General features: G+C 70.1%; 54 protein-coding genes and 1 riboswitch (2 of these 55 cut by a window edge). Of the genes, 19 read left to right on the top strand and 35 right to left on the bottom strand.

Annotation, left to right across the window (positions count from 1 at the left end; genetic code table 11):
- From KGD87_RS21720 to KGD87_RS21660, 13 genes are all read right to left on the bottom strand, one after another.
- Positions 1-1,212: the 5' portion of a GH1 family beta-glucosidase gene (locus KGD87_RS21720; RefSeq protein WP_284662290.1), read on the bottom strand. It extends 159 nt beyond the left edge of the window; 1,212 of the gene's 1,371 nt are visible here — the first part of the coding sequence; it begins with the start codon at positions 1,210-1,212; its stop codon lies off the left edge, out of view.
- Positions 1,193-2,188: an ABC transporter ATP-binding protein gene (locus tag KGD87_RS21715; protein WP_284662289.1), complete on the bottom strand. Its 996-nt coding sequence runs from the start codon at positions 2,186-2,188 to the stop codon at positions 1,193-1,195. Before KGD87_RS21715 ends, KGD87_RS21720 begins: the two co-directional genes overlap by 20 nt.
- A complete protein-coding gene (locus KGD87_RS21710; protein ID WP_284662288.1) occupies positions 2,185-3,945 on the bottom strand; it encodes a dipeptide/oligopeptide/nickel ABC transporter permease/ATP-binding protein in 1,761 nt (586 codons plus the stop codon). The genes KGD87_RS21715 and KGD87_RS21710 overlap by 4 nt, the downstream gene beginning before the upstream one ends.
- Positions 3,938-4,918 (bottom strand): ABC transporter permease, encoded by a 981-nt coding sequence (locus KGD87_RS21705; protein WP_284662287.1) that lies wholly within the window; start codon positions 4,916-4,918, stop codon positions 3,938-3,940. Before KGD87_RS21705 ends, KGD87_RS21710 begins: the two co-directional genes overlap by 8 nt.
- Before the next feature lie 4 nt (positions 4,919-4,922).
- Complete coding sequence (locus KGD87_RS21700; protein ID WP_284662286.1) at positions 4,923-6,563, bottom strand: ABC transporter substrate-binding protein; 1,641 nt, start codon at positions 6,561-6,563, stop codon at positions 4,923-4,925.
- On the bottom strand, positions 6,560-7,414 hold the full coding sequence (locus tag KGD87_RS21695) for a glycoside hydrolase family 16 protein (protein WP_284662285.1): 855 nt from the start codon (positions 7,412-7,414) through the stop codon (positions 6,560-6,562). The genes KGD87_RS21700 and KGD87_RS21695 overlap by 4 nt, the downstream gene beginning before the upstream one ends.
- The gene (locus KGD87_RS21690; RefSeq protein ID WP_284662284.1) at positions 7,411-8,637 is read right to left on the bottom strand and encodes an ROK family transcriptional regulator; all 1,227 of its coding nucleotides are present in this window, start codon (positions 8,635-8,637) and stop codon (positions 7,411-7,413) included. The genes KGD87_RS21695 and KGD87_RS21690 overlap by 4 nt, the downstream gene beginning before the upstream one ends.
- A gap of 40 nt (positions 8,638-8,677) precedes the next feature.
- Positions 8,678-9,415: an ICP22 family protein gene (locus KGD87_RS21685; protein WP_284662282.1), complete on the bottom strand. Its 738-nt coding sequence runs from the start codon at positions 9,413-9,415 to the stop codon at positions 8,678-8,680.
- Positions 9,416-9,685: 270 nt separating this feature from the next.
- Positions 9,686-11,695: a TonB-dependent receptor plug domain-containing protein gene (locus KGD87_RS21680; protein ID WP_284662281.1), complete on the bottom strand. Its 2,010-nt coding sequence runs from the start codon at positions 11,693-11,695 to the stop codon at positions 9,686-9,688.
- Between the two features lie 52 nt (positions 11,696-11,747).
- A complete protein-coding gene (locus tag KGD87_RS21675; RefSeq protein ID WP_284662280.1) occupies positions 11,748-12,812 on the bottom strand; it encodes a PEGA domain-containing protein in 1,065 nt (354 codons plus the stop codon).
- Between the two features lie 42 nt (positions 12,813-12,854).
- On the bottom strand, positions 12,855-14,033 hold the full coding sequence (locus KGD87_RS21670; RefSeq protein ID WP_284662278.1) for a serine/threonine-protein kinase: 1,179 nt from the start codon (positions 14,031-14,033) through the stop codon (positions 12,855-12,857).
- Positions 14,034-14,150: 117 nt separating this feature from the next.
- Positions 14,151-14,963 carry an imm11 family protein gene (locus KGD87_RS21665; RefSeq protein ID WP_284662276.1) on the bottom strand — a complete coding sequence of 271 codons (813 nt, stop codon included), beginning with the start codon at positions 14,961-14,963 and terminating at the stop codon, positions 14,151-14,153.
- Between the two features lie 95 nt (positions 14,964-15,058).
- Positions 15,059-15,766 carry a metallophosphoesterase family protein gene (locus tag KGD87_RS21660; protein WP_284662275.1) on the bottom strand — a complete coding sequence of 236 codons (708 nt, stop codon included), beginning with the start codon at positions 15,764-15,766 and terminating at the stop codon, positions 15,059-15,061.
- A gap of 344 nt (positions 15,767-16,110) precedes the next feature.
- On the opposite strand from KGD87_RS21660, the gene KGD87_RS21655 reads away from it, so the two are divergent.
- Both KGD87_RS21655 and KGD87_RS21650 read left to right on the top strand, forming a co-directional pair.
- Positions 16,111-17,076: an SPFH domain-containing protein gene (locus KGD87_RS21655; RefSeq protein WP_284662273.1), complete on the top strand. Its 966-nt coding sequence runs from the start codon at positions 16,111-16,113 to the stop codon at positions 17,074-17,076.
- A gap of 16 nt (positions 17,077-17,092) precedes the next feature.
- A complete protein-coding gene (locus KGD87_RS21650; RefSeq protein ID WP_284662271.1) occupies positions 17,093-18,013 on the top strand; it encodes a diacylglycerol kinase catalytic domain-containing protein in 921 nt (306 codons plus the stop codon).
- A 54-nt stretch (positions 18,014-18,067) separates the two neighbouring features.
- Here the strand turns inward: KGD87_RS21650 and KGD87_RS21645 are convergent, their stop codons facing one another.
- Positions 18,068-18,508, bottom strand: a complete 441-nt coding sequence (locus tag KGD87_RS21645; protein WP_284662270.1) for a protease — start codon at positions 18,506-18,508, stop codon at positions 18,068-18,070.
- A 236-nt stretch (positions 18,509-18,744) separates the two neighbouring features.
- Positions 18,745-19,248, bottom strand: coding sequence for a peroxiredoxin (locus tag KGD87_RS21640; RefSeq protein ID WP_284662268.1), 504 nt, complete (start codon positions 19,246-19,248; stop codon positions 18,745-18,747).
- A 429-nt stretch (positions 19,249-19,677) separates the two neighbouring features.
- On the opposite strand from KGD87_RS21640, the gene KGD87_RS21635 reads away from it, so the two are divergent.
- The 7 genes from KGD87_RS21635 (at position 19,678) to KGD87_RS21605 (ending at position 24,884) form a co-directional block, all read left to right on the top strand.
- Positions 19,678-20,097, top strand: a complete 420-nt coding sequence (locus KGD87_RS21635) for a PTS sugar transporter subunit IIA (protein WP_140795462.1) — start codon at positions 19,678-19,680, stop codon at positions 20,095-20,097.
- A 33-nt stretch (positions 20,098-20,130) separates the two neighbouring features.
- A complete protein-coding gene (locus KGD87_RS21630) occupies positions 20,131-20,616 on the top strand; it encodes a PTS sugar transporter subunit IIB (RefSeq protein ID WP_284662265.1) in 486 nt (161 codons plus the stop codon).
- Between the two features lie 4 nt (positions 20,617-20,620).
- Positions 20,621-21,337 (top strand): PTS sugar transporter subunit IIC, encoded by a 717-nt coding sequence (locus KGD87_RS21625; RefSeq protein WP_284662263.1) that lies wholly within the window; start codon positions 20,621-20,623, stop codon positions 21,335-21,337.
- Positions 21,334-22,101 (top strand): PTS system mannose/fructose/sorbose family transporter subunit IID, encoded by a 768-nt coding sequence (locus KGD87_RS21620; protein WP_284662262.1) that lies wholly within the window; start codon positions 21,334-21,336, stop codon positions 22,099-22,101. The genes KGD87_RS21625 and KGD87_RS21620 overlap by 4 nt, the downstream gene beginning before the upstream one ends.
- A 17-nt stretch (positions 22,102-22,118) precedes the next feature.
- On the top strand, positions 22,119-22,397 hold the full coding sequence (locus tag KGD87_RS21615) for an HPr family phosphocarrier protein (RefSeq protein WP_163783964.1): 279 nt from the start codon (positions 22,119-22,121) through the stop codon (positions 22,395-22,397).
- 46 nt (positions 22,398-22,443) lie between these two features.
- Positions 22,444-24,315: a phosphoenolpyruvate--protein phosphotransferase gene (gene ptsP / locus KGD87_RS21610; RefSeq protein ID WP_284662260.1), complete on the top strand. Its 1,872-nt coding sequence runs from the start codon at positions 22,444-22,446 to the stop codon at positions 24,313-24,315.
- 119 nt (positions 24,316-24,434) lie between these two features.
- Positions 24,435-24,884 (top strand): hypothetical protein, encoded by a 450-nt coding sequence (locus tag KGD87_RS21605; RefSeq protein WP_284662259.1) that lies wholly within the window; start codon positions 24,435-24,437, stop codon positions 24,882-24,884.
- Between the two features lie 19 nt (positions 24,885-24,903).
- Here the strand turns inward: KGD87_RS21605 and rpsN are convergent, their stop codons facing one another.
- From rpsN to KGD87_RS21550, 11 genes are all read right to left on the bottom strand, one after another.
- Complete coding sequence (gene rpsN, locus KGD87_RS21600) at positions 24,904-25,209, bottom strand: 30S ribosomal protein S14 (RefSeq protein WP_284662257.1); 306 nt, start codon at positions 25,207-25,209, stop codon at positions 24,904-24,906.
- Between the two features lie 17 nt (positions 25,210-25,226).
- Positions 25,227-25,403, bottom strand: a complete 177-nt coding sequence (locus tag KGD87_RS21595; RefSeq protein ID WP_284662256.1) for a hypothetical protein — start codon at positions 25,401-25,403, stop codon at positions 25,227-25,229.
- Positions 25,403-25,639 carry a 50S ribosomal protein L28 gene (gene rpmB, locus KGD87_RS21590; protein WP_002633194.1) on the bottom strand — a complete coding sequence of 79 codons (237 nt, stop codon included), beginning with the start codon at positions 25,637-25,639 and terminating at the stop codon, positions 25,403-25,405. The genes KGD87_RS21595 and rpmB overlap by 1 nt, the downstream gene beginning before the upstream one ends.
- 12 nt (positions 25,640-25,651) lie before the next feature.
- The gene (locus KGD87_RS21585) at positions 25,652-26,248 is read right to left on the bottom strand and encodes a DUF1826 domain-containing protein (RefSeq protein WP_284662253.1); all 597 of its coding nucleotides are present in this window, start codon (positions 26,246-26,248) and stop codon (positions 25,652-25,654) included.
- Positions 26,248-27,477 (bottom strand): zinc metallochaperone GTPase ZigA, encoded by a 1,230-nt coding sequence (gene zigA / locus KGD87_RS21580; protein WP_284662251.1) that lies wholly within the window; start codon positions 27,475-27,477, stop codon positions 26,248-26,250. The genes KGD87_RS21585 and zigA overlap by 1 nt, the downstream gene beginning before the upstream one ends.
- Complete coding sequence (gene rpmG / locus KGD87_RS21575) at positions 27,474-27,638, bottom strand: 50S ribosomal protein L33 (RefSeq protein WP_176418260.1); 165 nt, start codon at positions 27,636-27,638, stop codon at positions 27,474-27,476. The genes zigA and rpmG overlap by 4 nt, the downstream gene beginning before the upstream one ends.
- A 126-nt stretch (positions 27,639-27,764) precedes the next feature.
- Entirely contained in the window at positions 27,765-28,253 is a 489-nt protein-coding gene (locus KGD87_RS21570) for an MgtC/SapB family protein (RefSeq protein ID WP_284662248.1), read from the bottom strand.
- Between the two features lie 11 nt (positions 28,254-28,264).
- Positions 28,265-28,861, bottom strand: coding sequence for an MXAN_6521/LA_1396 family lipoprotein (locus KGD87_RS21565; protein WP_284662246.1), 597 nt, complete (start codon positions 28,859-28,861; stop codon positions 28,265-28,267).
- 70 nt (positions 28,862-28,931) lie between these two features.
- A complete protein-coding gene (locus tag KGD87_RS21560; protein WP_284662244.1) occupies positions 28,932-31,616 on the bottom strand; it encodes an efflux RND transporter permease subunit in 2,685 nt (894 codons plus the stop codon).
- 113 nt (positions 31,617-31,729) lie between these two features.
- On the bottom strand, positions 31,730-33,868 hold the full coding sequence (locus KGD87_RS21555) for a site-specific recombinase (protein ID WP_350099402.1): 2,139 nt from the start codon (positions 33,866-33,868) through the stop codon (positions 31,730-31,732).
- A 103-nt stretch (positions 33,869-33,971) separates the two neighbouring features.
- Positions 33,972-34,547, bottom strand: a complete 576-nt coding sequence (locus tag KGD87_RS21550; protein WP_284662242.1) for a Tgt2/MlaC family protein — start codon at positions 34,545-34,547, stop codon at positions 33,972-33,974.
- A gap of 238 nt (positions 34,548-34,785) precedes the next feature.
- Between KGD87_RS21550 and metK the strand changes: the two genes are divergently transcribed.
- Positions 34,786-35,976: a methionine adenosyltransferase gene (gene metK, locus KGD87_RS21545; protein WP_284662241.1), complete on the top strand. Its 1,191-nt coding sequence runs from the start codon at positions 34,786-34,788 to the stop codon at positions 35,974-35,976.
- 164 nt (positions 35,977-36,140) lie between these two features.
- Here the strand turns inward: metK and ahcY are convergent, their stop codons facing one another.
- On the bottom strand, positions 36,141-37,571 hold the full coding sequence (gene ahcY, locus KGD87_RS21540; protein ID WP_284662240.1) for an adenosylhomocysteinase: 1,431 nt from the start codon (positions 37,569-37,571) through the stop codon (positions 36,141-36,143).
- A 91-nt stretch (positions 37,572-37,662) separates the two neighbouring features.
- A riboswitch (S-adenosyl-L-homocysteine riboswitch) is annotated at positions 37,663-37,736 on the bottom strand.
- An 86-nt stretch (positions 37,737-37,822) separates the two neighbouring features.
- Entirely contained in the window at positions 37,823-38,305 is a 483-nt protein-coding gene (locus tag KGD87_RS21535) for a YchJ family protein (protein WP_284662239.1), read from the bottom strand.
- Between the two features lie 114 nt (positions 38,306-38,419).
- On the opposite strand from KGD87_RS21535, the gene KGD87_RS21530 reads away from it, so the two are divergent.
- Both KGD87_RS21530 and KGD87_RS21525 read left to right on the top strand, forming a co-directional pair.
- Positions 38,420-39,313, top strand: a complete 894-nt coding sequence (locus KGD87_RS21530; RefSeq protein ID WP_284662238.1) for an undecaprenyl-diphosphate phosphatase — start codon at positions 38,420-38,422, stop codon at positions 39,311-39,313.
- 18 nt (positions 39,314-39,331) lie between these two features.
- Positions 39,332-39,925: a CoA pyrophosphatase gene (locus KGD87_RS21525; RefSeq protein ID WP_284662237.1), complete on the top strand. Its 594-nt coding sequence runs from the start codon at positions 39,332-39,334 to the stop codon at positions 39,923-39,925.
- A gap of 9 nt (positions 39,926-39,934) precedes the next feature.
- Here KGD87_RS21525 and KGD87_RS21520 read toward each other — a convergent pair whose 3' ends face one another.
- From KGD87_RS21520 to KGD87_RS21510, 3 genes are all read right to left on the bottom strand, one after another.
- On the bottom strand, positions 39,935-40,492 hold the full coding sequence (locus KGD87_RS21520) for a hypothetical protein (protein ID WP_284662236.1): 558 nt from the start codon (positions 40,490-40,492) through the stop codon (positions 39,935-39,937).
- A gap of 11 nt (positions 40,493-40,503) precedes the next feature.
- On the bottom strand, positions 40,504-41,862 hold the full coding sequence (gene sitA5 / locus KGD87_RS21515; protein ID WP_502887954.1) for a SitA5 family polymorphic toxin: 1,359 nt from the start codon (positions 41,860-41,862) through the stop codon (positions 40,504-40,506).
- Between the two features lie 147 nt (positions 41,863-42,009).
- Positions 42,010-42,558 carry a hypothetical protein gene (locus KGD87_RS21510; RefSeq protein WP_284662233.1) on the bottom strand — a complete coding sequence of 183 codons (549 nt, stop codon included), beginning with the start codon at positions 42,556-42,558 and terminating at the stop codon, positions 42,010-42,012.
- Between the two features lie 8 nt (positions 42,559-42,566).
- On the opposite strand from KGD87_RS21510, the gene KGD87_RS21505 reads away from it, so the two are divergent.
- Positions 42,567-43,325 carry a hypothetical protein gene (locus KGD87_RS21505; RefSeq protein ID WP_284662232.1) on the top strand — a complete coding sequence of 253 codons (759 nt, stop codon included), beginning with the start codon at positions 42,567-42,569 and terminating at the stop codon, positions 43,323-43,325.
- 193 nt (positions 43,326-43,518) lie between these two features.
- Here the strand turns inward: KGD87_RS21505 and KGD87_RS21500 are convergent, their stop codons facing one another.
- The 3 genes from KGD87_RS21500 to KGD87_RS21490 all read right to left on the bottom strand — a co-directional run bounded on the left by KGD87_RS21500 (position 43,519) and on the right by KGD87_RS21490 (position 48,437).
- Positions 43,519-43,953, bottom strand: a complete 435-nt coding sequence (locus KGD87_RS21500) for a YciI family protein (RefSeq protein ID WP_284662231.1) — start codon at positions 43,951-43,953, stop codon at positions 43,519-43,521.
- A gap of 193 nt (positions 43,954-44,146) precedes the next feature.
- Entirely contained in the window at positions 44,147-45,562 is a 1,416-nt protein-coding gene (locus tag KGD87_RS21495) for an MBOAT family O-acyltransferase (RefSeq protein ID WP_284662230.1), read from the bottom strand.
- Between the two features lies 1 nt (position 45,563).
- Positions 45,564-48,437 (bottom strand): GDSL-type esterase/lipase family protein, encoded by a 2,874-nt coding sequence (locus KGD87_RS21490; protein ID WP_284662229.1) that lies wholly within the window; start codon positions 48,435-48,437, stop codon positions 45,564-45,566.
- A 13-nt stretch (positions 48,438-48,450) separates the two neighbouring features.
- Here KGD87_RS21490 and KGD87_RS21485 point away from each other — a divergent pair, with 13 nt between their 5' ends.
- From KGD87_RS21485 to tpx, 6 genes are all read left to right on the top strand, one after another.
- Positions 48,451-49,515: a mannose-1-phosphate guanylyltransferase gene (locus KGD87_RS21485; protein ID WP_284668675.1), complete on the top strand. Its 1,065-nt coding sequence runs from the start codon at positions 48,451-48,453 to the stop codon at positions 49,513-49,515.
- Positions 49,516-49,715: 200 nt separating this feature from the next.
- Entirely contained in the window at positions 49,716-51,776 is a 2,061-nt protein-coding gene (locus KGD87_RS21480; RefSeq protein ID WP_284662227.1) for a serine/threonine-protein kinase, read from the top strand.
- A gap of 142 nt (positions 51,777-51,918) precedes the next feature.
- The gene (locus tag KGD87_RS21475; protein WP_176411372.1) at positions 51,919-53,289 is read left to right on the top strand and encodes a phosphomannomutase/phosphoglucomutase; all 1,371 of its coding nucleotides are present in this window, start codon (positions 51,919-51,921) and stop codon (positions 53,287-53,289) included.
- 1 nt (position 53,290) lies between these two features.
- Entirely contained in the window at positions 53,291-53,842 is a 552-nt protein-coding gene (locus KGD87_RS21470; protein ID WP_284662224.1) for an NADPH-dependent FMN reductase, read from the top strand.
- A gap of 12 nt (positions 53,843-53,854) precedes the next feature.
- Positions 53,855-54,787, top strand: a complete 933-nt coding sequence (locus KGD87_RS21465; RefSeq protein WP_284662222.1) for an ROK family protein — start codon at positions 53,855-53,857, stop codon at positions 54,785-54,787.
- A gap of 32 nt (positions 54,788-54,819) precedes the next feature.
- On the top strand, positions 54,820-55,335 hold the full coding sequence (gene tpx / locus KGD87_RS21460; RefSeq protein ID WP_163783596.1) for a thiol peroxidase: 516 nt from the start codon (positions 54,820-54,822) through the stop codon (positions 55,333-55,335).
- A gap of 7 nt (positions 55,336-55,342) precedes the next feature.
- Here tpx and KGD87_RS21455 read toward each other — a convergent pair whose 3' ends face one another.
- On the bottom strand, positions 55,343-55,349 hold the final stretch of the coding sequence (locus tag KGD87_RS21455) for a VOC family protein (RefSeq protein ID WP_284662220.1). Its footprint extends 533 nt past the window's final position; the window shows 7 of its 540 coding nt (coding positions 534-540); the start codon falls outside the window, past its right edge; its stop codon occupies positions 55,343-55,345.

The following is a 55,349-nucleotide window of genomic DNA, read 5'->3' as shown; positions in this document are numbered from 1 at the left end:
CCAGGCGAAGTAGCCCGCCAGCGGCACGCCCTGGCGGATGGCCTCCAGGGACGCCTCCAGGTGCGAGCGCAGGTACGCCACGCGCTTGTCGTCATGCACCTTGCCGTCCGCGCTGGGGCCGGTGGCGTAGGCGCACCCGTTCTCCGTGATGTAGAGGGGGCCGGGCCGGTAGTGGGTGTGCAGGTGCACGAGCAGCCGGGTGAGGGCGGGGGCGTACACCTCCCAGTCCATGTCGGTGCGCTCGGGCTCGGGGTGGACGGTGCGCGGCGCGTTCCGCGACTCCGGGATGCGGTCGCTGCGCATGATGGCGCGTGAGTAGTAGTTGATGCCCAGGAAGTCGGTGGGGACGGCGATGGCGGCCAGGTCGCCGTCGCGCACGAAGGGCAGCGTGGACGAGGCGAGGTGCCCGTCCTTCACGTAGTCCTCCACCACGTCCTCCGGGTAGCCGCGGCCGTAGAGTGGATCCAGGAACCAGCGGTTGAAGCCGCCGTCATGCCGGCGGCACGCCTCCGCGTCCTCGGGGCTGGGAGACGCGGGCTCCGCGGGCGACAGGTTGAGGGTGATGCCCACCTCGGCGTTCTTCACGTTGGCGCGGATGACGGGCACCGCCTGGCCGTGGGACAGCAGCACGTGGTGCGCGGTGGCCAGCACCTCGCCCCAGTTCTTGTGGCCGGGGGCATGCTCGCCGTTGCCGTAGCCGAGCACGCTGATGCACCAGGGCTCGTTGTGGGTAATCCACCGCTTCACGCGGTCACCCAGCTTGCGGCTCATCACGTCGGCGTACTCGACGAAGGCGCTCGCGGTGTCACGCGCCGGCCAGCCGCCCTGGTCTTGAAGGGCCTGCGGCAAGTCCCAATGGTAGAGCGTGACGAAGGGCTCGATGCCCGCGTCCAGCAGCCCGTCCACCAGCCGCGAATAGAAGTCCAGGCCCGCGGCATTCACGGCGCCGCGCCCGGTGGGGAGCACGCGGGGCCAGGCCACGGAGAAGCGGTAGGACTTCACGCCCAGCCAGCGCATCAGCTCCACGTCTTCGCGCCAGCGGCGGTAATGGTCGCACGCGACCTTGCCGTCCGAGCCGTCGCTGATTTTTCCAGGGGTGGCGGCGAAGCGGTCCCAGATGGACTCACCGCGACCGTCGGCGCTGGTGGCGCCCTCAATCTGGAAGGCGGAGGTGGCCACACCCCACAGGAAGTCATTGGGGAACTGCCGCATTGTCGGAGGCTCCTTTCGAGGATTCGAGGTGGCAGCGGACCGTGTGGTCCGCGGCCTGGACATGAGAGGGGGGGAGGGTGTCGTGACAGCGCGCGTCCGCATGGGGACAGCGGGGCGCGAAGGGGCAGCCGAACACCGGCATGGGGCCCGTGGCGGGCCGCACCGGCAGCGGCGTATCGAGGAAGTCCGCGCCATCCGGCACGGCGGACAGGAGCAGCCGGGTGTACGGGTGCCGGGGCGCGGCGAGCACGTCCGCCGTCCTGCCGGACTCCACGACGCTGCCCGCGTACAGCACTAGCACGCGGTCGGCCAGGTGACGCGCGCTGGCCAGGTCGTGGGTGATGAAGAGGATGCCGATGCCACGCTCGCGCGTCAGGCCGCGCAGCAGTTGGAGCACGCCCCGGCGCGTGGACACGTCCAGCATGGAGGTGGGCTCGTCCGCGATGATGACGTCCGGCTCCACGGCCAGCGCGCGCGCCACGGCCACGCGTTGCCGCTGGCCTCCGGACAGCTCGTGCGGGTAGCGCTGTGCCAGCTGCTCCGCGGGCGTCAGGCCCACGGACTCCAGCAGGGCGTGGACGCGGTCCTTGAGTCCGGCGCGCGTGGCCCGGCGGTGGCGCAGCAGGGGGCGCTCCAGGTGGTGGGCCACGGTGTGGACGGGGTTGAGCGAGGCGAAGGGGTCCTGGAAGACCATCTGCACGCGGCCCCGGTACGCGAGCGACGCGCCGCCGCGCTCCACGGTGAGCACGTCCTCGCCGCCCAGCCGCAGGCTGCCGGCATCCGGTGTGTCCAGCCGCGCCAGCACCCGGGCCAGGGTGGACTTGCCGCTGCCGGACTCGCCCACCAGCGCGACGATTTCTCCGCGCTCCAGGGTGAAGGACACGCGGTTGAGCAGGGTGCGGCGAGAGCGGGAGAGGAAGCCGCCCACGGGCACCGTGCGCAGCAGCTCCGAGGCCTCCAGCAGCGGGGGGCTCATCGGCCACCTCCCTGCGCGGTGGCCTGAGCCGTCGTGCGCTCCGAGGCCGCCAGCGTCACGTCCGCCGGCACCTGCGCGTCCGCGGCGCTCAGGTGGGGGAATGACGACAGCAGCAGGCGCGTGTAGGGGTGCCGCGCCCCCGTGCGCAGGCGCTCGGCGGTGTCCACCTCCACCAGCTTGCCGCCCTGGAGGATGCCCACGCGGTTCGACAGCGCGAGCAGCAGCGGCAGGTCATGGGTGATGAAGAGCACCGCGAAGCCCAGCCGCTGCTTCAGTTCGAGCACCCGCTGGAGCAGCTCCTTCTGCACCACGACGTCCAGCGCCGTGGTGGGCTCGTCCATCACCACCAGCTTCGGCTCCAGGGCCAGCGCCAGGGCGATGCCCACGCGCTGCCGCATGCCACCGGAGAGCTGGTGTGGCCACGCGTCCACCAGCTGCGGCGCCAGCCCCACCATGGTCAGCAGCTCCCGGGCGCGGGCGTGGGCCGCGGCGCGGGTGGTCCGCCCGTGGGCCGCGAGTGTGTCGTGGAACTGGTCCCCCAGCGTGAGCACCGGGTTGAGCGCGCTCATCGCGCTCTGGAAGACCATGGACACCTGGCTCCAGCGGTACGCGCGCAGCGCGGACTCATCCAGCGCGGTGACGTCCGTGCCATCCAGGAGGATGCGGCCCTGGGTGATGCTGGCGGCGGGTGGCAGCAGGCGCAGCAGCGCGTAGCCCAGCGTGGACTTGCCACTGCCGGACTCGCCCGCCAGGCCGAACACCTCACCGGGCGCGATGTCGAAGGACACCGAGTCCACCACCCGCGAGGGGCCACGCTCCGTGGCGTACTCGATGCATACGTCGCGGAGGCTCAGCAGGGCGCCGGACGGCGGCGCCGCGTCCGCCGAGGAGGGCGCCGCCGAGCGGACCGCCGTGGTCGCCACCGGCGGCGCCTTCAGGGCCGGGTTGGTCACCTCGTCGATGGCGGAGCTGAGCAGCGTCAGCGAGAAGCCGACCAGCGCGATGCACACGCCGGTGGGCACGAAGACCCACCAGGAGCGCGTGAGCAGCGCCGCGTCATTGCCGGCCCAGTAGAGGTTGGTGCCCCACGTCACCGCGCCCACGTCGCCCAGGCCGAGGAACTCCAGGCCCACCTGCGCGCCCACCGCGTAGAGCGTGTTGCCGATGAACGACGAGCCCAGGAGCGACGCCATGTTGGGCAGCAGCTCCTGGACGACGATGCGCGAGCGGCTCTCGCCCGCGACGAAGGCGGCGGAGACGAAGTCCCGGTTGCGCAGCGCCATGGCCTCGGCGCGGAAGACGCGCGCGTTCCAGGCCCAGCCGGCCAGCGACAGCACCACCACCATGCGGAACGGGCCGGAGGGCAGGTAGGCGCCCAGGACGATGGCCAGCGGCAGGCCGGGGATGACCAGGAACACGTTGGTGGTGAGCGTCAGCACGTCATCCACGCGGCGGCCCAGGTACCCGGACGTCACGCCGATGAGCGCGCCCATGAGCGTGACGAGCGCGCCCACCGCGAAGCCGATGGCCAGCGTCTCGCGCGCGCCCACCACCGTCTGCGCCAGCACGTCCTGTCCCTGGCCCGTCGTTCCGAACCAGTGCGCGGAGGAGGGTGGCTGATGGGGACGGCCCACCAGGTCCGTGGGGTCCATCACCAGCCAGGGCCCGATGAGCGCGAGCACGATGAAGCCCAGCAGGATGCTCCCGCCCACCGCCGCCTTGCGTTGGCGCAGCAGCCGTCGAAGAAGGTCACGCATGGGCGCGGGTCCTCGGGTCCAGCCACAGGCACAGCAGGTCCACGGCGAAGTTCGCGGCGAGCACGGCGAAGGTGATGGTCAGGAAGAGCCCCTGCATCAGCGGGTAGTCCTGGTTGCGCACGGCCAGGATGAGCAGGTAGCCGGTGCCCGGATACGAGAAGACAATCTCCGTCAGCAGCGAGCCGCTCAGCACGAAGCCCAGCGCCATGCCGAAGCCGGTGACGTTGGGCAACAGCGCGTTGCGCGCGGCGTAGCGCAGCATCACCTGCCGGGGCGGCAGCCCCTTGGCGTGCGCCAGCCGGAGCGTGTCCGTGCCCAGCGTGGCCACCATGGTGTTGCGCATGCTCAGCATCCACCCGCCCAGCGTGGCCACGACGATGGAGGCCGCGGGCAGGAAGGCGTGTCGCGCCACGTCCGCCGCGAAGGTGAAGGACAGCGCCGGCTCCAAATCATGGGAGTACGCGTGCCGCAGCGGGAACCAGCCCAGCCCGAACCCGAAGAGGTACAGGGCCAGCATGGCCAGCCAGAAGTAGGGGAAGGCCCCCAGGAAGGCGAGCGCCGGCGCCACCGTTGCGTCCAGCCACCCGCCGCGGTTCCACGCCGCCAGCACGCCCAGCATGCAGCCCACCGTGAAGCTGATGATGACCGCGCACCCGGCCAGCCCCAGCGTCCACAGCAGGCCGGTGCCAATCACCTCGGACACGCGCGCCGGGTAGTACGCGTAGGACAGGCCCAGGTCGCCGCGCAGCAGGTGCTTCAGGTACGTGGCGTACTGCACGTACCAGGGCGCCTCCGTGAAGCCGAAGGCGGCGCGCAGCGCCACCATGGCCTCGGGCTGCACGCGGCCCTCGAAGCGCGCGAACATGGCGGACGCCGGGTCACCGGGCGCCAGCCGCGGGATGACGAAGTTGAGCGTCAGCGACGCCCAGGCCGCCAGCAGGTAGAAGCCCAACCTCCGCAGGACGTAGGCCATGGCTTTATGGCTCCCTCGGGGCGAGCGTCGTCAGCACCAGCAGGCTGTCGGGCTCGGCATGGGGGGACAGGCGCGCGTAGGGGTTCTGCTCGGTGGGAAAGCCGGTGAAGCGCCGCGAGTTGGACTCGCCCCAGGACGGGTTGGGGAAGAGCGGGATGGACGGCGCCAGCTCGGAGTAGCGCCGCTGCACCGCCGCCATCAGCGCGTGCTGCGCGTCCTCGGCGTCCGCGCGCTCGAAGCGCGTCAGCAGCGCGTCCGCTTCCTCATCGCCGAAGCGGTGCCAGTTGGCCGCCGCCACCTCGCCCACCGGGCGCACCGTGCGCGGGGACAGCTGCCACTTGTAGAAGGTGTACGGCGTGGGCCCGTCCAGGGACCAGGAGATGGCCAACTGGAACTCGCCCTTCTGGAGCCGCGCGTACCACGCGCCGAACTCGTAGGTGCGCAGCTGCGCCTGCACGCCCAGCTTCCGCAAGTCCCTCGCGACCACCTGCCCGGCGCGCACCCAGTCGGACCAGCCGCCCACCACCTCGATGTCCAGCGACAGGGGCTGGCCGTCCGCCTTGCGCCGCAGCCCGTCCGGGCCTTCCTTCAAGCCCGCCTCGTCCAGGAGCCGCTTCGCCGCCTCCAGGTCGTGCTTCACCCAAGCGCCCTGGGCCGCGTCCGCGTCGCGCCACGCGGTGTACGCGTCGTTGAGCGCGGTGGCGTCCGCCGGCCGCGTGTAGCCGTACATGGCGATCTCCACCAGCCGCTCGCGGTCCAGCGCCATGCTCAGCGCCTTGCGCACGCGCACGTCGTCCAGCGGCGGCAGGGTGGTGTTGGGGTAGAGGAAGACGGTGCTGCCGTAGAGCGGGAACCAGCGGCCGTGGTGCTCGGGGTCCCTGGCCACGAAGGTGCGGTCCACGGCGGGGACGAAGTTGCCGGCCCAGTCCACCTCCCCCTCCACCAGCGCCAGGTTGGCCTGGTCATTGGTGGGGAAGGCCAGGAAGCGCAGCGCGGAGACGGCGGGCTTGCCGGGCTGCCAGTAGTGCGGGTTGCGGCCCAGCTCGTAGACCTGGTTGCGGAAGACGGTGACTTCGGTGAAGGGCCCGGTGGCCACCGGCCGCGGGTTGGTGAACGTCACCGGGTCCGCCACCGTCTCCCAGACGTGCCGGGGGACGATGGGCTGCTGCGCCAGCTCCGCGAAGCCGGGGATGTAGACGCGGGAGAACTGGAAGGCCACCGTGTGCGCGTCCTCCGCGCGCACGTCCTCCACGAAGCGCCACACGCCGCCCGCGTCCAGCGCCGCGTGCTGCTTCAGCAGTTGGAAGGTGAAGGCCACGTCGTCCGCGCTGAAGGGCTTTCCGTCCGACCACCGCACGCCGGAGCGCAAGGTGAAGCGCAGGGTGAGGCGGTCCTCGGACCACGCGTGGCCGGTGGCCAGCCAGGGCGTCCACTGGCCCACCGCGGGGCTGAAGATTTCAAGGCACTCGTAGACGCCCGCGCGCGTGGGCCAGCGCGAGCCGGCGCCCGCGAACAGCGGGTTGAAGTTGCGCACCCAGGCGCTCTGTTGCTCCACGGAGACGAACAGCACTCCGGGCGGCCGCGGGCGGGGCTCCACCTTGCAGGCCACCAGCAGGAGTGTCAGCGCCCAGAGCGCGGCCCTCACGTGGGCCTCGCGTAGACGCGGACGTAGTCCACCTTCATCTCCTGGGGGAACACCGTGTCCCGGCCCACCGGGCCCACGAAGGTGCCGCCCACGGCGACGTTGAGGATGATGAAGTGCGGATGGTCGAACACCCAGCGGGCGCCCTCGGGGAGCTGGGCGGGCGTCGCCTCGAAGAAGGCGGTGCCGTCCAGGAACCAGCGGATGCGGTTGGGCTCCCACTCCACCGCGTAGACGTGGAAGTCCTCGTTCAGCCGGGCGCCGCTGACGACGTAGTCCTGGCCGATGTTGTTGCCACCGGAGTACCCCGGCCCGTGCAGCGAGCCCCGGAGGATGGACGGCAGCTGGCCCCGGTACTCCATGATGTCGATTTCGCCGCACTCCGGCCAGTCGACGGTGCCGATGTCCGCGCCCAGCATCCAGAAGGCGGGCCAGATGCCGCGGCCCACGGGCAGCTGGATGCGCGCCTCGATGCGGCCATACGTGGGCTCGTAGCGGCCCTGCGTCCGGATGCGCGCGGAGGTGTAGTCCCGGCCGCTGTAGCGCTCGCGGCGCGCGGTGATGACCAGGTTGCCGGCGCCGTCATGCGCGGCGTTCTCCGTGCGGTCGGTGTTGAACTCCAGCTGCTCGTTGCCCCAGCCGTGCCCTCCCACGTCATGCACCCACCGCTCGGGTGAGGGCGGCGTGCCCTCCGCGCCGTCGAACTCGTCCTGCCACACCAGCTCCCAGTCCGTGCCAGGCTGCGGGTTGCTGTGGGGCGGCGGGGGGCCAGGGCGGTTCACCCGGTTGGCGGCCGGGTCACAGGCGAGGCCCGTCAGGGCCAGGGCCAGGGGGAGGAGGCGCTGGAGCGTCATGCAGATTTGCCTAGGTGTTGGAGGGGGAAGAGGGTTCGGTCTCTCAGCGCGGCCTGGAGCACCAGGGTGGCCGCGCCCACGGCGATGGCGCGGTCTCCCAGCGCGGAGGTGACGATGCGCGTCTCCGCCATGGAGGTGGACAGCGCCCGCTTGCGCACCGACGCGCGGAGCGGGTCCAGCAGCAGGTCTCCCACCGACGAGATTTCACCGCCGAGCACGACGATGGCGGGGTTGAGCAGGTTCAGCAGACCGGCCACGGCGATGCCCAGGTAGTGCCCGAGCCCGTCGATGACCTGCCGCGCGGCCGGCTCACCCGCCCGCGCGCCTTCCACCAGCTCGCGCACCGTGAGGGCGCGCTTGTCCTTGCGGCCCATCAGCTCCCGCGCCCGCTCCAGCAGCGCCGCGGACCCGATGAGCGTGACGAGGCAGCCGCGCAGGCCGCACACGCACTGCGGCCCGGAGGAGTCCACCGCCATGTGGCTGATTTCGCCCGCGGTGCCGCCCGCGCCCCGGTAGACGTCGCCGTGGATGATGTGGCCGGAGCCGATGCCCGTGGCCAGCTTGATGTACGCCAGGTCCTCGCCGTTGACGCCCGCGCCCCAGTAGCACTCCGACAGCGCGCCCAGGTTCGCGTCGTTGTCCACGAACACCGGCAGGCCGAACGCGCTCCGCAGGGACTCCTGTACGTCGTAGTCGCGCCAGGCCGGCACCAGCAGTGGTGACAGCCTCCCGGGCGCGGACGGGTGGACGGGGCTGGGCACCGCGACGCCCATGCCCGCTACCGAGCGGCGCGGGACGCGTTCGGCGTCCAGGACCTCATGGACCAGCTCGCGCACCTTCTGGAGCGTGCCCTTGGGGTCCTCGCGGACGGCGTGGCTGGCGTGCCGGTACGCGCGCACCCGGCCTCGCAGGTCGGTGAGCGCGGCCGTCACGTGGGTGGCGCCCAGCTCCACGCCGATGAGGCTGAACGCGTCATCGCAGAAGCCGATGAGGGTGGGGCGACGGCCGCCCCGGGACACCCCGGCGCCAATGCTGCGCACCAGGCCGGAGCGCTCCAGGTCCACCACGATGGCGGAGACGGTTGACGGACTCAGCTCCGTCCGCCGGGCGATTTCCGCCCGGGAAATCTGACGCTCGCGCCAGATCATGTTGAGCAGCAGGCTGCTGTTCTGCGCGCGCATGCCCGCCGCATCGACCGTCGTCACCGCCGTTCCCACTCGCATCGTCCTCTCGCTCCGTTCCGCCGCGAGGATGGGGTGGGTGTCAGTGCCAGTGGATGTCGTCGATGAAGAAGACGAGCGGAGTCGTCCTCCCACCAGCGGTCCATCCGAAGCCACCTACCACCGTCCCATACCGGAAGCGGCTGATGTCGATTGTGTACTGGGTCGGGGTGGTGGTGAGCGCCACGTTCTCGACTTTCGCCTCGAAACCGTCGGCGGCGTTCATCCCCACCATGAAGGAGACGATTTCGCCGCCCTCGGTGCCCCAGGCGTAGAAGGACACGGTGTTGGCGCCGTCCGGGACGCTGAAGCCGGGCTGGTCACCCCAGTTGCCTTCCGGGTACTGCCAGTACACGCCCGCCCAGCCGTCGTTGCCAGGCGTCCAGGTGAACTTGTGGCAGGCGCCCAGCTGCGTGCCCGCCCGCCCAGGCACGCACTCGGTGCCGTCGTAGGTGACGCCGCCCTGCGCGCCGTCCCCCATGTAGCCACTGGGAATCCAGGTGCCGTCCACGGCCAGGGGCAGCGTGGGGATACTCCCAGCGTCTTCCTCGGTCCCGGCGTCGGGCTCGGTGCCCGCGTCCGGCTGTGTGCCCGCGTCAGGCTGGGTGCCCGAGTCCGGCTGCGTGCCTGAGTCAGGCTGCGTGCCTGAATCCGGAGTTTGCTGTCCTGCGTCAGGCGTTGGCGTCGGGTCCTCTTCCGGGTCACAGCCCGCCACCAGACCAGACACCGCGAAAACGCCCGCCGCCACCCACGCCCACGCGAAATGCTTGTTCGGATGCATGCGCTCCCCTCCACAGCTGGAAGACTTCGTTCTTACTGCGAAGAAACCAGGGTGCTTCGAGAGTCGTCGTTCACTGGCGCGGCGCGTTGCAGCTCCCTGCGCAGCCGCGAACGAACAAAAGTTCTTTCGAGTGACGAAGAAAGTACCAGTGAGATTCCGGTGATTGCAAGTCTGTGACAGTCCATTCCCCGTGACGCAGCGCTCCAAAGCCAGACGGCCCACCCTCCGGAGGGAGGATGGGCCGTGGCGGACGTCGGGTTGGACGTGTGGCTATTCGTCGCTGACGGGGTCCAGCAGGTAGCTGACGCGCACCATGAACTCGCGGGAGAAGACGGGCATGGGCGCGTGGCCGCCGTTGTAGGGCTGGGCGATGCGGAAGTTCGTGCCGGTCAGGTTGTAGACGCCCGCGCCAAGCTCCAGCCCGCGCGTGCCCACGTCCTGGGCGCGCACGAAGAGGTTGAGCAGCAGCTGCGTGGGCAGCGCCTCCACCGCCGCGTTGCCTTCGTCATCCGGCACGTCCACGGCGTAGCGCTTGCCCACGAGGACGGCGGTGGGGCTGACGGTGAGCCAGGGCAGCACCTTGATGCTGCCGGTGAGCGCGGCCTTGTGCGTGGGCATGCCCGTGAAGGCGTTGGGCTGGCCGGGGACCTGGTAGTCCTCCACGTCGTTGCGGCCCGACGGGGTGTAGAACGAATAGTTGAGGGCGGCGCGGCCCCAGCTTCCGCGCACGTGGTAGTCCAGCTCCACGCCGCGGCTGCCCAGGCGCCCGAGGTTGCGGTAGGCCTCCGTGTTCGTCGCCGCGTCGTACGAATAGATGATGGGGTCCGCCACGCCCATGTCGAAGGCGTTGGCGCTCAGCGCGTGGCCTTCTCCCATGCGCAGCGTGCCCTCCAGCTCGAGCACGGTGGTGCGCTCGGGGCGGATGTCGTCGCCCAGGCTGATGTTCTCGATGCTCGGCGCGCGGAAGGCGCGGCTGAACAGGGCCTTGCCGCTGAACGGCCCGAAGCCGCGCAGCAGCACCAGCCGCGGCACGAAGGACTCACCGAAGGCGCTGTGGTTCTCCACGCGCGCGCCCGCCACCACGTTGACGAAGGGATTGACGGAGAAGGCCTCCACGAAGCCCGCAACATTCACGTAGGAGACGCTGTCCGCCTCCTCGGGGCCGAAGCCCGTCTGGAGGCCCACGCCCACCGGGCCGTTGACCCGCCCCTGGTCGGACATCACGTCCACGCCGCCGGTGAGCTGCAGCCAGTCCAGCGCCGCCCAGCGCGCCAGCGTCCGTCCTCGCAGGCGCAGCACCTGCTTGTCGTAGAAGAAGGGTGACTCCTGGTCCGAGTCACTGAAGGGCTTGGAGAAGGTGAGGTTGAGGCGGGGGACGATTTCCACCCGCTCGTCCGGGCGGAACCGGTCGCTCAGCTCCGCGTGGAGGGACTCGAAGTTGGTGGGCGCGGGCGCCTCCAGCACCTCGTCGAAGGCGACGATGGCGGAGGTGCCATAGCGCTGGTACAGCACGCTGAGCTGCAGGTCCTTGTAGCCCACGCCCGCCTGCACCATCGTCGGGTCCAGCCGCGAGTTGCCGCCCAACTGCGCGGAGTTGCCGAAGAAGTCCTGGAAGACGCCGCTGCTGCGCTGCGCCTGGGACAGTCCGGCGGACGCGAAGATGCTCAGGCCCGGCGCGGACTCGAACACCTTGCGGCCGGAGACGGTGAGCCCCCTCCGGCCGTGGACGCCGCCCATCTGCCCGTACATGCCGGACACCATCAGGTCCGTGCTGCCCTGGACGCCGCGGGTGACGACGTTGATGACGGCGAGCTCCGCGTTGCCGCCGTAGATGACGGAGCCAGGGCCGCGCACCACCTCGATGCGCTCGATGAGCTCGATGGGGAACTCGTTGCCCAGCTGCATCGTGGAGTAGAGCTGCTCGTTCATCTCCTTGCCATCCACGACGAGCAGCACCTTGCCCTCGTAGCCCCACAGGCCGCGGAAGCCGGGGCCCACCGCGCCCTGGATGTCCACGCCGAAGAAGAAGCCGGGAATCTGCAGCAGCAGGTCCATCAAGTCCCGGGCGCCGGTGTTGCGAATCTCCTCCGCGTTCATCGCCGTGACGACGGCGGGCGACTCCTGGAGCCGGGTGACGGCGAAGGAGGCCACCTGGCTGTGGACCTCCGGCTCCTCGTCGCCCAGGCCCCCCGCGTCGGTGTCCTGGGCGAGCGCGGGACTGGCGCACAGGAGGAGCAGCGCTCCGAGTGAAGGTTCGGACCACCTACGACAGCGGCGCATATCGACCTCGATGAGGAAAGGGAGCGCGGCTCGCCGCGCGAACGGCTTCACGTCAGCGGATGCGGACGGCGGTGCTCTGGTCCGCCACGACGTCGACGGTCAGCTTCCGCTTCACCACGCCATTGACGCGGACCTCCAGGCGGGCGGGCCCCGCGGGGAGCCCCTGGGCGACGAGCGGTGGGAAGCCATAGGGCCGGTTGTTGATCCACACCTCGCCGTAGAGCCCGGGGGAGGACACGTCCAGGCGGCCCTTGCCCGTCGCCGTGGGGGCGGCGGTGGCCACGGACGGCTCGGCGGTGGGGGGCGGCTCGGGACGCGCCGCGGTGGCGGCGGGGCTGGTGGGCGCGGGCGTGGCGGGGGGCGGCGCCTCCACGGAGGCCGGCGCGGTCGCCGAGGACCTCGGCGCGGGAGCGAGCTCCGCGGTGAGGTCGCGGTTGAGCGAGCGCACGTCGTCCTCACCCAACTCCACTGTCTCCTCGGCCAGCGTGCGCTCACCCTGCGCGAGCGCCACGCGGTACTTCCCCGCGCGCAGCGGCAGCCGCGCCGGCGTGAGGTCCATGGGCTTGCCGTCCACCCGCACCATCAACCCGGGAGGCGTGGACGTCACCAGCAGCAGGCCGCCGCGCGCCTCCTCCGGCGGAGTGGGTTCCTGGCGCGGCTGCGCCCGGGCCGTGCCGCGCGAGGGACGCGTGCGCTGGACGACGCGGGCGGGAGCCGGCGTGGGCTCGCGCTGGGCGCGGGCCTGGTCGCCTTGCTGACGCGCCTGCTCCCGGGTCCGCAGCTCGGCCGCGATGCGCAGCAGCTCCACCAGGTCGCCCTGGTCGTCCTTGCGCAGCCGCAGCGCCTCCGTGAAGTCGGCGACGGCCCCGTCGTAGTCCCGGTCCTCCAGCGCGGCCAGGCCCGCGGCGCGGCGGGCCCGAGCCAGCCCTTCATTCGGGTCCTCTCGCGGCGGCTCCACCGGCGGGGGCGTGGGCGGCGGGGGCGTGGGCACCCGGGTGACGGCGTCCGGCGTGAGCACGGGAGGGCTGTCGCGCCGGCTTCGCACGAAGCGGTAGGCCACCACGTTGGCGGCGAGCGTGCCCAGGATGATGACGGCAATCCACGTCTTCTGTTTCATCGGAATCTCGTAGCCGCGCCGTCAGCGCCGGGCGGCAGCCGCTCAGGGGGCCAGGTACCAGAACAGCGCTGTGCCCACGGCCGCGCAGCCCGCGGCCAGGGCGATTGCCCACGGAAAGCCCTGGGCGCCCGCTTCGGGCACCGCCTCCACCGCGCCATGCACCTGCGTGGTGGCGGACGTGCCGCTCGGCTCGCGCGCGGGCTCGGGGCTGGGGGCGGGTGTCCGGCCCGTGGCGGAGCTGCTGCCATGGGAGGTGCTGGAGGCCGGCAGCGCGGTGGGCGGCGGGCCCGTGACGCTGGACGGAAACAGCTCGGCGACGAGCGCCGCCAGCTCATGCGTCCCGGACGCCCAGCCCTGGGCGGCGCGGAAGCGCTCCAGGTCGTCCCGCAGCTCCCGGGCGCCCTGGTAGCGCGCGGCGGGGTCCCTCTGCAGCAGCCGGAGGATGATGCGCTCCAGCTCCGCGGGGAAGTCCGGCGTCCCCTCCGACGGCGGCGGCACGTTCGCCTGGGACGCGGCCATGATGGTGGCCTCCAGCGTGTCACGCTTGAACAGGCGGCGCCCGGTGGCGGCCTCGTAGAGGACGATGCCCAGCGAGTACAAGTCTGAGCGGTGGTCCAGCTCCTGGCTGGTGATCTGCTCCGGGGACATGTACGGGTACTTGCCCTTCACCACCCCGGCGACGGTGCGCTCCGCGTTGACGGCGCTCTTCACGATGCCGAAGTCCGCCAGCTTGATGATGCCGTCGCGCGACACCAGCACGTTGCCCGGCGTGACGTCGCGGTGCACCAGCTTGAGGGGCGTTCCATCCGGCAGCGTCTTCGCGTGCGCGTACGCGAGCGCGTCCGCCACCGCGAGCCCCACGTCCACCGCCACGCGAATCCCCACCACCCGGCTGCTCCGGAGCGCCTGTCGCAGCAGCCGGTCCAACGAGTGGCCCTGAATCCACTCCATGGCCAGGTAGTACTGGCCGTCCACCCGCCCGAAGTCGAAGACCTGCACGATGTTCGGGTGCGTCAGCAGCGCGGCGACCTTCGCCTCGTCCGCGAACATGCGGCTGAACGACTCCAGGCTGGCGTACTCCGGCAGGACGCGCTTGATGACGCAGGACTTGGTGAACCCGTCGGGGCCGTCGATGGACGCCAGATAGAGCTGGGCCATCCCGCCGGTCGCCAACTGCTGGACAAGCCGGTACTTGCCGAATGCGCTGTCCTCGTTGTCCAACGTCGTCCCCAGGTATTGGCTGGAAAACGAGTAAGATATTGTTGGTGCCTCTACCTCACAAGTTTCCAGTCAGGTGGCAAATCTGTTGGAACCGCAGAGGCAGGAGGCGGCGCGGGCTCAGCGGCGCTTGGGCCGGGACTTCTTGGTGGCGGTCTTCTTCCGGCGGGACTTGCGCGGCGGCTCCGTCACCTCGGCGAAGCGGGCGCCGGTGATGCCGGCATGCTCCAGGGCCTCCTTGATGCCCTCGGATACGATGAGGCTCACCGGCCAGCCCCAGGCGCGGAAGACCCGGGCGCCGTTCGTCTTCGTGGGATCAACCCGGAGTCCGCTGACGTTGCGGTAGTGCCCCACGCGCTCGGGGAGGCCGTCCTCGGCGGTGTAGTGGATGACCTCCGCGCAGGCCCGGTCGTCAATGCAGCGCACCAGCCGGGTGGCGACGAGGATGAAGTGGGGCTCGTCGCGGTCCTCCACCTCCACCGGGAGCAGCTGCACGTCATCGGGCGCCAGCTCCCGGAAGACGGAGGCCACCCGCGCGGAGACGACGGGGGTGAGCCCCGCGCCCGCGAGCGAGAAGTCCAGCGGCGCTCCAGGCGGCGTCACCGTCAGGCGCAGCCTGCCCACGCTCCGCACGCGGGCGCCGGAGGTGAAGAGCCAGACGGAGTCCAGCTTCCGGTGGACCTCCACCGCCACCGGGTCGCCCAGCTCGGGCCGACCGGGGATGCGGAAGTCATCGTGGAGGTCGAAGTAGCGCGCCAGCCGGGTGGTGCGAGGGGGGGACCGGCGCGCGGCCGACTTCTTCGTCAGGGGCCGCGCGTCAGCGGGCACGTCGGAGAGGAGCCTCTGCCGGGGGGCGCCCGGCGTGGGGCCGGGGCCTCTTGTCGGGGAGCGTCGCGTCAGGACGCGGAGCGCCTCGGTGAGCCGCCTGAACATCCGCCAATGTTACTTCCCCCTGACGCGGGATGGGGGAGGAAGAAGCGGCGGACCGGGCTCCCCGCCGCCTCCCTGCCCGCGCGGCGCGCCTGCGGCTACCAGGTGGTGTGCAGCGAGTAGCTCGCGGCCCGGGTGTCCAGGCTGAGGAAGGAGAACTGCCCCTCCGAGCACGTGCCGCTGTTGAGGAACAGCTTGCTGCCGTGCTCCACCCGCAGGCCCAGGTGGGTGTGGCCGGTGACGACGACGTCCGCGTGATGCGCGTTGGCCCGCGCCATGGCCCAGCGCTGGAAGGTGCACCGCTCCGGGTCCGGCAGCGCGTTGGTGATTTTCAAGTCCAGCGCCTGGAACCAGCGGAACATCGCCCGCATCCGCATCCGCCGCAGCCACGCCCCGGCCCACACCGCCGCCTCCGACAGCAGGCGCGCCTTGCGAATCATCCAGTCGTGGTGGTGTCCGTGGGTGAACAGCATCCGCACGCCGTCCGCCTGCAGAATCAGCTGGTCGGGCGCCCCCAGCACGGTGCCCGCCACCAGGTCGTGGTTGCCGTGGATGTAGTGGTAGCGCGGCAGCTCGAAGCGCCGGACGATTTCCGGGTGCGCCGCGCGGGCCGCCAGCAGCTCCGCCACCTTCCGCCCGGGCGTGCGCGGGGTGAGCGTCTCGAAGATGTCCCCGAGCAGCACGATGCGCTCGAAGTTGCCTTCCAGGAAACGGAGGAACCGCAGGAAGCCGGAGTCGTCGTGCCCGAAGTGGTCAGCGGCATCACGCCGCCCGAGATGAAGGTCCGAAATCACCGCGATCCGCATGCGCTCTCCCCGAAGTGCCCTCGAAAGGTAGGAACTGCGTGCGGCGGCGGAATGACCGGCGCGCGAAAACCTCGCTGCGACCGGATGCCATTCGTGTGTCGCCACCCTGTGCCCTGTCTCGTGGCCCGGCATCACTGACGCCAACGCCGAGGCTCCTGCCACCCTGCGCATGACTGGCGCATTCGTCCATGAACTTGTGTGCTTTGTGTCGCAACGCGGATGAACCGGGATTCGGCACCGGACATCCGCGGGCCCGCACTACTCGCTTCCGCACATTGACTTGAAATCGTGTCTGATTGACACCAACTATGTGTCCTTGAGACACGAAGAAGGGCGGAGGGCCCATGGTCATCGGCTACATGAAGGCGGCACCGACGACGTACGTGATGCGGTTCGAGGGGGGAAAGGTGGTCCAGGAGGGGGCGGGGCTCTCGTTCTTCTACTGGAAGCCGTCGGCGACGCTGGTGTCGGTGCCGCTGTCCAGCGCGGACGTGCCGTTCGTGTTCAACGAGGTGACGCGGGACTTCCAGGCGGTGACGCTGCAAGGGCAGCTCACGTGGCGGGTGACGGACCCGCGCCGGCTTGCCTCGTTGCTGGACTACTCGTTGGGCCCCTCGGGGCGCTACCGCTCGGATGACCCGGAGAAGCTGCAGGAGCGGCTGGTGCAGGTGGCGCAGGTGCGGGCGCGCTCGGTGGTGCAGGGGCTGACGCTGCGCGAAGTGCTGGTGCGCTCGGACGCCATTGAGCAGCAGGTGCTGGCGGCCCTGGCCGTGGCGGAGCCGGTGAAGGCGCTGGGCGTGGAGGTCATGGCCTTCTCGCTGCTGTCGGTGAAGCCGGCGCCGGAGATGGCGCGGGCGCTGGAGGCCGAGTCGCGCGAGGCGCTGCAGCGCGACGCGGATGAAGCCATCTACGCGCGCCGCAACGCCGCGGTGGAGCAGGAGCGGCGCATCAAGGAGAGCGAGCTGGCCACGGAGCTGGCGGTGGAGGCGCGGCAGCGGCAGATTCGCGAGGCGAAGATGGCCGCGGACATCGCGGTGGAGGAGCAGCGCGCCGCGCTGATGACGCGCTGGAGCGACAACGAGCGGCAGGCCGCGGATGCCCGCGCGTACGCGCTGGAGAAGACGCTGGCCCCCGTGCGCGGGGTGGACTGGAAGACGCTGATGGCCACGTCCGCGGGCGGTGGGGACCCGGCGCTCAACATCGCCCTGGCCTTCCGGGAGATGGCGGAGAACGCGCAGCGCATCGGCGAGCTGAACGTGTCGCCGGACCTCTTGCGCTCGCTGATGGGCGCGACGGGCCGCGAGCGCTGAGGCCGGGGAGGGGACCATGTACGAGAAAATCGTGCTCGTCACCCGCCGCACGCGCATGGCGGGCCTGGTGGAGCGCTTCAACACCAAGAAGCAGGCGAAGTTCTACGTGGAGCACGCGGGCCAGGACTTCGACGAGTTCACCCGCGAGGACGAAGCCTACCGGCGCAACGTGGACACGCTGCGGGAGTCGCTGTCCTTCGGGCTGCCGGTGCAGCAGGTGGACCGGAGCCTGGTGCCCACCTTCCTCTTCACCGGCAAGGAGGTGGTGGTCGTCGCGGGGCAGGACGGGCTGGTGGCGAACGTGGCGAAGTACGTGGGGGAGCAGCCGCTGGTGGGCGTGAATCCGGACCCGGAGCGCTTCGACGGCGTGCTCTTGCCCCATGCGGTTTCGGGCGCGCGCGGGGCGGTGCGGCGGGTGTTGGAGGGCAAGGCGGCCTTCAAGCGCGTCACCCTGGCGGAGGCGCGCCTGGAGGACGGGCAGCGGCTGCTGGCCTTCAATGACTTGTTCATCGGGGCGCGCTCGCATGTGTCCGCGCGCTACCGGCTGCGCACCGGGGACCAGGAGGAGTCCCAGTCCTCCAGCGGCGTGGTGGTGTCCACGGGCGCGGGCGCCACCGGGTGGCTGTCCTCCATCTTCAACCTGGCGCGAGGCGTGACGGCTCACGCGGGTGGGGTGCCGTGCGGGCCCGTGCGCCTGGGCTGGGAGGACCCGCGGCTGATTTTCGTGGTGCGCGAGCCCTTCGCCAGCCGTCACTCGGGCGCCAGTCTGGTGATGGGCGACGTGACGGAGGAGCGCGAGCTGGTGCTGGAGTCGCGGATGGCATCGGAGGGCGTCATCTTCAGCGACGGCGTGGAGGAGGACTTCCTCCGCTTTGGCGCGGGCGCCACCGCCCGCATCCGTCCCGCGCGGCAGCGCGCCAGACTGGTGGCGGGCTGACGGCGCGCCACCTCGCGCGGCAGCGCGGTCCGCGCGAGGCTCGCGTCCTTGCCGTCAGGGCGTGACGGTGACCTCCACCACGGGGCACGGCACTTCCACTGGGCGGAACCCGCCATTCGGAGCGGGCACCGGTTCGCCTTCCCGGGCGACGTCCATCAGCGGGCCCCGGAACGCGATGCGATACGTGCCCGGCGCCTGCAAGTCATAGTAGCGGGCGACGTCCACCTTGCCTTCCACCGACGTGCCGGGGGAGAGGGTGAGGTAGCTGTCGGCCGTGGGCGGCGCGCGCTTCGCCATGGGCCCCCGGTAGTCGAGCGAGCCGCCGCCGCGGGACACGTCGAAGATTTGGTTGAGGACGCCCTCCAGCGGCGTGTGCCAGCCGAGCACGCGCAGGGCCTGCGCCGTGGGATTGCTGAGCTCGAACACCAGCTCCACGGGTTCGCCCGCGCGCACCTGCGCCGGGCCGCTCAGCGTGCACGTCAACGTCGTTGTCATGGCCGGGGTCTCCTGCGTCGCTTCAGCGGATGGCGCCACGTCCTGCCGCGCCGCGCACGCACCGCCCAGCATTCCCAGGGACAGCACCGCGACGCCCCACCGCCTACCGGAAGAGATGAACATGGGCCCACGATAACGCGCTCGGAACGCGCGCAGCCCGGTGTTCTGCATGACGAAGCCGTTGTCCTCCGGGGCGCCGGGCCCCGGAGCCACCGCGCGCGTGCCCCTTCCGTCCGCTACTTCGCGGCGGAGGCCGGCGCGCCACCTTCCTGCGCCAGCGTGCGCACCAGCTCGAGCGCGCGCCGCACGTGCTCGCCGACGCGAAGCTGCGACTCGAAGCTGTCGCGGACGATGCCCGAGCGGTCCACCACGAAGGTGACGCGTCCGGGCAGCAGGCCCAGGAACGACGAGGACACACCGAAGGCCTCGCGCGCCTCGCCGCGCGCGTCGCTGAGCAGCTTGAAGGGCAGCCGGTGCTTCGCCGCGAAGCCTTCGTGCGAGCCCACCGAATCACCGCTGATGCCCACCACCTCCGCGCCCGCGGCGACGAAGTCCTCGTACTGGTCTCTCAGTCCGCAGGCCTGCGCCGTGCAGCCGGGCGAGTCGTCCTTCGGATAGAAGTAGACGACCAACACCTTCTGGCCCACCAAATCACGCAGCCGCACCGACTGCCCCCCCGCGCCGGTGAGGGTGAGGTCGGGTACCGCATCGCCTTGCTTCAGCAACTTCGTCTTGGCCATGACGTCCTCGCGTCGCCCCGGAGTCAGGCCGGTGCGTTCAACGCCGGGCACATCCCATCCGGCCCGCCGCGTCCCCACAAGTAATCCGCCGTGCCGAAAACGGGCGTCAAAGACGACCTCCGGATGCCTGCTCGCCGCCCTGGCGGTTGATACGGCGCCTAATGATTGGCGCCCATCTCAACGCATCCTGAAAGTCGCCGCCGCATCTCATAGAGTGTGGGGGAAGCGGTGTCGCTCCCCCGTCCGGCAGGCGACAGCCCTGTGCGCGGCCGGACCCGAAATTTCGGGCATCACCGCTGTGGTCGTCTTAGCTTTCGAGGTAGGAAGAGGCAGCTTAGGTCAGAGGTCAGGGCGGAAACTTTCGCCGGAGTTGCGTGGCGCAGCGTTCAGGCGTAGGACGCAGCTTCGGGGGGTTGGTCAGGAGCGGACATGGTCGGCCTCGTCGTCGCAGCGCACGGACGTCTGGCGGAGGAGCTGGTCTCCACCGCGGAGCAGATCGTGGGAGAGCTTCCCGCGGTGGCAACCTGCAACATCGAGCCTGGGACTCCTGTCGAGGATATCCGGGCGAAGATGAAGCAGGCGATTGCCCGCGTGGATGAGGGTGCGGGTGTCATCATCCTGGCCGACCTCTTCGGAGGTACGCCCTGTAAGGAGTCGCTGATGATGTGTCAGCGAATGAATGTGGAGGTCCTTGCTGGCGTCAACCTGCCCATGCTGCTGAAGGCGAACTCGCTCCGCTCGGAGGAGCTGTCGCTACCGGAGATGGCCAACCAGCTGGCTTCCCACGGCCAGCGCAACATCACCTGCGCATCCGCCCTGCTTCGCGAGGCACAGCAGCCGCGAACTTGACGGACCCGCGCGGGTCGGCGATTCGAGACTGCCGTGATCACCCTGGTCCGCGTCGACAACCGCCTCATCCATGGTCAGGTCGTCGAGGCCTGGCTCCCGTTCCTCAAGGTCTCCCGAGTGGTCGTCGCGGATGACGAGGCGGCCTCCAGCCCTCTCATCCGAGCGGCCATGGCCCTGGCCGTGCAGAGCGCCATCGAGGTGCAGATTCTGCCCCTGTCCCAGGTGGACTTCGCCGCCCTGTCCAAGGACGGGGCGCGCACCCTGGTGTTGCTGAGGGATGTGGCCTCGGTGCCCTTCGCGCACGCGCATGGGCTGGCGATGGATGAGCTGAACCTGGGCAACGTGCACTTCGGCACCGGCCGCAGGCAGGTCTCCCCGTCCGTCTTCCTGGCGGAGGCCGAACTGAAGACGCTCCAGCAACTGGCCGACCAGGGCGTCCGGGTGACGGCCCGCGCGGTGCCCGCCGAGAAGCCCGTGGACCTGCCGGACCTCCGCGAGCGGTGGGCGAAGGCCGGGTGAGCGCGTGAGCGTCGTCTGGACCCAGGTGGCGCTCGCGGGGCTGTGGGGCGGACTGGTGGCGCTGGAGCGCAAGGCGTTCCTCCAGGCCATGCTGTCCCGGCCCCTGGTCGCCGCCACGGTCATGGGCGCCCTGCTCGATGACGTGGCGTCGGGCCTGGCCATTGGCATGCTCCTGGAGCTGTTCTTCCTGGGCACCGCCAACCTGGGCGCCGCGCTGCCGGAGAACGACACCCTGGCGGCCACCGGCGCCAGCGCCGCCGCGGCCACGCTGTCCGCGGCCACGGGCGCGGGCTCCACGCCGGCCATCTGGGCGCTCGCCGTGCTGCTCTTCATCGGCCTGGGGCGCGTGGGCCGCAGGGGTGACCGGCTGCTGGAGGGCTACACGGCGCGGCTGGCCCGGGTGGCGCTGGCCTCCGCGGAGGCGGGGAACCTCACCCGCGCCATGCGGCAGAACCTGTGGGGCATGTGGCCCCACTTCGCCGTGTACGGCGCGCTGACCGCGCTCTGCGCGCTGCTGGGCTTCTTCATCGAGCCGCTGCTCCAGGCGCTGCCCCCCGTGGTGGTGCGCGGGCTCGCGTGGGCCTGGCCGGCCATGGCGTCCGTGGCGGCGGCCATCGCGGCGCAGGGCAGCCACGCGCGGCGCGCGCCGCTCTACGCGGGGCTGGGCGCGGCGGTGGTGACGGTGTCCGTCGTGTGTGTCCTCCTCCTGGAGGACCGATGAACACGCCCCAGGCCGCGCTCTCCTTCGGCGTGCTGCTGCGCGTCTTCCTGCGCTCGCTCTTCCTCCAGGCGTCGTGGAACCCCAAGGGCATGCAGAACCTGGGGCTGGCCTACGCCGTCTACCCCGCGCTGATGGCGCTGTACCCGCGGGGGCCCGCGCGCGAGGAAGCGGTGCGCCGGCATCTGGTCTTCTTCAACACGCACCCCTACGTCGCGGCGGCGATTGTCGGCGGCGTCATCAACCACGAAGAGCGCATCGCCCGGGGCGAGGAGACGCCGGACAAGGTGGTGGCCTTCAAGGCCGCGCTCATGGGGCCCCTGGCCGCGCTGGGGGACGGCTTCTTCTGGCTGTCCCTCAAGCCCGCGACGGGGGCGGTGAGCGCCGCGCTGGTGCCGCTGCTGGGGGTGTGGGCGGTGCCGCTGTTCCTGGTGCTCTACAACCTGGTGCACCTGCTGCTACGGGTTCGCCTGTATTGGCTGGGCCTGACACTGGGTGACAGGCTGGTGGAAGCAGTGGCTCGCGCCAACCTCCCCGCGCGGGGGGCCCGGCTGCGGGCGGTGGCGGCGGCGAGCGCGGGCGGTGTGGCCGCCTGGCTGGCGGTGTCATTCGGGGCCAACGCGGGTGGGCTGTATGCGCCCCTGCTGGCGGCTGGGTGCCTGGCCCTGGGGGTGGCGTCCTACGTGCTGGTCAGCCGTCGGGTGCCGAACTACGTGGTGCTCTATGTCGCGGCGGGCCTGGCCTGCGTGGCGGGAGCATTCCTCTAAGGAGAGTGGGAGTCGCGATGGCAAGCGTGGTCGAAGGGACATACGAGATCATCAACGCGCTGGGGCTGCACGCCCGGGCCGCGGCGCAGATGGTCAAGGTGGCCAACCGGTTCAAGAGCGAGGTCACCATCGAAGCCCAGGGACAGCAGGCCAATGCCAAATCCATCATGGGCGTGCTGATGCTCGCGGCGGCCCAGGGCACCCAGGTGAAGCTCACCTGCAAGGGCGACGACGCGGAGGCCTGTCTCCAGGAGCTGGCGAAGCTCATTGGAGACCGGTTCGGCGAGGCGCAGTGAAGGGTCTTTCGAAAAACGCGGTAGACGGACAGGAGCGGAAGGAACCGTGAGCAGCCAGGCCACCCCCACTTTGAGGTTGTTGGGCATCGGCGCCTCTCCCGGCGTGGCGGTGGGGCACGCCTTCATCCTGGACCGCAAACGCATCCGCACGCCCAAGCTGCGGCTGGCGGAGGCGGAGGTCGAGCCCGAGCGGATGCGGATGAAGACGGCCATCGACCTGTCCGACCGCCAGCTCGCCGAGCTGAAGGACCAGATTACGCGCACCGAGGGCAGCGACCACGCCCTCATCCTGGAGGCGCACCGGTTGATGCTCCACGACCCCATGCTCGTGGACGAGGTGAACCGGCTCATCATCGAGGACCGCATCAACGCCGAGTGGGCCGTCCGGCGGGTGGCGCGCAAAATCAAGCACCTGTTCGACAACATCCCGGACGAGTACTTCCGCGAGCGCCGCTCGGACGTGGACTACGTCGCCGACCGCATCATCCGCAACCTGATGGGGCAGGTGGTGGACGAGGAAGTGGAGGTCCCCGCGCAGGCCATCGTCGTCGCGCACGACTTGTCCCCGGCGGACGCGGCGCTGATGGCGCGCAGCGGCCGGGTGGGGGGCTTCGTGACGGACCTGGGTGGCCAGACGAGCCACACCGCCATCGTCGCCCGCGCCCGGGAGACGCCCGCGGTGGTGGGCGCCGGCCGGGCCAGCGAACAGATTTCGCCGGGCGACCTGGTGGCCATGGATGGCATCCGGGGCGTGGTGCTGGTGAACCCCTCGGACGAACAGCTCGCCGTCTTCCGCGAGGAGCAGCGCCGCCACCAGGAGAGCGAGCGGCTGGCCCTGGCGACCAAGGATTTGCCCGCGGTCAGCACCGACGGCTTCCAGATTCGCCTCTACGGCAACATCGAGTTCCTGGAGGAAATCCCCTCGCTGCTGGCGCACGGCGCGGAGGGCATTGGCCTGTACCGCACCGAGTTCATGTTCCTGGACCGGAAGACGGCGCCCACCGAGGAGGAGCACTACCGCGCCTACCGCCAGGTGCTGGAGGCCATGGGCGGACGCCCCGTCACCATCCGCACCTTGGATTTGGGCGGCGACAAGGTGCCGGGCAAGACGAAGCACGAGAAGGAACCCAACCCGGCCATGGGCCTGCGGGCCATCCGTTACTGCCTGTCCAACCGGGAGCTGTTCCGCACCCAGCTGCGCGCCGTGCTGCGCGCCAGCGTGCACGGCAACCTGCGGCTGATGTTCCCCCTCATCTGCGGGGTGAGTGAGCTGCGCGAGGCCCGCAGCGAGCTGGAGGCCTGCCGCACGGAGCTGGGCCGCGCGGGGGTGCCCGTGGGCAAGCGCTTCCCCGTGGGCATCATGGTGGAGACGCCCAGCGCGGCCACCATCGCCGACCGGCTGGCCCAGGAGGCGGACTTCTTCTCGGTGGGGACCAACGACCTCATCCAGTACTCGCTGGCCATCGACCGCCAGAATCGCGAGGTCGCCTACCTCTACCGGCCCCTCCACCTGTCCGTGCTCCGGCAACTGCGCGGCATCATCGACGCGGGCCGGGCGGCCAACATCCCCGTGTCCATGTGTGGGGAGATGGCGGGAGATCCGCTCTACACGCTGATGCTGCTGGCGCTGGGCTTCGACGAGCTGTCCATGACGTCGGGGCAGATTCCGGTGGTGAAGCGCTTCCTGCGCCGGGTGAGCCGCGTGGACGCCATGGAGCTGCTGCAGAACGCCATGGAGCTGACCACGGCGGAGGAAATCGAGCGCTACGTGCGCACGGAGATGGACCGCCGCTTCAGTGAGACGATGGAGCCGGGCGCGCCGGGTGTAGGGAACGCGGAGCCCACGGACCACGAGCCCTCCGAGCACGGGGGCGCCGCCCTCGGGACGGAACACGGCTTGACGCCGCCGCGCCCGTGAGGGCGGAGCGGACGGCGGTGGCTTGCCAACATGCCTACCGGACCCGGAGGGGATTCCGGACGCGAGCCGTCGTGTGCACCTTGCCGGGACGAGCGCAGGGGCTCGCTCCAGGAGCAAGCATGTTCAATCCCGCGAACATCCAGATGGGTATGACCGCGAGAGACCGGGACGGTGAGAAGGTCGGCACCATCATCGCCGCGGACGCGGCGGGTTTCTTCATCGGCAGGGGGCGCCTCTTCACGCGCGACTGCCGGAGGTCCTTCTCGGATGTGGCGGACATCGACGGCGAGGATGTCTACCTGCGTGAGGAGTTGTCGCACCTGCCGGACCTCAAGCCGGAGGCCCTGGCGCCCGCGCGGCGCGCCTCCACCACGGCGGGCCTGCCGCTCCAGCACGATTTGACGGGCGGACTGGGCTGGGCGTACGACGACGCCGACGAAGAGCCCCCGGTGTCGTCTTCGGCCCGGGAGCCCTCCGGCATGGCGCGGCAGTGGGCCAGCGGGGAGGGCGAAGCGGCGCCTCGTCGCGAGGCGCCTTCCTCGGAGGCGCGGCGGCACACGCGCCACTGAGCGGCCGCCGCGGCGTGGCTCACCAGCTCGACTTGATGACGCCGGGAATCTCTCCCCGGAGCGCCTTCTCACGGAACGCGATGCGCGACAGGCCGAAGCGCCTCAGGTTGCCCCGAGGCCTCCCCGTCAGCGCGCAGCGGTTCGTCACGCGGTTGGGGTTCGCGTCGCGGGGCAGGGCCGCCAGCGCGTCCTGCGCCGCCCGCCGCTCCTCATGAGACAGGGTGAGGTCGCGGATGCTTGCCTTCAGCGCCGCGCGGCGCTTCGCGTACTTCGCGACCAGGGCCTTGCGCTGCTCGTTGCGCGCGACCTTGCTCTTCTTCGCCATGGCTGTGTCTTTCTCGCTCAGGGGCTTGGGGGAGGGACGACGTTGAGGTGGGAGGGCGGCGCCGGGGCTTCGTCCGCGTCGTCCGCCGCGACGTCGACGAGCAGCGGGGGCGCGAACTCACGGCCATGAGGCTGGTGCCGCGCGGCGGCCCGGAGGCGGGGCGGACAGGTGGAGCGTCCATCGCGGCGGCGCATCAGAGCTTCACTCCCTCCGCGAGCAGCTCCCGCACCACGCGGTCGATGCCGCGCTGGTTGATGATGCGGATGCCGTGCGCGCTCACTCGCAGCTTCACGAAGCGGTTCATGCTGGGCACCCAGAAGCGGTGCCACTGGAGGTTCGGCAGCGAGCGCCGCTTGTGCCGGTTGTTGGCGTGGGAGACGGTGTTGCCGACGAGCGGCCGCTTTCCGGTGACCTGGCAGACCTTCGACATGGAGAGTTCCTCTTAGAGTGCTTCAATGGAAAGAAAGAGCCGCCGCTGGCCACTGTCGGCGATGGCGGGGGAGCGGTGCACGGCGCCGTTGCCCTGGTTGCCGGGCCAGGACTCGCCCTTGAGGAGCGCCACGTCGAAGCGCTCCAACGCGTGGACGGGCTCGCCGCGCGCGACGTGCGCGTTCTCCAGCCACTCGGTGGCGGGCCCCGCGTAGGTGCAGAGCAGCCGGACGCCCACGCGGTCTACGTGGAAGGCTGGACACATGGCGCTGGCCAGGATGTGGAGGCGCACGCCCAGTTCGGCCGCGCCGAACAGGTCCGTGTAGAGGCGCAGCAGGAAGTGCACGTCCGCGAGCCAGGCCTCGAACTGGGGGCCCTGCGGGAGTCCGTCCAGCCAGCGCCGCAAGTCCGGCGCGTCGGCCCGCACGCGGGCGATGACGTCCAGCTCGCGCGTGGCCGCCACGTCGCTGAGCCAGTGCGCCAGGGGCGTGTCCAGCCCCCGGCGCCACACGCAGAGGTTGAGGTCCTCTCGGTAGATGTCCGCGAGCTCCTCGGGCGTCCACACGAAGGCCTGCGCGGGAAATGCGCGGGGGCGGAGGGCGGGCTGCATCAGGCGTGCTCCTCGTCCTCGTCCGTCCGCTGCACCTGCCATTCGGGGAACGGGTCTTCCAGGCGCGCCCAGTGCTGGGGCCCGCGCGCCAGCTCCGCCGGCGTGAGCAGGCAGGCCTCGAGCAGCCGTGCCATCTCCTCGTGGTCCGCGTCCTGGGTGATGAAGACGATTTCCTGCCGCCGGTCGCCGTGCGGGCCCACGCACTCGCGCTCGATGTCGGCGCGCGCCTGGGCCTCCTCCGGCCACTCGGCGCGGGGCATCGCGTCCCACCACACGCCGCCGGGCTCGAAGCTGCAGGCGCCGCCCGCCTGGGCCCAGACGCCGGCGATGTCCATCCGCGTGGCGAGCCAGAAGAAGCCCTTGGAGCGCAGCACGCCCTTCCAGCTCTCGTGGATGAAGTCCCACAGCCGCGCGGGGTGGAAGGGCACGCGGCTTCGGAAGACGAAGCTGCGGATGCCGTAGGTCTCCGTCTCCGGCGTGTGCTCGCCCCGCAGCTCCTTGAGCCAGCCCGGGGCGCGCCGCGCGCGCTCGAAGTCGAAGCGGCCGGTATTGAGCACGGCGGAGGGGGGCACTCGGCCCCGCTCGGAGGTGACGAGGTTCGCTTCCGGGTTGAGCTTGCGCAGGATGTCCTTGAGCCGGGCCAGCTCCTCCGCCGGGACGAGGTCCGTCTTGTTGAGGACGAGCACGTCCGCGAACTCCACCTGCTCCACCAGCAGGTCCACCACGGTGCGCTCGTCCTCGTCCGCCGCGGCCAGTCCGCGCGCCGCGAGGTCATCCGCGGCGTTCCAATCCCGCAGGAAGTTGAGGGCGTCCACCACCGTGACGAGCGTGTCCAGCCGCGCCACGTCCGACAGGCTCTGCCCCTGCTCGTCCGTGAAGGTGAACGTCTCCGCGACGGGCAAGGGTTCGGAGATGCCGGTGGATTCGATGAGCAGGTAGTCGAAGCGGCCCTCCCGGGCGAGCCGGGAGACCTCCAGCAGCAGGTCCTCGCGCAGCGTGCAGCAGATGCAGCCGTTGGACAGCTCCACCAGCTTCTCGTCCACCCGGCTCAGCGCGCCGCCCGTCTTCACCAGCCGACCGTCGATGTTCACCTCGCTCATGTCGTTGACGATGACCGCCACCCGCAGGCCCTCCCGGTTCTGGAGGACGTGGTTGAGCAGCGTCGTCTTGCCCGCCCCCAGGAAGCCGGAGAGCACCGTGACGGGCAGCCGGGTCGCGGGCACCGTCACGGCTTGCCCTCCACGAACAGCACATGCTTGCGCACGCGCGGGTCGTACTTCTTCAGCTGGAGCTTCTCCTGCGACTTCCGCTTGTTCTTCGTCGTCGTGTAGACGTAGCCAGTCCCCGCCGACGACACGAGCTGGATGATGGTGCGGTTTCCCTTGGGCATGGTGGGCTCCGGCCGCCGCGGAGTCAGGCCGGGACGGTGGTAGTGGTTTCCTGGGTGTTGTTGTAACCAAGTTGCGTTAATGGCGCAAGCAACAGCGCGGGCCGGACGTCCGGGGAGCGGGCGTCGCTAAACCTCGGCGTCTTCGTCCACGTCGCGCGTCGCGCTCCGCCGCTGGCGGTAGCGTCTGATGACGCGCTCCAGGGGGCGCAGGCCCGCCAGGCACAGCAGGGCAATGGCCATGGTGGTGAGGGCGGCGAAGTAGAAGCCCAGGCCGGCGGCCAGGCCCACGGAGGCGGTGAGCCAGAGGTTGGCCGCCGTCGTCAGGCCCTTCACCTGGCCGTTGTGGCGCAGGATGACGCCCGCGCCCAGGAAGCCGATGCCCACCACCACCTGGCTGGCGATGCGGCCAATGTCGCCCCGGGTGCCCTCGGGCGTGCCGGAGCCCAGCGCCACTTCGATGAAGACGCTGGCCAGGGTGAAGCAGCACGCGCCCAGGCAGACGAGGATGTGGGTGCGCAACCCGGCCGCCTGGCCGCGCACCTCACGCTCCAGGCCCAACACGCCCCCCAGCAGGGCGGCCAGGGCCAGTCTCAGCGCGACGGTCCGCTCATCCACGAGCGGGGAGCCTACTCACCCAGCTCGATTTTCTCGTCCTTGTCCGCTTCGCTCAGTTCGGGATTGGGCAAGGTGTCCAGCGCGGCCGTCAGCAGCTTGCTGGAGGGCACCACGTAGGGCGCCACTTCTTCACCCAGCTCCTGGACGTACTGGCTCACGCGCTGCGCGTAGTCCTCGTCCTTGGTGTTCCAGCTCCCGGCGGCGTCGGCGGCCCAGACCTCTTCGCCGTCGCGGCAGCGCACCAGCTTCGCGCTCACCGCGGCCTCCGCGCCGCTGCCCCGGAGCTGAATCTGGGGGGACAGCCAGAGCACGCCCTCCAGCCCCTCCACGCACAGGGCCTTGAACGTGGCGTCCGTGGGCACGTCGGGCAGCGCCGCGCTCTCCTTCACCAGGAAGTCGCGGTTCTGGTTCACCCACTGGCGGGCGATGAGGCTCCACAGCTCGCCCACGGCGACCTTGCCGTCGGGCAGCGGCTGCGTCACCACCACCAGGCGCTTCACCTGGTGCTTGTCCACCGTGTCGTAGTCACCGCGCAGCCGCTGATTCTTCACCGCGGAGCATCCGGACAGCAGGCCCAGCCCGAGCACGGGCAACAGTCGCTTCATCATGATGTCCCTCTCCCGGCCCCCTCCCGCGGGAAGGGGGCCTCCTTCAGGTGCACGCCCGGGCCAGGGCGGCTCAGGCCGCCTTCGGCTCGGAGTCCTTGCCACCGCCAGCCGCGCCGCCCCCACCCGAGGACGCGCCCGACTCGCGCTGACGCCGGTCGTACATGAGCTGCATCACCGCGGCCAGCACCGTGAAGGACACCACCAGCGTGGTGATGAGGCCAATGCACGCGACCAGACCCATGGAGCGCAGGCCGTTGTGGGCCGCGGCCAGCAGCGCCGCGAAGGCCACCACCGCGGTGAGCGTGGAGGACGCGACGGCCGCTCCCACGCTGCGCAGGGCCACCAGGGGGGAGGTGCCCTCCAGGAAGCGGTGGAGCAGGTACAGGCCGTGACTCACCCCGAAGCCCAGGAGGATGGGCAGGATGATGATGTTCATGAAGTTCAGGCGCAGCCCCGTCAGCGCCATGATGCCCAGCATCATCGCCACGCCCACGCCCAGCGGAATCACGGACGCCAGCGCCAGCTTCGCGTTGCGGAAGTCCAGGAAGTGCATGGCCAGAATCCAGAGCGCGGTGAGCACCACCGTCACCTTGCCGTCCCAGAGGACGATGCGCGCCAGCCGCGCGTAGAGCTGCGTGGCGCCCGCGGCGCGGAACTCCTTCTCCACCGTGGGGGCCTTGGGGTCCCACGCGTCCTGGTCATACCTGCCCGGCGTGTACGCGGCCTTGATGACCTTCGTCTCGTCGGAGAACTTCAGCATCTTCTGGCCGTCCAGCAGGTCCACGCTCGCGTAGATGAACGTGAGGTAGCCGTGGTTCTCCGGCTTCGCGGAGGGCAGGTTGCGGAACTGGGCGGTGTAGTTGGGCGGCACGCCGTGGACGTCGAAGGGCCTGGCGTCCAGCACCTTCTTGAAGAAGTCCGCGTTGGCCTGCATCTCCGGCGGCAGCGCGGCGACGGAGAAGCCTTCGTCCTCCAACTGCTGCATCTCCGCCTTCCACTCCTCCAGCACCTTGGCGTTGGCCGCGGCCGTCTCCGCCGGGGGCACGAAGGTGAAGATGCTCACCACCTGGTCGATGGAGGGGTACTTCTCCGGGTTCTGCGTCAGCTCCCGGTACACACCCTCGGCCTCGTCCAGGTCCTTGGTGTAGATGGCCATCGGGTCGCTGGAGATGTTGAAGCGCTCGTTGATTTCGTCCTGGAGCAGCACGGACGACATGCCGTCGGGGATGAGCGCGCGGGTGTTGTAGTTGAAGCTCACGCCGTACTTGAGGCGCTCGAAGAAGCCCAGCTCCACGCCCTTGGGCGGCTCCTCCGAACCGGCCCAGGGCACCGCGGCGGCGCAGATGAGCGCGACGATGGTGGTGCTGATGCCCAGCACCCACTTCGGCTTGGGGATGCGCAGCTCCTTGCCGGTGGTGGCGGAGTTGGTGGGCGGCGGCTTCATCACGCCGATGAGCTTCTGGGGCAGCTCCGGGTTGATGCGGCCGGCCAGCGCCAGAATCGCCGCGCTCCAGCAGAACAGCGTCAGGCCCAGGATGAGCGTGCCCGCGCCGGCCAGGAAGCCGAACTGGCTGAAGCCGCGGAACTCGCTGACCATCAGCACGAAGAAGGAGCCCGCCGTCACCACCGCGGCCACCGCGGCCGGACGGCCCGCGTTCATCACCGCGTCCCGGATGGCCACGTCATACGGCTTGCCCGCGCCCAGCTCCAGCCGCGTGCGGAAGACGAAGTGGATGCCGTAGTCGATGCCGAAGCCGAGCAGGATGCCGCCCAGGATGGACGTAATCATGTTCAGTTCACCCACCGTCGCGTAGGTGAAGCCCAGCGTGTACAGCGTGCCCACCACCGTCCCCGTCACGACGAGGAACGTGGGCGCCAGCTTGCGGAAGAAGAGGATGGTGATGAGGAAGATGGCACCCAGGGCGATGAGCGTCACCGGCTCCAGCGACTCTTCAATCGCGTAGGAGTCATCCACCGTCGTCTTGTACGAGCCGGTGAAGCCGTAGGCGATGCGCTCCCCGTCGCCCATCCGCTGGTAGTCCTCCTCCAGCTTCACCTTGCCCGGCTGCGCGGAGTACGCGTCGAGCTGGCCCTTGAGCCGCTCCAGGTAGGCCTTCGTCTTGCCGATTTCGGTGTTGTCCCACATCGGCTTGACGAGCAGCAGGAGCATCTTCTTGTCGTCGGAGATGTTGTAGTCGTCGCGGATGCTCTTCTTTCCAATGGAAGAGTACTTGTCGACCAGGTCCTGCATGTTCAGCTCGACGGGCTCGGAGCCGCCCAGGTCGATGAAGAACGGGTTGCTGCGCTTCAGCTTGTCGCGCAGGAACGCCATGATGCGGCGCTTGCCCTCGACCAGGTCCTCCGTCTTCACGAAGAGGACCATGTTCTGCTGGATGAACTCGACGGGCAGCTTGTAGGAGACGTTGCGGACGTACTCCGTGTCCTCCTGCATGAGCGTCGCGAGGTCGTCGGCGGTGCGCTTGAGCGCGGCCTCATCCGACGAGCGCAGGGCGACCATGAGGAAGCCGCTGCCGCCCACCATGTCGATGACCTGCTTGACGTCCTTCACCTCGTCCAGGTCCTGGGAGATGAGGTCGAGCTGGTTGGAGTTGATGTGCAGCTTCGACGTCCCCCACAGCGACACGGCCAGCACGGCCAGCATCACCAGGAGGACGGCCCCGGGCCTGCGGACCAGCAGTCCGGCGAAGGCTTGGGCGAATCGGGAGTGGGAGTTCGGGTTTCTATCGCCGCTCATGCGGCGGTGACCCTACCGGCAAACGCCCGGGCCTGAAAGGCAAAGCCCGGCCGCCAGGCCGCTGCCCTGCCGCGGACGCCCGCGTCATGCCGGGGGGCGCCCCAGGCCCGTGCTCAGGGGGCGGGCGGCGCGGAGACCCGCAGCACGTCGTTTTCCGGTTCCTTGGGGGGCAAAAGGAACGAGCGCGGGTCCTTCACGAGGTGCGCGAGCACCGCGCGCAGGAAGGGCAGGGCCTCGCGGGTCGGGACGTCCCGGGCGCGGACGGCCACCCCCAGCGCGAGCGAGAAGGACACCCCGAAGTTGATGAGGCCGGTGAGGGACATGCCCGCCAGCGCGGCCAGGAACTCCGGCTGGAGCACCGCGCCAGGCCCCAGCGCCGTGCCCGCCAGGGAGAGCGAGCCGAGCACGAAGGTGACGTGGCGCACGTCCAGCCCCAGCCCGAAGAAGCCGCCCACCACCGGCCCCAGGGACAGCAGGAAGCCCAGCGTCACGTTGGCCCCCAGGCCGGAGGCCGCGTGCTGGAAGCCCTCCGCCAGCCGCCGGGCGCGCGCCTCTCCCAGAAGCCGCCGCAGCACGCGGTGGTGGGCCAGCGCCTCGGGCAGCCGCCGGTACACCACGAAGTTCTCCAGCCACCCGCCCGCCACGCTGCTCATCCACAGCATGACGCCCGTCATGGCGGCGAATATCAGCGTGCCGCTCTTCCACGGGTGCAGGGAGGCCACCGTGGCCTGGGCCTTGGCCGGGCTCATGAAGGCCTGGCCGGTGCTGAGCTGGTACCCCAGCGCGAACACGACGGCCGCAGGGGCCACCACGCCCAGGTTGCCCACGAAGGCCGCCAACTGGGAGCGGGTGATGCGCGGGATGAGCTCCACCAGGCTCGCCAGCCGCTCACCCCGGGCGCCTTCGCCCACCGCGCCCGCGAGCGTGGCCGCCGTCACGGACGGCTGCTTGGTGGCCAGGGTGAAGCCCAGCGCCTGGATGAGGAGGAAGGCCAGGGCGTAGTTGAGGCCCACGGCCAGGAAGGTGAAGAAGGGCGCCAGCATCAAGCCCGACAGGAACGTCTTGTGGGCCACCGCCACCGCCGTCACCAGCCCGCCGCCCGCCGCGGAGTGCACCAAGGCGTGGAAGCCCTCGCGGGTGCTGGTGATGTAGTGCTCGCCGGAGTGCCCCGCGCGTTCAATGACCTTGCGCGCCAGCATCCGCACGTTGCGCTTCACCAGCTCCACCACGGAGCGGTCCGCGTGCGCGCGCCGCAGCAGGTCCGACACCAGCGTCATGGCCTCGCGCCAGCGCGGCTCGCCCCGAGCGGCCCCCAGCACGCGGGCAATGGCCTCCATGCGCTCCAGGACCCGGTGGATGCGCTCCAGCCGGTACACCAGGTCCACGCTGACGCCCGCGTCCTCCAGGTGGCGTGACACGCTGCCCACCACCTGGCGGCAGTCCGCCACGCATTGCGACAAGTCCCGCAGCGTGTCCGCCGCCGCGTCGCGCGCGAGGACGGCGTCACAGACCAGCCGCATCCGCAGGAAGGGCGAGGCGCGGAAGGACGTCTCCGGGCTGCGGTCGCGCACGTCCTCGGCCATGCCCAGGGCCGCCGCCTGCACCGCCAGCAGCAGCAGCGCGTCCATCAGGTCCGCGCGCACGCGGGCGGCGGGCATGGGCTCTGGCGACGCGGGTTCGCCGACCAGCGCCGCGAGCTGCGCGAGCCGCGCGGGGGCCAGCCGCGCCAGCCAGTCCGCGTCGTCCGGGTCCGGGCACAGGCGCAAGAGCAGCTCCGACAGCTTGCCGGGCTCCGGAGGGGCGGGCAGCAGTGAACGGGCGAGCCGGTCCGACGCCTCCGCGAAGAAGCCCTGTCCTGCGGGCAGGCCCACCTGGGCGAAGAGCTTGAGGCCCCGGCTTCCCTCGAACACGGCGGACACCAGCCTTGTGAGGGCCGCGCGCATGGCGGGCTCGCCGTCCAGCACGCGCACCATCAGGGCCAGCCGGCTGTCGGCGGCGGAGACCTCCGGTTCGGAGGCGTCCACCAGCGCGTGGGCGGGGATGCGCTCGCGCAGCCACTGCATCCAGCGCTCCACCCACTGGAGCCGGCCCTCCAGGGCGCCCTCGGGCACGTCGCACAGCAGCCGGTACAAGTCCCGCACGGCGGAGTGGCCCGGCGCCCGGGGCGCGTACTGCATGCAGAACGCGTCCACCTCACGAGCGGAGGGCTGCGCCCTGGGGGCGGGGGGCTGCGCGAGGGCGGGGTCGGTCATCGGCCAGGGACGAGGGGGGAGGCGACTCTACGCGATGCGCGGACCCCGCGAAAACAGCGGGCGGCCGGGCAGCCTGGTGGCCCGGCCGCCGGGCAGGTGCGGGCTACTTCTTCTTCACCTTCGCCAGCTCCGCGCGCATGCGCTCCAGCAAGAGGTCCCAGCCGCCCTTCGCCATCAGCGGCGTCACCTGCGTATCCCGGATGTCCTGGAGCATGGACGAGCCCAGCACCGTCACGTCCACGACCTTCCAGGCGGCGGCCTCCTTCACCAGCCGGTACTTGAGCTTCATCTCCTGCGTCTTCAGCGGGTGCTTGATGAAGACGGTGGAGGCCACCGTGGCCTCGGCGCCCTGCACCTGGGAGGGCTCGTAGGTGATGGTGTCCAGGTTCTTGAAGTTCTCCCGCACGCGAGGGAAGGCGATGTTCGCGAAGAGGTCCTGGAACAGCGTGACGAACTCCTTGCGCTGCGCGGCGGTGCCCTTGTCCCAGTTGTCGCCGAGGAGGAACTTGCCCTGCTCCTCGCTGCCGAAGTGCTTGAGGGCCAGGGCGTCGCGCTCGTAGCGCACGGACTGCACCACGGTCTTCACCGGCTTGGCGATGGGGTCGTCCTTCGCGGCGAGCGCGGGGAGGGCGACGGCGAAGGTGGCCAGGAAGGCGAGGGTACGGTAGCGGGCGTTCATGTCGGGCTGTTCCTCCAGAGCGGATGCGCGGACGTCTGTTAGCCCAAGGGAACGTCCGGCGCCTCGCGAAATTCATGCTGGGGCGGGGAGCGGCCATGCGGCCGTCGTCGCCGGGTCGCCAGGCGCTGGCGGGTTCCGAAAAGTTGAATGATGCGGCCCGCTTGCGCGTTTGACTCCTCTAGGACGCCACGTTTAGTGTCCGGCTTTCGCGCACTGTCAGCGCAGCCTCTGAGACGACATGCCTACCGACTTCCTGTTCACGTCTGAATCCGTCACTGAAGGCCACCCGGACAAGATCGCCGATCAGATCTCCGACGGTGTGCTGGATGCCATCATCGCCAAGGACCCTCAGGCGCGCGTCGCCGTGGAGACGCTCGTCAAGACGGGCCTCGCCATCGTCGCGGGTGAGGTGACGACGAACTGTTACGTGGACATCCCGAAAATCGTCCGCAGCACCATCTGCCGCATCGGGTACACCGACAGCGCCATGGGCTACGACGGCAACACCTGCGGCGTCATGGTGGCCATCGAAGGGCAGAGTCAGGACATCGCCCGGGGTGTCGACAACAAGAAGGACCAGGGCGCCGGCGACCAGGGCATGATGTTCGGCTTCGCCTGCGACGAGACGCCGGAGCTGATGCCGGCCCCCATCCACTACGCCCACGCCCTCACCCGCCGCCTGGCGGACGCGCGCCGCAAGCAGCACCCGTGGATTCGCCCGGACGGCAAGAGCCAGGTGACGGTGGAGTACCGCGAAGGCCGCCCCGTCCGCATCGACGCGGTGGTGGTGTCCACGCAGCACTCGGATGAGGTCTCCAACAAGAAGATTCAAGAGGCCATCCGCGAGGACGTCATCGCGAAGGCGCTGCCCAAGAAGCTCATCGACAACAAGACGAAGTTCTTCATCAACCCCACCGGCCGCTTCGTGGTCGGTGGCCCCATGGGCGACTCCGGCCTGACGGGCCGGAAGATCATCGTGGACACCTACGGCGGCATGGGCCGTCACGGTGGCGGCGCGTTCAGCGGCAAGGACCCGTCCAAGGTGGACCGCTCGGCCGCGTACATGGGCCGGCACATCGCCAAGACGGTGGTGGCCGCGGGCCTGGCCCGGCGCTGCGAGGTGCAGGTGTCCTACGCCATCGGCGTGGCCGAGCCCGTCAGCGTCATGGTGGAGACCTTCGGCACCGCCACGGTCCCGGAGGAGCGCATCGCCCTGGCCGTCCGCAAGACGTTCGGCCTGCGCCCGCGCGAAATCACCGAGTACCTGAACCTGCTGCGGCCCATCTACCAGAAGACCGCCGCCTACGGGCACTTCGGCCGCACGGAGAAGGAGTTCTCCTGGGAGCGCATCGAGGAGAAGAAGGACGCGCTGCGGGATGCCGCCAAGGGCGCCACGCCGTCGGGTAGCCGCCGCCTGAAGGCCGTCTGAGGCAGGGCGCTTCGATTCGGGCCTCACGCCGCCTCGCCGGCGCGTGAGGGCCCGCAAGCACACGGGCCGCTTCCCAGGGAGGGAGGCGGCCCGTGGTGCTTCAAGGCTTCCGCCAGGGCGGGCCCTCGCCCCGGGACAGGCGGGCGAGGGCGACAGCGGACCGCTCAGTAGCGGTAGGTGTCCGGCTTGTACGGGCCGGAGGTCTTCACGCCGATGTAGTCGGCCTGCTCCTGGCTCAGCTCGGTGAGCTGCGCGTTGAGCTTCTTGAGCTGGAGGCGAGCGACCTTCTCGTCCAGGTGCTTGGGCAGCACGTACACCTTGCCGACCTCGTAGTTGGCGCTCTGCGAGTACAGCTCAATCTGCGCGATGGTCTGGTTCGCGAACGAGCTGGACATCACGTAGCTGGGGTGGCCGGTGCCGCAGCCCAGGTTCACCAGCCGGCCCTTGGCCAGCAGGATGATGCGCTTGTTGTCCGGGAAGATGACGTGGTCGACCTGCGGCTTGATCTCCTCCCACTGGTACTTCTCCAGGGCGGCGACCTCGATTTCATTGTCGAAGTGGCCGATGTTGCAGACGATGGCCTGGTCCTTCATCTTCGCCATGTGGTCATGCGTGATGACGCCCTTGTTGCCGGTGGCCGTCACGAAGATGTCCGCCTTGTCCGCGGCGTAGTCCATGGTGACGACGCGGTAGCCCTCCATGGCCGCCTGGAGCGCGCAGATGGGGTCGATCTCCGTCACCCACACCTGGGCGGACAGCGCGCGCAGCGCCTGCGCGGAGCCCTTGCCCACGTCGCCGTAGCCCGCGACGACGGCGATTTTTCCGGCGACCATCACGTCGGTGGCGCGCTTGATGCCGTCCACCAGGGACTCACGGCAACCGTACAGGTTGTCGAACTTGCTCTTCGTCACGCTGTCGTTGACGTTGATGGCGCGGAACAGGAGCGTGCCCTTGACGGACATCTCCTGGAGGCGGTGCACGCCCGTGGTCGTCTCCTCGGTGACGCCCAGAATCTTCGCGCTCTTGCGCGTGTACCAGGTGGCGTCCTCGGCCAGCTTCGCCTTGATGGCGGCGTACAGCTCGCGCTCTTCCTCGCTCTGGGGGTTGGCCAGGACGCTGGCGTCCTTCTCCGCGCGCTTGCCCAGGTGCATGAGCAGCGTGGCGTCACCGCCGTCGTCCAGAATCATGTTCGGACCCTCGTGCTCGCTGCCCGCGGGGCCGAAGTCGAAGATGCGGTGGGTGAAGTCCCAGTACTCCTTGAGGGACTCGCCCTTGTGCGCGAACACGGGCGTGCCGACCTTCACCAGCGCGGCGGCGGCGTGGTCCTGCGTGGAGTAGATGTTGCACGACGCCCAGCGGACCTCGGCGCCCAGGGCCTGGAGCGTCTCCACCAGCACGGCCGTCTGGATGGTCATGTGCAGCGAGCCCGTCACGCGCGCGCCCTTGAGCGGCTGCGTCTTGGCGTACTCCTCGCGGATGGCCATGAGCGCGGGCATCTCGCTCTCGGCGATGCGGATTTCCTTGCGGCCCCAGTCGGCGAGCGAAAGGTCGGCGATGGCGTAATCCTGCTTCTGGGACTTGGTTGCGGCGGTCATGGCAATGGCTCCTGGTCCAGCGGGCGCGGCGCCCCGGGCTCGGGAATGGTCGGTGTGGATGCTGCGACGACTCACCCTCGCAAGAGACGCGGACAGGTGAGCGCCGTTGGGTGATTCCGCTTCGAGCCTGGGGCCATGTCCGGCCTCGCAGCGCTCCTCGAAGTCAGCGGGGAACCTACGAAAAGGGCCCCTTCATTTCAACGGGAGACTGCCGGCCCCCAGGGCGGGCGGACAGCCTGCTTCATCCACTTTCAGACGCCCACCTGGCCAGGGAACGTGGCGAGCGTGAGGGACTCCAGTGGGACGGCCAGTTGCTTGGGAGCCAGCGCCGTGCCGGACAGGTAGCGCCAGCCGGCGCCGTCATGGCGGAAGTCGGAGCGCTCCACGAAGGAGCGGTCCTTCCCCTTCTCGAACACCTTGGCGAAGAAGAGCACCTGCGCCAGCCCGTCGGCGTCCGGAGCCCGGCGGTCCATCACCACCAGCTTCGGGTACTGGTGCGCCTGGGCGAAGGCGCGCAGCTCGCGCAGCACCTCGTCCTGGGGGCGCGCGCGGTCCGGGTGGCTGGGGTGCAGCGTCTGCCACAGCCAGGCCACCTCTCGCAGGGCGAAGGCGCTGTAGCGGCTGCGCATGAGGCGCTCGGCGTCGGGCGGCTCGGACTCGCCGCGGTGGAAGGGCGCGCAGCACTCGCGGTAGCGCAGGCCGGAGGAGCAGGGACAGAGGGGGGCAGGGGGCATGGTGCGGTCCGAGCCTACCCGTCCCGCGTGGGCCGTGGGTGTTCGTGCGTACAGAGGCGGTGGAACACCCTTGCTGGGCGGGGAGAGCGGGCATACATCCGGGGGCCGCACCCTATGAGCCTCCTCGAAGCCATTGTCCTGGGTCTGGTCCAGGGTCTCACGGAGTTCCTGCCCATCAGCTCCACTGCGCACCTGCGCATCGCGCCGGAGCTGTTCGGCTGGAGGGACCCGGGCGCGGCGTACTCGGCGGTCATCCAACTGGGCACGGTGGCGGCCGTGCTCATCTACTTCCGCAAGGACATCGTGTCGCTGGTGGCGGCCTTCTTCCGGGGGCTGGCGCGGCGCGAGCCCTTCGGCACGCTGGAGGCGCGGCTGGCGTGGTTCGTCCTGGTGGGCACGCTGCCCGTGGGCATCGCCGGGCTGACGCTGAAGAAGTTCATCGAGAACGAGTTCCGCTCGCTCTACGTGATTTCGGGGAGCCTCATCGTGCTCGCCCTCATCCTGCTCGTGGTGGAGAAGCGGGCCTCGCACCAGCGGACGTTGGCGGACATGCGGTGGAAGGATGGCATCCTCATCGGCATGTGGCAGGCGCTGGCGTTGATTCCGGGCGCGTCCCGCGCTGGCACGACGCTGACGGGCGGCCTGTCGCTGGGCCTCAAGCGCGAGGACGCGGCGCGCTACTCGTTCCTGCTGTCCATTCCGGCCACCACGCTGGCGGGCGTCTTCGAGCTCAAGCACCTGCTGGAGGCGCAGACGCGGCCGTCCGCCATGGCGCTGTGGGTGGGGACGCTGGTGGCCTTCGTGTCGGGCATGGCGGCCATCGCGTGGCTGCTGCGCTTCCTGCGCACGCGGACGACGCTGGTGTTCGTGGTGTACCGCGTGGCGCTGGGCGTGCTGCTGCTGGCGCTGCTCCAGACGGGGAAGCTGCGCCCGATGTCGGGCGCGGAGAACGTGGAGGTTCCGGGTGAGCCGGGGACGCCGCCGGTGGAGAAGCAGCTCACCGACTAGCGTGAGAGGACGTGGGCCGTGAGTGTGGAGGTGCTGTTCCAGACACTGGAGTCACGGCTGTCCTCGCGGCCGGCGCGTGAGGTGCACCTGCCGGGGTGGACCTTGCGGGAGGCCTCGGTGCTGGTGCCGGTGTTCGAGCGGGACGGCGTGCCTCACGTGCTCTTCACGCGCAGGCCCGCGACGCTGCGGACGCACGCGGACCAGTACAGCTTCCCGGGAGGAGGCAGGGACCCCGAGGACGCCACGCCCCTGCACACGGCGCTGCGGGAGACGGAAGAGGAGCTGGGTATCGACCGGCGCGGCGTGCGGGTGCTGGGCATGCTGGATGAGGTGCCCACGATTTCGCAGTACCGGGTGCGGCCCTTCGTGGGGGTGATTCCCGGGGACGGGAAGTACCGGCCGAGCCCCGAGGAGGTGGCCTTCATCCTGGAGGTGCCGCTGTCGGGCCTCTTGGACCCGTCCATCCTCCGCGTGGAGCGGATGGAAATCCTGGGGGCGGAGCGGGACCTGTACTTCTACACGTATGGGACGCACGTCATCTGGGGGGCGACGGCGCGGATTCTTCGCGACTTCCTGAACCATGTGACGCAGGCGCCTGGCGGGCTGAGGTAGGGCTCCGCGTCAGGGCAGGCGGGTCCTGAACTGGAGCCAGGGGACCAGTTCAGGGTGCTTCTGCTCCACGTTCGTCTTGGGCAGGGCGTGGGCCAGGGTGTTGAGCCCGTGCTTGATCCGACGCATGACGAGGAGCTTCTCGATGGGGATGGCGCGGAAGTCTTCCTGCGCCAGCGCCATCCATCGTGACGCTTCCTCCAGCGATATCGTCGTGAGGCGCTGGACCCACGCGACGATGGGCTCCGAGTCGAGGACGGGGTCACCTTCGCGTTCGCCCAGTTCGGAGATCAGTCCTGCCCGCAAGTTCATCGCCGAAAGCATGAACGAGTGCTCTGTCGCTCCCAAGGGAGGTTGTTTCGCGAGGGCATCGTAGATGCGAAGGGCGACGTGGGCCCAGTCAGTGCTTCTTTCCTCACGTGCTCGCGCTGCGATGGTGAACGCGAAGACATCCCAGTTGAAGGGCTTGCCCTCTACGGCCCCGCCCAGGGTGAGCCGGCCTAGCCATGCATTCATTTTCGAGAGGGGCCACTCCAGGGCCTCATCAAAAATGTCACGAGTCGGGTTCATTGGGCAGGTCCCTAGGGGAACAAGATACCGGCTCGGGAGAAGGCCTGTCTGCCGATTTCCAGCGCTCTGGCACTCGTAGCTGCGGGAGCCTCGAAGAGGTAGTGGCCACTGTGAGGCGTGATCTCCACACCTGTGCGTAGCATGCCATGGGCGGCGATTTCAGCTTCGCCTGCTGCGAGCACTGGGCGTCCTCCGCTGGCGACGGCGTGCGAGATCTCTTTTGTTCGCCATGCGTGAGGGACAATCAGCAATTCCCCCTCCGCAGTCACCACCCACTTGATGGAACCGTTGTTCACATACCGTAGAAAGTCGGGGTCTGTGACTCGAACGGGGCGAACGCCTACCAGCCGCGCGATTTTCTGCTCCTTGTCCAATAGGTGGGGTTGCTGATTCTCAAGGAGCTTCGTGGGGACGCCGTCCGAGGATGAGGGTGCGTCTGTATCGCCGGGCCCGCGAGCGGTCATGGCGACCGCGTTGGGCGCAAGGCCCACGGTCATGACGCCCTCCGCTACGGAGATGGAGCGCACGCCCCCTGCCATCGCCGCGGACAGCCGAAAGCCAGCCTGAGTCTCGGCGGCCAGGGCCGCGCTGGCGAAGCCGGGCAGCGTCGGTCCCTTGGAGGCCATGCTCGCGGCTCCACCACCCAGCGCCGCCGTCAGCGCGAGGATGAGCACGCGCGCTCCGTTCTCCCCCATGACTCGGCCGAAGCGGTGCCCCGCGTCCTCCAATTCCTGGAACGACACCGCTCGTTCAGCGTCCGCGGACAGTCGCTGCCAGCCAGCCACGAGGCCCATGAAGGCGTCCACGCCGAGGTAGGCGAGGACGAAGGTCGTCAGGGTGATGGCGACGAGCTTCGTCACGGGCTCGGGCGCGACGACGAGGAGCATGTACGCGGCCAGTGCCGATGTCAGCATGGCCTTGAGTGCGAGCGGGTTGACGACCTCCTTCACCGCGTCCTGCACGCCCTCCCACACACCATCCCAGGCGAAGGTGAGCGCCATCTGCCGGCGCGCCTTGGCGTCCAGGAAGGTGAAGCCACCCTCCAGGAGCGTGAGGCACTCGCCAGGGCTGTCCTGGCGGGAGCACCAGGCGTCGTAGTCGCGTCCGGCACCTTGGGGCTCCGAGTTCCACGAGGCGTGGCGGACCCTTGGAGGCTCCGCCTCCTCGCGAAGAGAGAAGCGCATGTCGAGCACGAGCCGGGTTATCACCTTCCGGAACGCGGCTGCGTCCACCACGACGGGCTTCGCATTTTTCGGAGGGAGGTAGACGAGAGGCTCGCCTTGTCCCGTGTCCAGGCGCACGACTCGCGGTGTCGCGCAGCCCACGAGAAGCACGCTCAAGAGCAGTGCACCTGCTTCACGCAACGTCATGCCACTCTCCTGACGCGCGCTCCCCACCCGTGGGAGCACCCGCCAGAGGTAGCACGTGCGTCTGACGATGCGCGGGACGTGCCGGCTTGCGTGGTGGCACCGACGCAGTCTTTGGCTTACGTGCCCCACCTGCGGGAGTGTGCGGCGTCAGACCAGGCGGGTCCTGAACTGGAGCCAGGGGACGAGCTCCGGATGCTTCTGCTCTACGTTCGTCTTGGGTAGGGCGTGGGCCAGGATTTTGAGCGCGTGCTTGAGCCTGCGCATGGCGCGGAGCTTCTCGATGGGAACGGTGCGGATGTCTTCCTGCGCCATCCACTGGGAAGCTTCCTCCAGGGAGAACGTCGTCAGACGCCGGGCCCACGCGACAATCGGTTCGGCGTCGAGGACGAAGTCGCCTTCACGCTCGCCGAACTCGGCAATCATCCCTGCACGCAGGTTCATTTCAGAGAGCCTGAGGGAGTACTCCTCCTCGTCGGAGTGGCGTTGTGCGAGGGCTCCGTAGACGAGCAGTCCGATATGCGCCCACCCCAAGCTCTGCTCGTCGCGGGCCCGCGCGGCGATGGTGAAGGCGAAGACATCCCAGTTGAAGTACTCGCCGTTCACAGGCTCCCCGATGACGAGTCCGTCAAGCCACGCCCTCAACCGCGATAGCGGCCACTTCAAGACGGTTTGCACCAAGGAGGAGTTCGTGGCCATGCTTGCTAATGACATACGAACGACCGAAACCCAAAGCGAAGCTGAGCAAGCCCGAGCGGAAGGAGTTGCTGGAGCGGTACTACGGAGAGTATCGGGCGTGGGCGGCCGAAGATCACTCCTGCCTGAACCGCAAGGTTCCACGAGGAGCATTCAATGAAATGTTGAACCAGGTGGGGGGCCTGCTTCTCGAACAGGCGGGAATGATGGCAACGACTCCGGGCCCTGTTCGCGAGTTTCTCGAGCAGAACCCGTTGCCCCCAGTACTGGAGGGCAAGCTCCCGGACGAGTTCCGGGCCTTCGCGCTGGCATTGAATGCACTGAAGCAATGGGTGGCGGCCGAACAGGCGGCGACGGATCGCTATTTGCTGGGCGGGCAGGTTCGCACCGAGTGCTGGGCCGCCGCTGACGTGTGCATCGTTTCCGGCGTTTCGCTCGCCGACGGTGTAGGCGAACTTCATCACCCAGTACGAGACGGTCGTCCGCCGATTCCTCTCGGTGCGGACGCCCACGACCAGCTTGAGGGGCAGGTGTCCACTCCCCATGACGACAGCACGCGGTCCGTGTTGCTCAAGCTGAAGCGCCAGGGAAACCGCTCCTGGGTCCATCTGCGCCGGGGTTGCCTCGACCTCCTTGGTGAGCCGGTGGAGCACTCGACGCCGAATGTGGCGGCTGCCTCCAAGACGTTCGCGCGAAATGCGGCGAGGGCGACGGGCATGTCGTACGAGGAGCTGGTCTTGTGGCTTGATGACTCGGGCCTCGGAGCGTAGGCAGGAGAGGGACTCTTGGCGATGTGCTCGCGGTGTCACGCAGCCCACGAGAAGAGCAGTCAAGAGCAGTGCACCTGCTCCCCGCAACGTCATGCCGCGTTCCTGACGCGTGCTCTGCACCCATCAGGAGTCAGCACCCGGCTCTGACGACTCGAGTGAGGCCCGGAAGCACCGGGCCTCACTCCGCGCCGCCTCACGCCTTCTTCTTCTGCTCCAGCTCCGCGCGCAGCTTGTCCTCCTGCGCGCGCAGCTCCGGGGTGAACTCGGCGCCGAAGTCCTCGGCCTCGAAGACGGGGCGAATCTCCAGCTCCGACTCCTCGCCGGGCATGGGGGGCGGGCAGCGGCGCGCCCACTCCACGGCCTCTTCCATCGACTTCACCTGCCACATCCAGTAGCCAGCGATGAGCTCCTTCGTCTCCGCGAACGGACCGTCGATGACGCTCTTCTTCCCGTCCGCGAACCGGATGCGTTTGCCCTTGCTGCTCGGATGCAGCCCGTCACCGGCCAGCATGACGCCGGCCTTCACCAACTCCTCGTTGTAGTTGCCCATCTCGGTCATCAGCTTCTCGTCGGGCATCACATTGGCCTCGGAGTTCTTCGTCGCCTTCACAATGACCATGACGCGCATCGGTGCTTCCTTTCGGTTCGGGAGGCGCTGCGTCCTCGTTCAAATTGGCGACGAATCATCCAAACGCGGATCGACACGCGTCCGAAAATACCGACACGCTCCTCGCGAAGGTCGTGAAGGCCCAAGGTTTTCAGGGGCTTGTCGCGCACCTCACAGGCAGGCGGCCCAAGGGCCCGCCCGCCCGCATCCCCGCCTAGAACTGCAGGTACACGTACGGGCGCGTCTCCACCGAGGACAGGTGGCGGATGCCCAGGCCGAGCACCACCAGCGCCGCGGCGCGCACCGGCACGGGCATGCGGACGAAGAGGTCCGACGACACCGTGTAGAGCTTCATCGGCACGGCGTGGAAGAACACGGCCGCCGCCAGCATGGCCCACACCAGCGGGCTCACGTTGGCGATGCCGGGCACGCCCGCCATCATCCGCTCGTAGAACTCACCCGCGTGCGTCATGTCCTCGGCCCGGAACACCACGCGCGTCAGCACGACGATGGTGAACGTCGTCAGCATGCCCAGCGCCACGCGGGGGACGCCCGGGGACTCGGGCTTGCCCACCGACCACTCCCAGCAGCGCGACACGCACAGCGCCACGCCGTGCACCGCGCCCCAGACGGCGAAGCGCCAGTCCGCGCCGTGCCACAGGCCGCCCAGCACCATCACCGTCATCAGGTTGAACAGCACGCGCGGCTTCGACACGCGGTTGCCGCCCAGCGGCCGGTACAGGTAGTCCCGCAGCCAGGTGGACAGGCTCAGGTGCCAGCGGTTCCAGAACTCGCCGATGTTCTTCGCCAGGTACGGCCGGTTGAAGTTCTCCGGGAACTGGAAGCCGAACAGCGCCGCCACGCCAATGGCGATGTCCGAGTACCCCGAGAAGTCGTAGTAGAGCTCGAAGGTGTAGGCCACCGCCGCGACGATGCACTCCGCGGAGGCGTACTTCTCCGGCGCGGCGAAGACGGGGTCCACCAGCCCCGCGCCCAGCACGTCCGCGATGACCAGCTTCTTCACCAGGCCCACCGCGATGCGGAAGAGGGCGTGGCCACCGGCCTCGGGCGTGAGGCCCGGCGTCTGGCGGAAGTGCGCCATCAGCTCCGACGCCCGGACGATGGGGCCGCTCACCACGCGCGGGAAGAAGAGCAGGTACAGCAGGTGCTCCAGGAACGAGTGCTCCGCGCTCGCCTTCCGCCGGTACACGTCCACCGTGTAGCTGATGGCCTGGAAGACGAAGAAGGACAGGCCCACCGGCATCAGCAGGTTGAAGGGCTCGGCGCGGACTTCAATCCCCCACGGCGCCAGCAGCGACAGCAAGGTCTGCCGCAGCATCTCCAGGTACTTGAAGCCCGCGAGCAGGCCCAGGTTGGAGACGACCGACACCGTGACGAGCGCCTTGCGGACCCCCTGGGACTGCGCGCGGGCCATGCCCTTCACGCACAGGTGGTCCACCGTGACGCCCACCAGGAAGATGAGGATGGGGAAGGGCGTGAAGGCCGCGTAGAAGAAGAGGCTGCCCACCAGCAGCACGCCAATGCGCGGCCAGTAGTGTCGGTGCACCGCCCAGTACAGGGCGAACACCGCGATGACGAAGACGAGGTACTGGACGCTGTGCGACAGCACGTCAGTTGTCCTCCACGCGCGAGGTGGGGCCCGACTTCTTGTGGACCTCGTACGCCGTGAGCAGCTCCCGGGAGAAGGCCCCCGCCAGCCGCGCGTAGCCTTCCGGAGTCAGTTGGACGCCATCCGCGTGGCCCAGCGCGGGCTGCGCGCGCTGCCAGCGCAGCATGGAGCGCTCTCCACCCATGGCCGCGCGCGTGGACCAGTACGCGCACCCCGCGTCCTTCGCCACCTGCGGCAGCGTGTTCAGCACCGACGCCAGCGAGGGCGCCTCGCTCCACCGGCCGGTGGCGTCCCGCGCCAGCCGGTCCGTGGGGCCCATCACCAGGCACTCCGCGTGGGTGGCCTTGCGCAGCCGCGTCAGCATCGCGGTGTAGTCCCGGCGCAGCGCCGAGGCGTCCAGGCCCGGCTGGTTCGCCTCGTCGGTGCCGTACCAGAACACGAGCAGGTCCGGCCGCCGCGACGCCAACTGCGCGTCCACCGCCGCCGCGTCCATGGCCCCCAGGGTCGCCGCCGTGGCACCGGGAAGCCCCAGCGCGTCGTACACGACGCCCGGCGTGTCGTACTCCAGCGAAGCCCCCAGCACCGTGACGTGGCCGTCCTTCGGCGCTGTCACCTCCACGGTGTTCGAGGACCCCGTGACGGGGAAGGAGCGGACGCGCACGGTGGGCTGGGTCAACGGCTCCGGCAAGGGCGCGTCCGGCGGCAGCAGCTCGCCGTCCACCGTGATGTCCGGCGCGCGCACGTCCGGCGCGTCCAGCGCGTACAAATCCAACCGGCCCGAGGTCTCCTTCGCCTCCGGGCAGTCCTTGCAGAACTGGATGCGCAGCTTCGCGCCCGGACCGCCCACGGCGCGGATGCCCGTCAGGCCCCACAGGCCTCCGGGGGGCGCGTCCTTGGCGTCCTCGAGCGTCCACTCCCCCTCCAGCGCGCGCGTCACGCCCGCGGGCTCCAGGTGGGGGGAGGCCTTGCCCGCGGCGATGAAGCCCCGGCCCGCGTCGCCGAAGCGCTTCGTCAGCACCTCGCGCACCGCGTCCGTGAATTCATGTGATGCGGTGTGCGTGCCGCCCAACTGCGCGACGCCCACGCGGAGGGCCTCGCCGGACTCGCGGCGCATCAGCTTGTCGAACGTGCGCGTCAGCGCGGTGTCCGCGTTCTGCAGGCCGGTCGGGTCCGCCACGGCCACCAGCGGCGCCCGGCTCTTCGCGAACGTGCGCTGGAGCGACAGGTCGAAGAGGTGGCCCAGCAGGTCGGAGCCTCGGGCGCGCGGGTGGACGAGGTCGTCCAGCATCAGCCCTTCCTCGAGCCAGCGCATCGCGGAGCCCTCGCCGCCCATGGCGGCGTAGGCGTCCCAGAACGCGCAGCCGGCCGCGCGGGCCTCCTCGCGGTAGATGTCGCCAATCTCCCGGGTGCCCCGGCGCGACACCACCTCGCCGCTCATGGTGCGCACGCCCGCGTCGATGGGCGCCATCAACAGGCACGCGGCGTTCGGCACGTTGGCGCGCACGCGGGACATCAGCTCTTTTATCTGCGCGCGCACCTCGTCCAGCGTGGTGCGGCCGCGCGAGTAGAAGAAGGCCTCGTTGCCGCCCACCATCATCACCACCAGGGACGGCTTGCGCTGACGCAGCTGCGCGCGGAAGGCGGCGGGCTGGGCGCGCAGGTACACCTCCGCCATGCCGCCCAGCAGGCCCACCGTGTCATAGACGACGCCCGGCGTGCCCGTCTCCAGCGCCATGCCGTGCAGCTCCACCTTGCCGGACGTGGTGAGCGTCAGCGACTTCGCGCCCCGCGGCAGCGTCACGCGGGCGAAGGCCGCCTCCGACTTGCTCTTGGAGAAGCCTCGCGTGTGGATGCGCTGCAGCGGCTTGCCGTCCACGGAGAACTGCACGGAGCCGCTGGCGGGCTGCGCCAGGAAGAAGAGCTCCGCCACGCGCGAGCCCGTCACGTCATAACGCGTGCTCTGGGAGCCCTTCTCCGTGCTGAAGGCCACGCCCGTCCAGCCCACCCGGTCGCGGGGCCACTTGGAGTCCACCAGCCGCTCGATTTCCCAGCCGTCCGAGCCCCGGCCCGAGCGCGTCCAGCGGCCCGCGCTGGCGGGGCGGGTGATGAAGAGGAAGCCCTTGCCGCCCGCGCCGAAGCGCTCCTGGAGCCGGTCGCGCACCAGGTCGGTGATGTGGTCGGAGGCCACCAGCGAGTCGCCCAGGTGCACCACGCGCACCGGTGTGCGCCGGGTGTCCTCGCGCAGCTCGGCCAGGGCCCGGGTGTAGGGCGCCAGCCCGTCCTCCAGGCAACTCCCGTCCGGCCCCGCCTTGCGGCAGTTGAGCTCGATGTCCACGTGCTGGGAGCCCATGCGCTCGCGCAGGGCCTCCAGGTCCTTCGCGCGCGCCAGGGTGGGGGCGCTCAGCTCCTCCAGGCCGATGCCCGGCTCCGTGGGCACCGCGGGCAGCGGCTCCGCCACCAGGGCGCCGGCGTCGACCTCGTCCTCCACCTCCTCCGTCTCCGCCGGCGGGCGTTGGGTCGCGCCCGCCCCCGCCGTCATCACCTCTCCGGGCGGACGCGCGGCGCGCCCGCCCGACAGCGAGGTCGGCAGGACGAGCGCCACCAGCTTCTCGGGCAGGGGTCCCCGCTGGAGACTCGGGAGGGGCCGGAGGGCGTCTGGGACCGGCGCAAGCGACAGCCCCAGCGCCAGCGCGACGGTGAGGATGAGCGTCAGCCCGGTGGATCTGGCCTTGAGGAAGTCCAACAGCGCGGCATGAGACTGGCTTTTGGGTGGCGGGTCAAAACTCTCACCACCCTTCGTGGCCTCGCCGTCTGGAGGGCGGGCAGGCGAGTCCCTCTTTCCCGGCAAGGCCGAAACGGTATGGTGCGCCGCCATGGCAACACCCGCAATGGCCCTCTACCCCGTCATCATGGCCGGTGGCTCCGGCACCCGCTTCTGGCCGCTGTCCCGTCAGGCGCGGCCCAAGCAGTTCCTGCCGCTGGCTTCCAAGCTGCCGCTCATCACCGACACGTCCGCGCGCCTCAAGGGGCTCGCCTCGGTGAAGGACACCTTCATCGTCTGTGGCCCCCTGCACGCGAAGGCCGCGGCGAAGCTGGTGAAGGGGCTGCCCAAGGCGAACCTGCTGGTGGAGCCGGTGGCGCGCAACACCGCGCCCGCCATCGCCCTGGCCGCGGTGCAGGTGGCCGCGCGCGACCCCCGGGGCATCATGGTGGTGCTGCCCTCCGACCACCACGTGGCGGACGTGCCCGGCTTCAAGCGCACGCTGGCGGACGCGGCGGACCTGGCGGAGGCGGGGCACATCGTCACGCTGGGCATCAAGCCCTCGCGCCCGGAGACGGGCTACGGCTACATCCAGGTCGGCGCGGCGCTGGAGGGCGGTGGCCGCAAGGTGCGGGCCTTCAAGGAGAAGCCCGACCTGGAGACGGCGCGCGGCTACGTGTCCTCTGGTGACTACCTGTGGAACGGCGGCATCTTCGTCTTCCGCGTGGACGTCATCCTGGAGGCCTTCGCCAGGCACATGCCGGAGATGCAGAAGGGCCTGGACGCCCTGCGCAAGGCCGCGGGCAAGCGGACCTTCGGCGCGGTGCTGAAGAAGGTGTTCCCCAAGCTGCCCTCCCTCTCCATCGACTACGGCGTCATGGAGAAGGCCTCCAACATCGCGGTGCTGCCGGGTGACTTCGGCTGGTCGGATGTCGGCTCGTTCGCGGCGATTCCCGAGGTGCGCCCCGCCGACGCGAACGGCAACGTGGTGTCCGGCAACATGGCCGTGGTGGTGGACTGCCACAACTGCGTGGTGCTGGCCGACAAGCGCCCGCTGTCCGTGGTGGGCCTCACCGACATGGTGGTGGTGGACTCCGGCGACGCGGTGCTCGTGGTGCCGAAGGACAAGAGCCAGGAGGTGCGCAAGGTGGTGGAGGCGCTCAAGGCTCGCAAGCTGACGAAGTACCTGTAGGCGTCCAGGTGGGGCCAGGTGCGCTGGAGAAACGCCCGGTTCCCACCCTGGAAGAAGTACCGGCGGCGGGCCCCTGATTCACCGGTGACCTCGCTCTCTTGGGGGCTTGCTCTGTCGATGAGTGGACAAGGGTCCTCTGCACGCCGGTTGCAAGGCCCCCACCGCCTGCCCCGCTCCGGGGCGGCAGAGGGTGGTGGGGTATGGCCTGCATGCGGTGTGACGTGGACCATCCGGCCGAGGCGTCTTGCCCGGCGGTGCATGACGGCGTCGCGGTGTCGGCGAGCTGCCTGGAGGGACAGCGGCACGGGCCGCTCGTCTTCCGGCGCTGGTTGGGGGCGGGGGCGCTGGGCACGGTGTACCTGGCGGAGTATCTCCCCACGGGGCACCGCTTCGCGGTGAAGGTGCTTCACCCGCACCTGGCGGCGCGTCCGGCCATGCAGCGCCGCTTCTACGCGGAGGCGCAGGCGCTGCGTGAGCTGGTCCACCCGCACGTGGCCCGCGTGCTGGACGCGCGCCCGGGCCCCGGCGGCCTGCCGTGCCTGCTGATGGAGTACGCCGACGGTGAGTCCTTCTCCCGTCTCCCCATGCCGCTGGCGCCCGTGGAGGCGGTGGAGCTGCTGGGGCAGGCGCTGGAGGCCGTGGAGGCCGCGCACGCGCGGGGGCTCATGCACTGGGATTTGTCCGCGGACAACCTCGTCCTCACGCGGGACGCGCGGGGGGAGCGCCGGGTGAAGGTGCTCGACTTCGGCGCCAGCGCCATCCTCAGCTCGAGCCTGTCTCCCGAGGAGCGGGCGCGCGGCATGGTGGTGGGCTCGCCGGCCTTCATCGCGCCCGAGCAGTGGTCCGGTGAGGCCGTGGATGGCCGCGCGGACGTGTATGCGCTGGGCGTGGTGGGCTACCTGCTGCTCACCGGGCGGCTGCCCTTCGGCGTCGGTCGCGCGGGGGAGCTGGCGCCGCCGGAGCCGCATGTCCTCAACCCGTGCGTGCCGCCCGCGCTGTCCTCGGTGCTGCTGCGGGCCCTGGCGCCGCGGCCGGCCGAGCGCTTCCCGGATGCCCGCGCGTTCCGCGAGGCGCTGGCGCGTTGCATGGATCCGCGTGCCCTCGCGGCGGCGCGCGAGGCGGCGCTGGTCGATGACGTGGAGCTGCTGGTGGACATCGACCTCGCGTTCGACATGGACGAGGCCGCCGCGTCCCAGGCGCCCATCCTGCTGCTGCCGGAGATGCGCGTGCCGGAAGGCAACGTCACCATCTTCGGCCAGGCGATTCCGGAGGACGGCGCCACGCCGCTGCACCTGGCGCTGCGGGCGGCGGCCCACGCGGAGCCGGTGCTGGAGGCGCCAGCCCCGCGCGTCGCCGCGCCGGTGGGATTGGAGGTCCGCGTGAAGCTGGCGGAGGGCTGGACGCGGGTGGTGGCCAGCGACATGTCGGTGGATGGCTTCTTCGCGGCGTGGGACGGCGCGCCGCCGCCGCTGGCCGCGCGCCTGGGCGTGGAGCTGTCCTTCGCGGGGCGCACCCTGACGTGCGAGGGCGACGTCGTCCGCCATGTCACGGGGGACGAGGCCCAAACCTGGGGCGTGGCCGCGGGCGCGTTCCTCCACTTCGACGAGCCCTCGGCGGCGCTGCGCCAGTGGGTGGCGTGGATGCTGGAGGAGGGCCGCCGGCCACAGCCGCGTCCGGATGGAGAGCTGGCGCGGCTGCTCGCCCGGGCCGCGGAGGCCGCGAAGGACCCGTATGCCCTGCTGGGCGCGCGGCCCGACGCCGACTTCGAGGAGCTTCGCCGCCGGGCCAGCGCCGCCCTGCGCCGGCTGGAGGGCTTCCGCGCCCGTTCGCTGCCGTCCGGGCAGCGCCGCGCGCTGGAGTCCCTGCGGGGCCGGGTGGAGTCCGCCCGGCGCACCCTGGGCGAGCCGCTGAGCCGCGCCGGCTTCGACGCCGTCCGAGGCAACCTGCCCGGGCTGGCCCGCTGCGTGGAAGCAGGGCTGCCGGACGAGGAGGTGGAGCCCCTGCGCCACGCCTTCCTGTCTGCCCGGCCGGGCGCGGAGGCCCGGGCCCGGGTGCTCTTCACCCAGGGGCACGCGCTGGAGGCGCAGCGGGCCTTGCGCGCCGCGCTCTCCCGTTATGCGAACGCGCTGGCGTTGGACCCGCTCAACGTGTCGTGGCTGCGGCACTACCAGGCGCTTCGCCAGCGGGCGCAGGGCCTGACGCCCTCCATGCCCCCCGTGCTTCATGAGGGGGGCATGGCTCCTCATACCCCGCTTCCGTAGCGCGCGCGGGAGCCCTCTCCGGCCCCTTGGCCCTCCAACGGGCCAGGGGCGCTCTCTGGCCGGGTGCCCCCTGGCCCGCGCTCGTGTAGAGTCCGCCGCCCTCTGCCATGCCCTCCGTCGTCACGGGGGCGGGGACACTTTCATGAACGCGCACATCTTCCGCGAATACGATATCCGAGGCCTGGTCGATAAGGACCTCACCACCGAGGTGGTGGAGCTGCTGGGCAAGGGCCTGGGCACCATCATCCGTCGCCAGGGCGGGCGCTCCATCGCGGTGGGCCGCGACTGCCGCGAGTCCTCCACCCGCTTCCGGGATTCGCTCTGCGCGGGCCTCACCTCCACGGGCCTCAACGTGTTCGACGTGGGCGTGGTCCCCACGCCGCTGACGTACTTCGCCGCCAACACCCTGCCGGTGGACGGCCTGGCGATGATTACCGGCAGCCACAACCCGCCCGAGTACAACGGCTTCAAGATTGGCGCGGGGAAGACGACCTTCCACAGCCACGAGATTCAAGCCCTGCGCAAGCTCATCGAGGCGCGGGACTTCGAGGTGTCGCCCAAGCAGGGCACGGTGACGCCGTACGACATCATCACCCCGTACAACCACTTCGTCCGCCAGACGGTGAAGGTGGGCCGCAAGGGGATGCGCATCGTCATCGACGCCGGCAACGGCACGGGCGGCGCCATCGCGGTGCCGCTGTTCGAGAGCATGGGCTTCGACGTGGTGCCCCTGTTCTGTGAGATGGACGCGACGTTCCCCAACCACCACCCGGACCCGACGGTGGTGGAGAACCTGGAGGACCTCATCGCGGCGGTGAAGCGCGAGAAGGCCGAGGTGGGCATCGCCTATGACGGCGACAGCGACCGCATTGGCGTCATCGACGACCAGGGCAACATCCTCTGGGGTGACCAAATCATGGTGCTCTTCAGCCGCTACGTGCTGAAGGAGAGCCCGGGCGCGGCCATCGTCGGCGAGGTGAAGTGCAGCTACACGCTGTACGACGACATCGCGAAGCGCGGCGGCAAGCCCGTCATGTGGAAGGCCGGGCACTCGCTCATCAAGTCGAAGATGAAGGAGACGCAGGCGGAGCTGGCCGGGGAGATGAGCGGCCACATCTTCTTCAAGAACCGCTACTTCGGCTTCGACGACGCCATCTACTCCACCGCGCGCCTGCTGGAGATTCTCACGCACGAGAAGGCGACCCTGTCGGAGCTCCTGTCCGACGTGCCGAAGACGTACGCCAGCCCGGAGCTGCGCTTCGACACGAAGGAGGAGAAGAAGTTCGAGATGGTGAAGCGCGCCACGGAGACGCTGCGCGCCGCGGGCCACGACATCATCGACGTGGACGGCGTGCGCGTGACGTTCCCTGACGGCTGGGGCCTCATCCGCGCCTCCAACACGCAGCCCATCCTGGTGCTGCGCTTCGAGGCCAACACGCCCGAGCGCCTCAAGGAAATCCAGGCCCTCATCGAGGGCACCGTGGCGAAGGTCAAGGTCGAGGTCGGGGGCTGACATGACGACGCCGCGCATCCTCGCCATCAGTGGCAGTCTCCGGACCGGGAGCTTCAACAGCAAGCTCCTGGACATCGCCGTCGCCCACGCCCGCGCGCTGGGCGCGGAGGTGGACGTGGTGGACCTGAAGACGCTGGCGTTGCCCGTCTACGACGGCGACGTGGAGGCCAAGGCCCTGCCCGCTCCGGTGGAGGCGCTGCGCGAGCGGCTGGGCAAGGCCCAGGGCCTGCTCATCGCCAGCCCGGAGTACAACTCCTCCATTCCGGGCGGTCTGAAGAACGCCATCGACTGGGTGTCCCGTCCGCCCGGCAGGCTCTTCCAGGAGAAGTGGGTGGCGATGATGGGCGCCACCCCCGGCGGCTTCGGCACCGCGCGCATGCAGCCGCACCTGCGGCAGGTGATGGCCTCCGTGGGGGCGCACGTGCTGCCCACGCAGGTGCACCTGGCCCGCGTGTCGGAGGCCTTCACTCCGGACGGGAAGCTCAAGGACGAGGCGCGCCAGAAGGAAGTGGAAGGCCTGGCGGCCGCGTTGGTTTCCAAGCTGAAGCCCTGAGAGGACGCGCCCATGCCAACGCTCGGAATCGACCTGGGGGGAACCTTTGCCCGCGCCGCCGTGGTGGACGAGGTGGGCCGGCTCATCGCCGCCTCGAAGGTGGCCCTGGTGGAGCGCAGCCCCTCGGGGGTCGTGGAGACCATTGCCCAGGCTGTCTCTGACGCGGTGAGGGTCGCCGGCGTGCCCCTGGGCGCGTGCGGCGTGGCGGCCGCCGGGCAGATTCACAAGGACTCGGGCGTGCTGTCGGTGGCTCCCAACCTGGGCTGGCGCAACGTGCCGCTGGGCGCGCTGCTAACTGCCCGGCTGGGCCAGCCAGTGCGCGTGGTGAACGACCTGTCCGCGGCGGCCTGGGGTGAATTCAACGCCGGCGCGGGCCGGGGCTCGCAGGACATGCTGGTGGTGTTCGTGGGCTCGGGCGTGGGGAGCGCCATCATCGCGGGCGGACGGCTCGTGGACGGCGGCGGCGGCGTGGCGGGCGAGCTGGGCCACATCAAGGTGGTTCCGGGCGGACGCCGCTGCGGCTGCGGTGAGCTGGGGTGCCTGGAGGCCTACGTCGGTGGCCACAACCTCATCGCGCAGACGCGGGAGCTGCTCGCCAGCGGGGGTTCGCCGGAGGTGGCGCGGCTGACGGGCGGCGACCCGGCGCGCATCACCCCGGTGACGCTGGAGAAGGCGGCGGAGGCGGGCGACGTGGCGGCCGTTGAAGTCTATGAGCGGGCGGCGCGGTTCCTCGCGTTGGCCGTGGCCAACCAGGTGACGATGCTCAACCCGGCGCGGCTGGTGCTGGGCGGCGGCGTGCTGACGCACTGCCCGGGGCTGCGGCGCCGCGTGGAGGAGGGCGTGCGCGCCTGGTCCTCCACCACGTCGCGCGAGGGCCTGCTCATCGCGGACGCGGAGCTGGGGGACGACAGCGGTCTGATTGGCGCGGCGTTGCTGGTGAAGTAGTCCGCGCCCCTTTCCGGAGGAGGAGGCATTCCATGGCCGAGCACAAGGGCATCGTCACGTTCAAGGGTCAGCCGGTGACGCTGGTGGGAGACGAGGTGAAGGTGGGCGACGCGGCTCCGGACTTCACCGTCTTCAAGGGGCTCAACGACGCCGTGCGGCTGTCCGACGTGAAGGGCAGCGTGGTGGTGGTGAGCGTGGCGCCCAGCGTGGACACGCGGGTGTGCGCGGCGCAGCTTCGCGCGTTCAACAAGGAAGCCACGGCGCTGGGGCCGGACGTGAAGGTGTGGTTCGTCACGCTGGATTTGCCCTTCGCGCTGGGGCGCTTCATCGGCGCCGAGGGCATCCAGAACGTCACCACGCTGTCGGATTACAAGGACCGCGAGTTCGGTGAGAAGTACGGCGTGTACATGAAGGAGCTGGGGCTGCTCGCGCGCAGCACCTTCGTGGTGGACCGTGCGGGCAAGGTCGTGTTCCGGGAGATTGTCCGGGAGATGACGCACGAGCCGGACTACGACGGAGCGATGAAGGCGGTCCGCGAAGCGCTGTGATTGCAGTTCAGCCG

Source organism: Myxococcus sp. SDU36, from assembly GCF_030168875.1.
Lineage (GTDB): Bacteria > Myxococcota > Myxococcia > Myxococcales > Myxococcaceae > Myxococcus > Myxococcus vastator.
The sequence above is the reverse complement of the archived record's forward strand: the minus strand, read 5'-3'. Positions and strand labels throughout refer to the sequence as shown.

Bases quoted from the DNA above. Each gene is read 5' to 3' on its own strand.
- KGD87_RS21465 (WP_284662222.1), top strand. From the start codon at position 53,855: ATGCCAACGCTCGGAATCGACCTGGGGGGAACCTTTGCCCGCGCCGCC.
- KGD87_RS21620 (WP_284662262.1), top strand. From the start codon at position 21,334: ATGAACACGCCCCAGGCCGCGCTCTCCTTCGGCGTGCTGCTGCGCGTC.
- KGD87_RS21705 (WP_284662287.1), bottom strand. From the start codon at position 4,918: ATGGCCTACGTCCTGCGGAGGTTGGGCTTCTACCTGCTGGCGGCCTGG.
- sitA5 (WP_502887954.1), bottom strand. From the start codon at position 41,862: ATGACGTTGCGTGAAGCAGGTGCACTGCTCTTGAGCGTGCTTCTCGTG.
- KGD87_RS21485 (WP_284668675.1), top strand. From the start codon at position 48,451: ATGGCCCTCTACCCCGTCATCATGGCCGGTGGCTCCGGCACCCGCTTC.
- KGD87_RS21480 (WP_284662227.1), top strand. From the start codon at position 49,716: ATGGCCTGCATGCGGTGTGACGTGGACCATCCGGCCGAGGCGTCTTGC.
- ahcY (WP_284662240.1), bottom strand. From the start codon at position 37,571: ATGACCGCCGCAACCAAGTCCCAGAAGCAGGATTACGCCATCGCCGAC.
- KGD87_RS21535 (WP_284662239.1), bottom strand. From the start codon at position 38,305: ATGCCCCCTGCCCCCCTCTGTCCCTGCTCCTCCGGCCTGCGCTACCGC.
- KGD87_RS21640 (WP_284662268.1), bottom strand. From the start codon at position 19,248: ATGGCCAAGACGAAGTTGCTGAAGCAAGGCGATGCGGTACCCGACCTC.
- KGD87_RS21650 (WP_284662271.1), top strand. From the start codon at position 17,093: ATGTACGAGAAAATCGTGCTCGTCACCCGCCGCACGCGCATGGCGGGC.
- KGD87_RS21605 (WP_284662259.1), top strand. From the start codon at position 24,435: ATGTTCAATCCCGCGAACATCCAGATGGGTATGACCGCGAGAGACCGG.
- KGD87_RS21475 (WP_176411372.1), top strand. From the start codon at position 51,919: ATGAACGCGCACATCTTCCGCGAATACGATATCCGAGGCCTGGTCGAT.
- KGD87_RS21685 (WP_284662282.1), bottom strand. From the start codon at position 9,415: ATGCATCCGAACAAGCATTTCGCGTGGGCGTGGGTGGCGGCGGGCGTT.
- KGD87_RS21665 (WP_284662276.1), bottom strand. From the start codon at position 14,963: ATGTTCAGGCGGCTCACCGAGGCGCTCCGCGTCCTGACGCGACGCTCC.
- rpsN (WP_284662257.1), bottom strand. From the start codon at position 25,209: ATGGCGAAGAAGAGCAAGGTCGCGCGCAACGAGCAGCGCAAGGCCCTG.
- KGD87_RS21660 (WP_284662275.1), bottom strand. From the start codon at position 15,766: ATGCGGATCGCGGTGATTTCGGACCTTCATCTCGGGCGGCGTGATGCC.
- KGD87_RS21530 (WP_284662238.1), top strand. From the start codon at position 38,420: ATGAGCCTCCTCGAAGCCATTGTCCTGGGTCTGGTCCAGGGTCTCACG.
- KGD87_RS21655 (WP_284662273.1), top strand. From the start codon at position 16,111: ATGGTCATCGGCTACATGAAGGCGGCACCGACGACGTACGTGATGCGG.
- KGD87_RS21695 (WP_284662285.1), bottom strand. From the start codon at position 7,414: ATGACGCTCCAGCGCCTCCTCCCCCTGGCCCTGGCCCTGACGGGCCTC.
- KGD87_RS21585 (WP_284662253.1), bottom strand. From the start codon at position 26,248: ATGCAGCCCGCCCTCCGCCCCCGCGCATTTCCCGCGCAGGCCTTCGTG.
- KGD87_RS21710 (WP_284662288.1), bottom strand. From the start codon at position 3,945: ATGCGTGACCTTCTTCGACGGCTGCTGCGCCAACGCAAGGCGGCGGTG.
- KGD87_RS21635 (WP_140795462.1), top strand. From the start codon at position 19,678: ATGGTCGGCCTCGTCGTCGCAGCGCACGGACGTCTGGCGGAGGAGCTG.
- KGD87_RS21510 (WP_284662233.1), bottom strand. From the start codon at position 42,558: ATGGCCACGAACTCCTCCTTGGTGCAAACCGTCTTGAAGTGGCCGCTA.
- KGD87_RS21505 (WP_284662232.1), top strand. From the start codon at position 42,567: ATGACATACGAACGACCGAAACCCAAAGCGAAGCTGAGCAAGCCCGAG.
- KGD87_RS21615 (WP_163783964.1), top strand. From the start codon at position 22,119: ATGGCAAGCGTGGTCGAAGGGACATACGAGATCATCAACGCGCTGGGG.
- KGD87_RS21715 (WP_284662289.1), bottom strand. From the start codon at position 2,188: ATGAGCCCCCCGCTGCTGGAGGCCTCGGAGCTGCTGCGCACGGTGCCC.
- KGD87_RS21560 (WP_284662244.1), bottom strand. From the start codon at position 31,616: ATGAGCGGCGATAGAAACCCGAACTCCCACTCCCGATTCGCCCAAGCC.
- KGD87_RS21550 (WP_284662242.1), bottom strand. From the start codon at position 34,547: ATGAACGCCCGCTACCGTACCCTCGCCTTCCTGGCCACCTTCGCCGTC.
- KGD87_RS21680 (WP_284662281.1), bottom strand. From the start codon at position 11,695: ATGCGCCGCTGTCGTAGGTGGTCCGAACCTTCACTCGGAGCGCTGCTC.
- KGD87_RS21690 (WP_284662284.1), bottom strand. From the start codon at position 8,637: ATGCGAGTGGGAACGGCGGTGACGACGGTCGATGCGGCGGGCATGCGC.
- KGD87_RS21490 (WP_284662229.1), bottom strand. From the start codon at position 48,437: ATGGCGGCGCACCATACCGTTTCGGCCTTGCCGGGAAAGAGGGACTCG.
- KGD87_RS21555 (WP_350099402.1), bottom strand. From the start codon at position 33,868: ATGACCGACCCCGCCCTCGCGCAGCCCCCCGCCCCCAGGGCGCAGCCC.
- rpmB (WP_002633194.1), bottom strand. From the start codon at position 25,639: ATGTCGAAGGTCTGCCAGGTCACCGGAAAGCGGCCGCTCGTCGGCAAC.
- tpx (WP_163783596.1), top strand. From the start codon at position 54,820: ATGGCCGAGCACAAGGGCATCGTCACGTTCAAGGGTCAGCCGGTGACG.
- KGD87_RS21675 (WP_284662280.1), bottom strand. From the start codon at position 12,812: ATGAAACAGAAGACGTGGATTGCCGTCATCATCCTGGGCACGCTCGCC.
- KGD87_RS21595 (WP_284662256.1), bottom strand. From the start codon at position 25,403: ATGCGCCGCCGCGATGGACGCTCCACCTGTCCGCCCCGCCTCCGGGCC.
- KGD87_RS21520 (WP_284662236.1), bottom strand. From the start codon at position 40,492: ATGAACCCGACTCGTGACATTTTTGATGAGGCCCTGGAGTGGCCCCTC.
- KGD87_RS21500 (WP_284662231.1), bottom strand. From the start codon at position 43,953: ATGCGCGTCATGGTCATTGTGAAGGCGACGAAGAACTCCGAGGCCAAT.
- metK (WP_284662241.1), top strand. From the start codon at position 34,786: ATGCCTACCGACTTCCTGTTCACGTCTGAATCCGTCACTGAAGGCCAC.
- rpmG (WP_176418260.1), bottom strand. From the start codon at position 27,638: ATGCCCAAGGGAAACCGCACCATCATCCAGCTCGTGTCGTCGGCGGGG.
- KGD87_RS21645 (WP_284662270.1), bottom strand. From the start codon at position 18,508: ATGACAACGACGTTGACGTGCACGCTGAGCGGCCCGGCGCAGGTGCGC.
- KGD87_RS21565 (WP_284662246.1), bottom strand. From the start codon at position 28,861: ATGATGAAGCGACTGTTGCCCGTGCTCGGGCTGGGCCTGCTGTCCGGA.
- KGD87_RS21470 (WP_284662224.1), top strand. From the start codon at position 53,291: ATGACGACGCCGCGCATCCTCGCCATCAGTGGCAGTCTCCGGACCGGG.